The sequence below is a fragment of the Kitasatospora sp. NPDC058492 genome (assembly GCF_042720685.1).
Lineage (GTDB): Bacteria > Actinomycetota > Actinomycetes > Streptomycetales > Streptomycetaceae > Kitasatospora.
In genome coordinates, this window is record NZ_JBHXMU010000039.1 from 1 (window position 1) to 56,896 (window position 56,896).

Annotated in this window: 47 protein-coding genes (1 of these 47 cut by a window edge); 16 read left to right on the forward strand and 31 right to left on the reverse strand. The window is 73.7% G+C overall.

The features are described 5' to 3' along the window. Positions 1-519: 519 nt before the first annotated feature. The gene (locus tag ACFWPI_RS24350) at positions 520-2,700 is read right to left on the reverse strand and encodes a DEAD/DEAH box helicase (protein ID WP_380371766.1); all 2,181 of its coding nucleotides are present in this window, start codon (positions 2,698-2,700) and stop codon (positions 520-522) included. A gap of 201 nt (positions 2,701-2,901) precedes the next feature. Further along, positions 2,902-4,581: a DUF885 domain-containing protein gene (locus ACFWPI_RS24355; protein ID WP_380371769.1), complete on the reverse strand. Its 1,680-nt coding sequence runs from the start codon at positions 4,579-4,581 to the stop codon at positions 2,902-2,904. 427 nt (positions 4,582-5,008) lie between these two features. Between ACFWPI_RS24355 and ACFWPI_RS24360 the strand changes: the two genes are divergently transcribed. Continuing rightward, positions 5,009-6,136 carry an NADH:flavin oxidoreductase gene (locus tag ACFWPI_RS24360; protein WP_380371772.1) on the forward strand — a complete coding sequence of 376 codons (1,128 nt, stop codon included), beginning with the start codon at positions 5,009-5,011 and terminating at the stop codon, positions 6,134-6,136. Positions 6,137-6,448: 312 nt separating this feature from the next. Continuing rightward, positions 6,449-7,474, forward strand: coding sequence for an alcohol dehydrogenase catalytic domain-containing protein (locus ACFWPI_RS24365; RefSeq protein ID WP_380371775.1), 1,026 nt, complete (start codon positions 6,449-6,451; stop codon positions 7,472-7,474). Between the two features lie 62 nt (positions 7,475-7,536). Here the strand turns inward: ACFWPI_RS24365 and ACFWPI_RS24370 are convergent, their stop codons facing one another. From ACFWPI_RS24370 to ACFWPI_RS24380, 3 genes are all read right to left on the reverse strand, one after another. Next, complete coding sequence (locus tag ACFWPI_RS24370; RefSeq protein ID WP_380371778.1) at positions 7,537-10,194, reverse strand: SpoIIE family protein phosphatase; 2,658 nt, start codon at positions 10,192-10,194, stop codon at positions 7,537-7,539. 333 nt (positions 10,195-10,527) lie between these two features. Then, positions 10,528-11,511 carry an alpha/beta hydrolase gene (locus ACFWPI_RS24375; RefSeq protein ID WP_380371781.1) on the reverse strand — a complete coding sequence of 328 codons (984 nt, stop codon included), beginning with the start codon at positions 11,509-11,511 and terminating at the stop codon, positions 10,528-10,530. A 53-nt stretch (positions 11,512-11,564) separates the two neighbouring features. After that, entirely contained in the window at positions 11,565-12,632 is a 1,068-nt protein-coding gene (locus ACFWPI_RS24380) for an alcohol dehydrogenase catalytic domain-containing protein (RefSeq protein WP_380371784.1), read from the reverse strand. 128 nt (positions 12,633-12,760) lie between these two features. Between ACFWPI_RS24380 and ACFWPI_RS24385 the strand changes: the two genes are divergently transcribed. Continuing rightward, complete coding sequence (locus ACFWPI_RS24385; protein ID WP_380371786.1) at positions 12,761-13,363, forward strand: CGNR zinc finger domain-containing protein; 603 nt, start codon at positions 12,761-12,763, stop codon at positions 13,361-13,363. A 3-nt stretch (positions 13,364-13,366) separates the two neighbouring features. Further along, positions 13,367-13,645: a DUF6896 domain-containing protein gene (locus ACFWPI_RS24390; RefSeq protein ID WP_380371935.1), complete on the forward strand. Its 279-nt coding sequence runs from the start codon at positions 13,367-13,369 to the stop codon at positions 13,643-13,645. Between the two features lie 196 nt (positions 13,646-13,841). Here ACFWPI_RS24390 and ACFWPI_RS24395 read toward each other — a convergent pair whose 3' ends face one another. Further along, the gene (locus ACFWPI_RS24395; RefSeq protein ID WP_063350434.1) at positions 13,842-14,333 is read right to left on the reverse strand and encodes a hypothetical protein; all 492 of its coding nucleotides are present in this window, start codon (positions 14,331-14,333) and stop codon (positions 13,842-13,844) included. Between the two features lie 330 nt (positions 14,334-14,663). After that, on the reverse strand, positions 14,664-16,004 hold the full coding sequence (locus tag ACFWPI_RS24400; protein WP_380371789.1) for a GH1 family beta-glucosidase: 1,341 nt from the start codon (positions 16,002-16,004) through the stop codon (positions 14,664-14,666). A 210-nt stretch (positions 16,005-16,214) separates the two neighbouring features. On the opposite strand from ACFWPI_RS24400, the gene ACFWPI_RS24405 reads away from it, so the two are divergent. Further along, positions 16,215-16,439: a hypothetical protein gene (locus ACFWPI_RS24405; protein WP_363377142.1), complete on the forward strand. Its 225-nt coding sequence runs from the start codon at positions 16,215-16,217 to the stop codon at positions 16,437-16,439. 165 nt (positions 16,440-16,604) lie between these two features. Here ACFWPI_RS24405 and ACFWPI_RS24410 read toward each other — a convergent pair whose 3' ends face one another. The 3 genes from ACFWPI_RS24410 to ACFWPI_RS24420 are packed head-to-tail and all read right to left on the reverse strand — an operon-like array spanning position 16,605 to position 20,583. Then, positions 16,605-18,002: an NAD(P)/FAD-dependent oxidoreductase gene (locus ACFWPI_RS24410; RefSeq protein WP_063350413.1), complete on the reverse strand. Its 1,398-nt coding sequence runs from the start codon at positions 18,000-18,002 to the stop codon at positions 16,605-16,607. Next, positions 17,999-19,405, reverse strand: a complete 1,407-nt coding sequence (locus ACFWPI_RS24415) for a cytochrome P450 (protein ID WP_380371794.1) — start codon at positions 19,403-19,405, stop codon at positions 17,999-18,001. The genes ACFWPI_RS24410 and ACFWPI_RS24415 overlap by 4 nt, the downstream gene beginning before the upstream one ends. Continuing rightward, positions 19,402-20,583, reverse strand: a complete 1,182-nt coding sequence (locus ACFWPI_RS24420) for a terpene synthase family protein (protein WP_380371797.1) — start codon at positions 20,581-20,583, stop codon at positions 19,402-19,404. Before ACFWPI_RS24420 ends, ACFWPI_RS24415 begins: the two co-directional genes overlap by 4 nt. 262 nt (positions 20,584-20,845) lie before the next feature. On the opposite strand from ACFWPI_RS24420, the gene cpt reads away from it, so the two are divergent. After that, positions 20,846-21,412, forward strand: coding sequence for a chloramphenicol phosphotransferase CPT (cpt, locus tag ACFWPI_RS24425; protein WP_380371799.1), 567 nt, complete (start codon positions 20,846-20,848; stop codon positions 21,410-21,412). An 88-nt stretch (positions 21,413-21,500) separates the two neighbouring features. On the opposite strand, the gene ACFWPI_RS24430 is transcribed toward cpt, so the two are convergent. From ACFWPI_RS24430 to ACFWPI_RS24460, 7 genes are all read right to left on the reverse strand, one after another. After that, positions 21,501-22,265, reverse strand: a complete 765-nt coding sequence (locus tag ACFWPI_RS24430; protein WP_380371802.1) for a class I SAM-dependent methyltransferase — start codon at positions 22,263-22,265, stop codon at positions 21,501-21,503. A 3-nt stretch (positions 22,266-22,268) separates the two neighbouring features. Then, positions 22,269-23,039 (reverse strand): SDR family oxidoreductase, encoded by a 771-nt coding sequence (locus tag ACFWPI_RS24435; RefSeq protein WP_380371805.1) that lies wholly within the window; start codon positions 23,037-23,039, stop codon positions 22,269-22,271. Next, positions 23,036-23,896, reverse strand: a complete 861-nt coding sequence (locus ACFWPI_RS24440; protein ID WP_380371807.1) for a TauD/TfdA family dioxygenase — start codon at positions 23,894-23,896, stop codon at positions 23,036-23,038. The genes ACFWPI_RS24435 and ACFWPI_RS24440 overlap by 4 nt, the downstream gene beginning before the upstream one ends. Positions 23,897-23,914: 18 nt before the next feature. Then, positions 23,915-25,189, reverse strand: a complete 1,275-nt coding sequence (locus tag ACFWPI_RS24445) for an aspartate aminotransferase family protein (protein WP_380371810.1) — start codon at positions 25,187-25,189, stop codon at positions 23,915-23,917. A gap of 128 nt (positions 25,190-25,317) precedes the next feature. Next, positions 25,318-29,664 (reverse strand): amino acid adenylation domain-containing protein, encoded by a 4,347-nt coding sequence (locus ACFWPI_RS24450; protein WP_380371812.1) that lies wholly within the window; start codon positions 29,662-29,664, stop codon positions 25,318-25,320. Further along, on the reverse strand, positions 29,661-30,251 hold the full coding sequence (locus ACFWPI_RS24455) for a DUF6309 family protein (protein WP_380371815.1): 591 nt from the start codon (positions 30,249-30,251) through the stop codon (positions 29,661-29,663). Before ACFWPI_RS24455 ends, ACFWPI_RS24450 begins: the two co-directional genes overlap by 4 nt. 94 nt (positions 30,252-30,345) lie before the next feature. Next, positions 30,346-31,143, reverse strand: a complete 798-nt coding sequence (locus tag ACFWPI_RS24460; RefSeq protein ID WP_363377132.1) for a phytanoyl-CoA dioxygenase — start codon at positions 31,141-31,143, stop codon at positions 30,346-30,348. Between the two features lie 369 nt (positions 31,144-31,512). Here ACFWPI_RS24460 and ACFWPI_RS24465 point away from each other — a divergent pair, with 369 nt between their 5' ends. The 3 genes from ACFWPI_RS24465 to ACFWPI_RS24475 all read left to right on the forward strand — a co-directional run bounded on the left by ACFWPI_RS24465 (position 31,513) and on the right by ACFWPI_RS24475 (position 32,761). Then, positions 31,513-32,190 carry a TetR/AcrR family transcriptional regulator gene (locus tag ACFWPI_RS24465; RefSeq protein ID WP_380371818.1) on the forward strand — a complete coding sequence of 226 codons (678 nt, stop codon included), beginning with the start codon at positions 31,513-31,515 and terminating at the stop codon, positions 32,188-32,190. A 140-nt stretch (positions 32,191-32,330) separates the two neighbouring features. After that, positions 32,331-32,525: a DUF1918 domain-containing protein gene (locus ACFWPI_RS24470; protein ID WP_380371821.1), complete on the forward strand. Its 195-nt coding sequence runs from the start codon at positions 32,331-32,333 to the stop codon at positions 32,523-32,525. Positions 32,526-32,575: 50 nt separating this feature from the next. Beyond that, positions 32,576-32,761, forward strand: coding sequence for a hypothetical protein (locus ACFWPI_RS24475; RefSeq protein WP_380371824.1), 186 nt, complete (start codon positions 32,576-32,578; stop codon positions 32,759-32,761). A 55-nt stretch (positions 32,762-32,816) separates the two neighbouring features. Here the strand turns inward: ACFWPI_RS24475 and ACFWPI_RS24480 are convergent, their stop codons facing one another. Next, the gene (locus ACFWPI_RS24480; RefSeq protein ID WP_380371826.1) at positions 32,817-33,557 is read right to left on the reverse strand and encodes a PIG-L deacetylase family protein; all 741 of its coding nucleotides are present in this window, start codon (positions 33,555-33,557) and stop codon (positions 32,817-32,819) included. Between the two features lie 200 nt (positions 33,558-33,757). Between ACFWPI_RS24480 and ACFWPI_RS24485 the strand changes: the two genes are divergently transcribed. Both ACFWPI_RS24485 and ACFWPI_RS24490 read left to right on the forward strand, forming a co-directional pair. Beyond that, positions 33,758-34,780, forward strand: a complete 1,023-nt coding sequence (locus tag ACFWPI_RS24485) for an MDR family NADP-dependent oxidoreductase (protein WP_380371828.1) — start codon at positions 33,758-33,760, stop codon at positions 34,778-34,780. Between the two features lie 18 nt (positions 34,781-34,798). Then, a complete protein-coding gene (locus ACFWPI_RS24490; protein WP_380371831.1) occupies positions 34,799-35,185 on the forward strand; it encodes a MerR family transcriptional regulator in 387 nt (128 codons plus the stop codon). 84 nt (positions 35,186-35,269) lie between these two features. Here ACFWPI_RS24490 and ACFWPI_RS24495 read toward each other — a convergent pair whose 3' ends face one another. From ACFWPI_RS24495 to ACFWPI_RS24515, 5 genes are all read right to left on the reverse strand, one after another. Continuing rightward, positions 35,270-36,499: an MFS transporter gene (locus ACFWPI_RS24495; protein ID WP_380371834.1), complete on the reverse strand. Its 1,230-nt coding sequence runs from the start codon at positions 36,497-36,499 to the stop codon at positions 35,270-35,272. A gap of 5 nt (positions 36,500-36,504) precedes the next feature. After that, positions 36,505-37,119, reverse strand: coding sequence for a GNAT family N-acetyltransferase (locus ACFWPI_RS24500; RefSeq protein WP_380371836.1), 615 nt, complete (start codon positions 37,117-37,119; stop codon positions 36,505-36,507). Further along, positions 37,116-38,258, reverse strand: coding sequence for a type III PLP-dependent enzyme (locus ACFWPI_RS24505; RefSeq protein WP_380371938.1), 1,143 nt, complete (start codon positions 38,256-38,258; stop codon positions 37,116-37,118). Before ACFWPI_RS24505 ends, ACFWPI_RS24500 begins: the two co-directional genes overlap by 4 nt. 150 nt (positions 38,259-38,408) lie before the next feature. Continuing rightward, positions 38,409-39,785 (reverse strand): DUF6271 family protein, encoded by a 1,377-nt coding sequence (locus ACFWPI_RS24510; RefSeq protein ID WP_380371838.1) that lies wholly within the window; start codon positions 39,783-39,785, stop codon positions 38,409-38,411. After that, entirely contained in the window at positions 39,767-40,858 is a 1,092-nt protein-coding gene (locus ACFWPI_RS24515) for a phytanoyl-CoA dioxygenase family protein (RefSeq protein WP_380371841.1), read from the reverse strand. Before ACFWPI_RS24515 ends, ACFWPI_RS24510 begins: the two co-directional genes overlap by 19 nt. 454 nt (positions 40,859-41,312) lie before the next feature. Here ACFWPI_RS24515 and ACFWPI_RS24520 point away from each other — a divergent pair, with 454 nt between their 5' ends. Further along, the gene (locus ACFWPI_RS24520) at positions 41,313-43,262 is read left to right on the forward strand and encodes an FUSC family protein (RefSeq protein WP_380371843.1); all 1,950 of its coding nucleotides are present in this window, start codon (positions 41,313-41,315) and stop codon (positions 43,260-43,262) included. A 90-nt stretch (positions 43,263-43,352) separates the two neighbouring features. On the opposite strand, the gene ACFWPI_RS24525 is transcribed toward ACFWPI_RS24520, so the two are convergent. After that, positions 43,353-44,756, reverse strand: a complete 1,404-nt coding sequence (locus tag ACFWPI_RS24525; protein WP_380371846.1) for an amidase — start codon at positions 44,754-44,756, stop codon at positions 43,353-43,355. A 240-nt stretch (positions 44,757-44,996) separates the two neighbouring features. Here ACFWPI_RS24525 and ACFWPI_RS24530 point away from each other — a divergent pair, with 240 nt between their 5' ends. Beyond that, positions 44,997-46,328, forward strand: a complete 1,332-nt coding sequence (locus ACFWPI_RS24530) for a cytochrome P450 (RefSeq protein ID WP_380371848.1) — start codon at positions 44,997-44,999, stop codon at positions 46,326-46,328. A gap of 53 nt (positions 46,329-46,381) precedes the next feature. Here ACFWPI_RS24530 and ACFWPI_RS24535 read toward each other — a convergent pair whose 3' ends face one another. The 3 genes from ACFWPI_RS24535 to ACFWPI_RS24545 all read right to left on the reverse strand — a co-directional run bounded on the left by ACFWPI_RS24535 (position 46,382) and on the right by ACFWPI_RS24545 (position 48,455). Then, the gene (locus ACFWPI_RS24535; RefSeq protein WP_380371851.1) at positions 46,382-46,840 is read right to left on the reverse strand and encodes a hypothetical protein; all 459 of its coding nucleotides are present in this window, start codon (positions 46,838-46,840) and stop codon (positions 46,382-46,384) included. A gap of 113 nt (positions 46,841-46,953) precedes the next feature. Next, positions 46,954-47,535 carry a DUF421 domain-containing protein gene (locus ACFWPI_RS24540; protein WP_380371853.1) on the reverse strand — a complete coding sequence of 194 codons (582 nt, stop codon included), beginning with the start codon at positions 47,533-47,535 and terminating at the stop codon, positions 46,954-46,956. A gap of 119 nt (positions 47,536-47,654) precedes the next feature. Further along, positions 47,655-48,455, reverse strand: coding sequence for a LysR family substrate-binding domain-containing protein (locus tag ACFWPI_RS24545; protein ID WP_380371940.1), 801 nt, complete (start codon positions 48,453-48,455; stop codon positions 47,655-47,657). A gap of 67 nt (positions 48,456-48,522) precedes the next feature. On the opposite strand from ACFWPI_RS24545, the gene ACFWPI_RS24550 reads away from it, so the two are divergent. The 3 genes from ACFWPI_RS24550 (at position 48,523) to ACFWPI_RS24560 (ending at position 51,850) form a co-directional block, all read left to right on the forward strand. Then, a complete protein-coding gene (locus ACFWPI_RS24550; protein ID WP_363377117.1) occupies positions 48,523-48,951 on the forward strand; it encodes a DUF5997 family protein in 429 nt (142 codons plus the stop codon). A gap of 121 nt (positions 48,952-49,072) precedes the next feature. After that, complete coding sequence (locus ACFWPI_RS24555) at positions 49,073-50,014, forward strand: SDR family oxidoreductase (RefSeq protein WP_380371856.1); 942 nt, start codon at positions 49,073-49,075, stop codon at positions 50,012-50,014. Positions 50,015-50,167: 153 nt separating this feature from the next. Continuing rightward, positions 50,168-51,850 (forward strand): DUF885 domain-containing protein, encoded by a 1,683-nt coding sequence (locus ACFWPI_RS24560; RefSeq protein WP_380371859.1) that lies wholly within the window; start codon positions 50,168-50,170, stop codon positions 51,848-51,850. 53 nt (positions 51,851-51,903) lie between these two features. On the opposite strand, the gene nadE is transcribed toward ACFWPI_RS24560, so the two are convergent. The 4 genes from nadE to ACFWPI_RS24580 all read right to left on the reverse strand — a co-directional run. Continuing rightward, a complete protein-coding gene (gene nadE / locus ACFWPI_RS24565) occupies positions 51,904-52,737 on the reverse strand; it encodes an ammonia-dependent NAD(+) synthetase (RefSeq protein ID WP_063350387.1) in 834 nt (277 codons plus the stop codon). 110 nt (positions 52,738-52,847) lie between these two features. Further along, positions 52,848-54,764 carry an ATP-dependent zinc metalloprotease FtsH gene (ftsH, locus tag ACFWPI_RS24570; RefSeq protein ID WP_380371863.1) on the reverse strand — a complete coding sequence of 639 codons (1,917 nt, stop codon included), beginning with the start codon at positions 54,762-54,764 and terminating at the stop codon, positions 52,848-52,850. Between the two features lie 116 nt (positions 54,765-54,880). Then, entirely contained in the window at positions 54,881-55,540 is a 660-nt protein-coding gene (locus ACFWPI_RS24575) for a DsbA family protein (protein ID WP_380371866.1), read from the reverse strand. 16 nt (positions 55,541-55,556) lie between these two features. Then, positions 55,557-56,896, reverse strand: partial view of an alpha/beta fold hydrolase gene (locus ACFWPI_RS24580; protein ID WP_380371868.1) — the 3' portion only. Its footprint extends 256 nt past the window's final position; 1,340 of the gene's 1,596 nt are visible here — the last part of the coding sequence; its start codon lies beyond the right edge, outside the window — the gene reads right to left on this strand; its stop codon occupies positions 55,557-55,559.

Genomic DNA, 56,896 nt, shown 5'->3' on the forward strand with positions numbered 1-56,896 from the left:
TCAACATATCTGGCGTTGACTTTTGGCACGCTGTTGAGTTCTCAAGGAACGGACACTTCCTTCGGACCGCCTTCCAGCGGGCCCTCCGGGCGCTTTGTTCTTTCGTGTTTCCAGCTTACCAGATGTTTTCCGCCCCGTTTCCGGCGCTTCGTTCATCCAACTCGCTGGTGTCTTCTGCGGCTTTATGCCCCGTCCGACGTTTCAAACTCTAGCCGACCCCTGCTCCGAAAAGCGAATCAGCCGCAATCCAATAAAACGAGCACGCCGAATAGGAACCAAGCCGCGACAAGACGCGACCCGGCTCGAACCAGGAGGTGGTGTTTCAAGAGGATTGGCCGCCCCGGGACCGTCCGCGCCGATGCGTGTCCGGTGCTCCCTGCCGAGCGACTGGGAGACAGTACCCCCTATTCAGTGCCCGAAACAAACGCCCAGCCCGGGACCGCGCAGGTCTACCCCTGCGAGCCCCTGCCAGCCCCTCCCGACCCCTACCGACCCGCCACAACGCCCCCGGTCACAACGTCAGGTCGCAGCACCGTTGGCAGCCGTCCGGGCGAGGCGCAGTTGTTCCTCCTCCACGATCAGCGCGGCCAGCGACTGCTCCGAGACGTCGACCGCTTCAGGAGTCGATTCGGCCACGTCACTGCGGCGCGCGTAGTCGTCGAACAACTGGCTCTTCGCGCGAAGGATCTCCACCATCCGCTGGTCGACGCTGTCCACGGCCAGCAAGCGGTGCACCTGCACACGCCGGACCTGGCCCATGCGATGGGCTCTGGCTATCGCCTGGCTCTCCATGGTGGGCTTCACCTGGGGCTCACAGAGGATGACGACCGACGCCGCCTGGACGTTCAGTCCCACACCGCCGGCCTGGATCTGGCTCAGCAGCACCGCATGGCCCTGCACGGCGGCGAACTCGTCCACGACGTCCTGCCGTCGGACAGCGTCCAGGCCTCCGTCGATCGGGCCGAAAGCACGCTGCCCCAGAGCGTCCTGGACGACCCGCAGGACATCGCGGAAGAACGAGAAGACAACGACCTTCAACCCGTTCTCCGCAGCCTCGTCGACGACCTCCATCAGCCGCAGCAGCTTCGCCGACCCTTCCGGGTCCGCGTACGCGGCACGGCGCATGGCCATGAAGTTCCCCTCGGCGACCGCCGAACGGTAGGCGACGAGATCGGACGCCGACAGTTCCTCCCATTCGTCGACATGAACGACGTCGGGGAGCTCCGTCAGGACGTCCCGCTGGTTGCGGCGCAGGTAGGCCGGTGCCACTGCCTTGCGAAACGACGTCGGCCCTGCGGCGGCCGAACTGCTGTGGATTCCGGGCAGAAGATCAGGCTGCAGATAGCGGACCAGGTTCCGGAACTCCTCCACCCGGTTCTCCATCGGGGTGCCGGTGAGGAACAGGACGCGGTCGACGCGGTCGGTCCACTCGGCCACCGCCTGCGAGCGCTTCGTGCTGTGGTTCTTGACGTAGTGGGCCTCGTCCACCACGACCATGCCGACCGTGACGTCCTCCGGGACCTCCAGGCGACGCAGTCCGTCGAAGGTCACGACGGCGACACCTCCGCTGCGGAGCCATTCGGTGCGCGCCGCTTCCCGCTCCTGGCCGTGGAATCGGAACGCCCTCAACGTGCTGCGCGACTCGATCTCCCTGATCCAGTTGATGAGGACGCTCGCCGGGCAGACGACGAGGAAGTGTGCGCTCCCGTGCGCCCGCAGATGCGCGAGCGCGGCAATCGCCTGGATCGTCTTCCCGAGGCCCATCTCATCGCCGATGATCACCCGCTTCTGGGCGAGGGCGAAGCGGGCTCCGAACGCCTGGTAACCACGGAGCGGGACCGTGCACCGGGTGTCGTCCAGCGGCTCGGCCCGGACCCGGTCCGACAGGCTCTCCGGGAGGAAGCCCTCGGAGGCGGTGAGCCCGTCGGAGCCGAATCCGGCGAACTCGCCCAGGACGCCGTAGAACTCGGCCGAGCGGACTTCGAACTCCGCCCAGGCCTCGATGTCCGTGGCCAGTGGGCGGAGGAGGTCCACCGAGGCCTGGGCGAAGAGCATGGACGTTCCTCGGCCCTCCGCCTCCGCGAGCAGGGCGTCCAACCGGTCGACCGCGGCGAACGCCTCCTGCCGGCGCTGCCGCCCGGCGAACAGGCCTCTCACAACGCCCCGGGCCGGCTGGGCGGCGGCGATCAGGGCGGCGGCCTCGCCGGCGACACGCTCCGCCAGCTCCCTGGCCCGTCTCGCATCGGGCCCGGCGGCGACCAGCCGTTGGAGTGCGACGACCAGCGCGGTGCCGGCCGCGTCCTGGTGGTCGACGTCCAGCCGGATCGCCACGGCCTGCTCGGCGGCCCGGGCGATCTGCCCGGCGGCGGCGATGGCCTGGAGAGCGCTCTGGGCTCCGATTCCGGGCAGCAGTTGGAGCGTGTAGGGCGTGGCGTCCACCACCTGCCGCACGGTCCTGATCCCGGCGGCCTCCAACGCGCCGACGCGCAGACGCCCCTCGGTGACATCCCTCAGCCGGGCCACCGGAATGCCGTCCAGTTCGTCGCGGACCAGCTGGCCCCGCAGACCGGCCGCGGCCTGGCGCACGTGCTCGACAGCACCCTGGTGATCGTCGACGACCGCGCGGGCGACCGCATGGAGCCGCTCCCCGTCCGCCAGCACGACCTTGGGCTTCCGGACGGCGCGCTGCCTCTCTCCCACCTACGGCTCCTGTCCCGACTCGACCCTGCGGCACCCTCTCCGGGCGTCCACATGATTCCATCCAGGCACCGCCGACCGCCCCGGATTCCCGACCACACCCCCGGCCGCCCAGCGGCCCCGCGGCCCCGGCGGAGTCTCCGGGCCGGGGGCGCCCGGGCGTCCGTCTCGATCGACGGCGGTCACCCGGCCGTCAGCCGGCGGTCACAGCGCTGCCAGGGCTGCCTCCAGGTCGTCCAGGCCCAGGGAACCCTGCCGCAGGGCCTTCATGTGCCAGTGCTTGAGGTCGAAGTCGGCGCCCAGCCGGCGGCGGGCCGCCTCGCGGCCGGCCAGCCAGGCGCGCTCGCCGAGTTTGTAGCCGATGGCCTGGCCGGGCCAGCCGAGGTAGCGGACGATCTCACTGTGCAGGTGGGCGGGCGCCAGACCGACGTAGTCGGCCATGAAGGCGGTGGCCAGCTCCGGGGTCCAGCGCTCGCCCGGGTGGAACGGGGAGCCCGCCGGAATGACGCTCTCCAGGTGCATGCCGAGGTCGACGATGACGCGGGCGACGCGCATCATCTGCTTGCCGAGGTAGCCGAGGCGGCGTCCGGGATCGGTGAGGAAGCCGAGCTCGTCCATCAGCCGCTCCGCGTACAGGGCCCAGCCCTCCACGTTGGCGCTGATCTTGCCGAGGGTGACCTGGTAGCGGGACAGCTGCTCCGCCGCCGCGGTCCAGGAGGCGAGCTGCAGATGGTGCCCGGGGACGCCCTCGTGGTACCAGGTGCTGACCAGGCGCCAGGTGCGGAACCGCTCCTGCGCGTCGCCGTTGGCCGGCGGGAGGAAGGTCCGGCCCGGGCGGGCGAAGTCGAGGCTCGGTCCGCTGTAGTACGGCGCGGCGGCGCTGCCGGCCGGGGCGATCCTGGTCTCGACCCGGCGCAGCGGGCCGGTGATGTCGAAGTGGCGCCCGTCGAGTGCCTCGATCGCGTCGTCCGTGATCTGCTGCAGCCAGCCGCGCATCTGCTCGGCGCCGTGCACGGTGTGTCCGTGCTCGTCCAGGTGGGCCCGGGCTTCCTGGACGGTGGCGCCGGGCAGCACCCGTTCGGCCTCTGTGCGCAGCTCGGCCCAGACCCGGTGGAACTCCTCCCAGGCCCAGTCGTAGGTCTCGTCCAGGTCCAGGTCGGCGCCGGTGTACCGGCGGGCCCCGAGCAGGTAGCGCTCGCGGCCGACGGCGTCCGGCGTGCCTTCCGCAGCGGACCGGTAGCTGTCGCGGAGCCAGTCCCGGAACGCGGCCACGGCGGCGGTCGCCTCGTTCGCGGCGGTGTCCAGTTCGGGGCGGAGCCGCTGCGGCGCGGGGGCGACGAACTCGGCGAACCAGCCGGGGCCCCCGGCCGTCTCGCCGGTCCACGCGGTGAGCTGCGCGCACAGCACGTCGGCCTGGCGGGGCGCGGCGAGCAGTTTGCGGGCGACGCCCTCCGCCAGCGTGGCACGGTAACCGTCCAGCGCGGCGGGCAGGTTGCGCAGTCGGCCCAGGACCGGGGACCAGTCGTCGTCGGTGGCGGTGGGCATCATCGTGAAGATGCCCCGGAGCTGGTGCACCGGTGTGTGCAGGTTCCGCACGGCGCGGAAGTTCTCGCCGGCCTCGTGCACCCGCACCTCGGCGTCGAGCCGCTCGCGCAGCAGCCGCGCGCACACGAGCTCCGCCGGATCCCCGTCGGGCCCGGCCTCGGGGACGGCGTCCAGACGCGCCAGCGCCTCCCGCGCGAGCCGGACCGTCTCCTCGACGCCGTCCGGCGACAGGTCGGGCATCCGGTCGTCGCCCGGAGCCAGGCCCAGGGACGTGGAGGTGACGGGATCGTGTGCGGCGACCCGGGCCACGTAGTCGTCGGCGATCTGTCGTGGAGTCATCGTCAGCTCCTTCGGTCGGCGATCGGTCGCGGTACCAGGCGTAGGAGGCCTTCGGGGTGCGCCGCTGCGCCACGAAGTCGCTACGCCGCGAAATCACTGCGCCACGAAGTCACCGCGCCGCGAAGTCGCTGCGCCACGAAGTCGACGTGGACGAGTCCGGAGCGCCGGCGGAAGGCCTCAGGCCGTCGAACACGTCGTGATTGTAGCCAGGGTCCGCCCTCCCGCCCCGGACGGCCGCCAAGTCCGCACCGCAGCAGACGGGTTGGGCCACAACCGGGCGCGACGGGACGGCCGCCCCCGCCGGCGCACAGTGGCGCTGATCACAGCAGGATTCGCGCAGTCGGCGAAATGCGGGGGCCTCCCAGGTTGTTTGCACAGGCAACCAATTCCGCCCCGGCGCACTCCACCGGTACCCACGAGGGATCCCATGACCGTCACCGAGCCCGCAGCCTCCCGCGCGGCCGAAATCCTGTCCCGGCCCGTCACGCTCAACGGGCTGACCGTTCCCAACCGCATCGCGATGGCGCCGATGACGCGCAGGTTCTCCCCGGGCGGCGTGCCCGGCGAGGACGTGCGCTCGTACTACGCCCGCCGGGCCGCCGCGGGCGTCGGCCTGATCATCACCGAGGGGACGTACGTCGGCCACGAGTCCGCCGGCCAGAGTGACGACATCCCGCGCTTCCACGGCGAGGAGCAGCTGGCCGGGTGGGCCCGCGTCGCCGAGGACGTCCACGCGGCGGGCGGCACCATCGTGCCGCAGCTCTGGCACATCGGCATGGTGCGCCAGCAGGGCGACCCGCCGTTCGCCGACGCGCCCGCCGTCGGCCCGTCCGGGATCCGGCTGGACGGCACCGAGGGAACGGGCCGGGCGATGACCCGGACCGATCTGGACGCCGTCATCGGCGCGTTCGCCGAGGCCGCCACGGCCGCCGAGCGGATCGGCTTCGACGGCGTCGAGCTGCACGGCGCCCACGGCTACCTGCTCGACCAGTTCCTGTGGGCGGGCACCAACCGCCGCACCGACGCCTACGGCGGCGACCCGGTGGCCCGGACGAAGTTCACGGCCGAGCTCGTCGCCGCGGTGCGAGCGGCCGTCTCCCCGGAATTCCCGGTGATCTTCCGCTACTCGCAGTGGAAGTCCGAGAACTACGAGGCCCGTCTCGCCGAGACCCCCCAGGAGCTGGAGGCGGTCCTCACCCCGCTCGCCGAGGCCGGCGTCGACGCCTTCCACGCCTCGACCCGCCGCTACTGGGTCCCCGAGTTCGACGGCTCGGACCTCAACCTGGCGGGCTGGACCAAGAAGCTCACCGGCCGGCCCGCCATCACCGTCGGCTCGGTCGGCCTCGACGGCGACTTCGTCGGAGCCTTCAGGGGCGAGGGCTCCCCGGTCCAGGCCATCGACAACCTGCTCGACCGGCTGGAGCGCGACGAGTTCGACCTGGTCGCCGTCGGCCGCGCCCTCCTCCAGGACCCGCAGTGGGCCGCCAAGGTCCTCTCCGGCCGCCACGCCGACCTGCGCCCCTACGACGCCGACGCGCTCCGCACCCTCAGCTGACCACCACCCCCCGAGGACCCGGCCGCGCGGCGAGCACAGCGGGGCCGGGCCCCTTCGGGCTCCCGCAGGACCGCTCCGGCAGAACGAGGTGTCAACAAACTTGCGTGAGCGGTGATTTCGGACGAAGTCGACACGGACGAGGCCGAGGGGCCGCTGGTGGCCCTCGGCCTGCTGCTCCCACTGCCCTGCGCAGTGGCCCGTACGGCCTTATGGTGAAGAAAGGCCCCCCGGATGGACCCCTGAGCAGCCTGCCGACGTACGGCGACGACTTCCCGGAGGAGCGCCGATCATCTTCCCGGAGGAGCGCTGATCATGAGTACCTATCGAGTGGCACAGGCGACCGCCCCGGGCGGTGCGCTCCACCCGGCCGAGCGAGAGGTGCCGCAGCCGGGACCCGGCCACGTGAGGATCGCCGTGGAGGCGTGCGGCGTCTGCCACTCCGACACACTCTTCGTGAACGCGGCGCTACCGGGTGTGTCGTTCCCCGTGGTGCCCGGACACGAGATCGCCGGGCACATCGAGGAGTTCGGCGAAGACACTCGGGACCGTGGATGGCAGATCGGCGACCGGGTGGCGGTCGGCTGGTTCGGCGGCAGCTGCGGCCACTGCAAGCCGTGCCGCCAGGGCGACTTCATCGTGTGCCGGAACCTGAAGGTCCCGGGATGGACGTATGACGGGGGCTTCGCCGAGAAGGTGATCGCGCCCGCCGACGCACTGGCCCGGATCCCCGACGAACTGGCGGCGGGCGACGCCGGGCCGATGGCCTGCGCGGGCGTGACCACGTACAACGGGCTGCGGCGCAGCACCGCCCGGCCCGGCGATCTGGTCGCGGTGCTCGGGCTCGGCGGGCTCGGGCACCTCGGGGTTCAGTACGCGGTCGCGATGGGCTTCGAGACGGTGGCGATCGCCCGGGGAGCCGAGAAGGCCGGCTTCGCCGAGCAACTGGGCGCCCACCACTACGTCGACAGCACCGCCGGCACCCCGGTCGCCGAGGCGCTGCAGTCCTTCGGCGGCGCCAGGGCCGTGCTGGCCACTGCCGGGAACTCCGAGGCCATCGCGTCCACGCTGGACGGCCTGGCCCCGCGCGGGGAGCTGGTGGTGATCGGGGCGGACGCAGCTCCGATGGCGATCAGTCCGGCCGGACTGCTCATGGGTGCCAACGTCGTCCGGGGCCATCCGTCCGGCACCGCGCAGGACGTGGAGGACACGATGGCGTTCAGCGCCCTGCACGGCATCCGCCCGATGACCGAGACCGTGCCGCTGGACCACGCCGAGGAGGCGTACCAGAAGATGCTCGCCGGGAAGGCCCGCTTCCGGATGGTGCTCACCACCGGCTGACCCGGATCGACCCCCACGGGCCTGCCCCGGCTGCGGGCCTGCCGAGCATGGGCTTTCCCCGGCTACTCGAGCATGGGCCAGGCCATCGAGGCACTCGGCTGCAGCGACTGCTCGGCCCAGATGATCTTTCCCCAGGGCGTGTAGCGCACGCCCCAGCGCTCGGCGAGCCGGGCGACGAGGAACAGGCCGCGGCCACCCTCGTCCTCGGCGGCCGCGTAGCGCAGGTGCGGGGCGGTGCTGCTGGTGTCGGCGACCTCGCAGATCAGCGTGCGGTCGTACAGCAGCCGCACCTTGATCGGTTCGGTCCCGTGGCGAATGGCATTGGTCACCAGCTCGCTGAGCACCAGTTCGGTGACGAACACGGCCTCCTCAAGGCCCCACTCGGTGAGCTGTCGGGTCGCCTCGGCCCGCGCCCGGCCCACGGCCTCGGGGGTCGCGGCCACTTCCCACTCGCTGGTCCGATCGGGTGCCAGCACCTGGGTGCGGGCGACGAGCAGGGCGATGTCGTCGGTCTGGCGGACGGGCAGCAGGGCGTCGAGCACGGCATCGCAGACCTCCTGGGGCGACCGGTCGGCGCGGCCCAGGGTGGCGGTGAGGACGTCCAGGCCGACACCGATGTCGCGGGTGCGGTCCTCGATGAGGCCGTCGGTGTAGAGGACCAGGTTGCTGCCCTGGGGCACCCGTACCTCCGTGGCCTCGAAGGGCATCCCGCCCAGGCCGAGCGGCGGACCGGCGGGAAGGCTGAGGACCTCCACCGTGCCGTCCGGGTGGACGAGGGCGGGCGGCGGGTGGCCCGCCCGGGCCAGGGCGCAGGTGGCGGTGGTGGGGTCGTAGATGGCGTAGAGGCAGGTGGCGCCGGTGATCGCGAGCTCGCCCTCGGCTGCCGCCGTCTCCTGGTCGATGTGGGCGACCAGTTCGTCCAGGTGCCCGAGGAGCTCGTCCGGCGGCAGGTCGAGGGTGGAGAAGTTCTGGACCGCGGTGCGCAGGCGGCCCATGGTCGCGGCCGCGTGCAGGCCGTGGCCGACCACGTCCCCGACGACGAGCGCGACCCGGGTGCCCGACAACGGGATGACGTCGAACCAGTCGCCGCCGACCCCCGCCTGGGCGGGGAGGTAGCGGTAGGCGATGTCGAGGGCGCTCTGCTCGGGCAGCGCGCGCGGCAACAGGCTGTGCTGAAGGGTGACGGCCATCATGTGCTCGCGCGTGTAGCGGCGGGCGTTGTCGATGGACACGGCGGCCCGGGCGGCCAGCTCCTCGGCCAGGGACAGGTCCTCCTCCTCGAAGGGACCTCTGTCACGGCTGCGCCAGAAGCAGGCGATGCCCATCAGCACACCCCGTGCCGACAGCGGAACGGCGATCAGCGATGCCAGGCCGAACTCCAGCACCGCCTGCGTACGCTCGGTGTCCTGCATGCGCCAGCCGGCGTCGGTCGCCAGCTCGGTGACCAGCGTGGGACGCCCCCCGACGAAACCCGCCGCCTGCGGGGTGCCCCGGTCCCACCTGACCAGCTCCCCTCGGGGGTACAGCGGCGAATCGTCCCGGGCGCCCGCGAGCGCCACCCGCTGCAGCTCCACCGGGGCATCGACCACCAGCACCCGTGGTTCCTCGCCGTCCAGGACCGCTTCGGCGAGGTCGACAGTGGCGTAGTCGCAGAATTCGTGGGCGGCCGTCCGGACGAGCTCCTCCGCGGTGCGCCGGACGTCCAGGGTCGTGCCGATGGCCAGGCTCGCTTCGTACAGCAGCCTGAGCCGGCTGCGGGCGACCTCCGCCCTCCCCGCGAGGGCGCGCAGTTCGGTGGAGTCGCGCAGGGTGGTGACGCTGCCCGACGGTCCTCCCCCGCTGTCGGTGGGGCGGCTGTTGACGGCCAGCAGGCGGTCTCCGACGGGGAGCACCTCGTCGGTGACCGCACGGTCGGAGAGCAGCAGTTCGGCCGTGCGGGGGGCGAGGCCGAGGTCGGCGACGGTACGCCCCTCCACATCGGGCGGCAGGTCGAGCAGGCGGCGCGCCTCGTCGTTGGCGAGCAGGACCCGGCCGTCGCCGCTGACGATGGCCACGCCCTCGCGCACCGCGTGCAGCACCGCGTCGTGGTGCTCGTACATCCGGGTCATCTCTTCCGGCCCCAGGCCGCGCGTCTGCCGCAGCAGACGCCTGCCCACCAGCGCCGTACCGGCCGTGGCCAGGCCCAGCGCCAAGGCGCCGACGCCCAGGACGACCGGCAGCTGGCGGTTGAACGCGCTGCTCACGTTGGAGACCTTCATCCCGGACGAGACGATGCCCACGACCGCCCCGTGGGAGTCCTCCACCGGGACGACCACCTGGTACTCGGAGCCGAGTGGGCCGTTCACGTCCTCGATGGTGACCTGGCCGTGCAGCGACGGCCCGATGGTGCCGATGAACATCTTGCCGATCAGCTCCGGATCGGGGTGGGTGTAGCGGATGCCGTTGCGGTCGGTCACCACGATGAAGTCGACCCCGGCAGCCGTGCGGGCCGCTTCGGTCAGCGGCTGGAGCACCGCGCTGGGGTCGGGGCCCTGCATCGTCGCCACCAAACCGGGACCGTGGGCGAACGCCTGGGCCGCGGCGAGCGTGCGGCCGCGCGCCGCTTCGAACCGGTCGCTGCGGGACTGGACCAGCAGCACGACGACGGCCGTCACCACGAGCAACAGCACGATCAGCACCTGCAGGACGAACATCTGACCGGCGACACTCCGGATGCTCATCACCGACCACAGGCGATGCGCCGACTGCTCCCGCGGGGCTGAGCGTGGGTGTCGCCGCTCACGACGGCTACCCGATCGACGCAGGGGCAGCCAGGAGGAGCGGCCCGTGTCTCTGGCCATACACCCATGATCCACCGCACCCCGGTCACGAGCGGGCCACACTACGCTGATGGGGGCGAAGCGCAGGTGGCAGCGTGTCCCGCCGCAGCACCGAACGGCTCACCCGCCCCGCGGCCGGCCGGCCGCCCCTCACCGTTCCTCTCCTCCCTCTCGTCTCCTCTCCTCTCGTCTCCTCTCGTCTCCTCCACGACCGAACAGTCCTCGGCGCGGATGTCAGGCGGGGGACGGGGAGGTGTGGAACTGGCGGGTGAGGTAGTTGGACCAGGTCTGGTGGAAGGTGGTGGCGAGTCGGGAGTGGGGGGCGATGAGGTCGAAGGCGTGGTAGGCGCCGGGGTAGAGGTGGAATTCGACCGGGACGCCGTGGGCCCGCAGGCGGGTGGCGTAGTCGAGGTTCTCGTCGCGGAAGCAGTCGAGGTCGCCGACGGTGATGAAGGTGGGTGGCAGGGCGCTGAGGTCGGTGGTGCGGGAGGGGGCGGAGTAGGGGCAGACGTCGTCGGTGCCGGCGCGGTCGCCCAGGATCGCCTGCCAGGCGAGGAGGTTGGTCGAGCGGTCCCAGATGCCGATGTCGGTGATCTCGTGGCTCGATGCGGTGCGGTTGCGGTCGTCGAGCATCGGATACGTGAGTGATTGGAACAGGGGTGTCACGCCGCCGCGGTCGCGGATCAGGAGGGTCGTGGCCGCCGCGACGCCTCCGCCGCCGCTCTGGCCCGCGATGCCGATGCGGGTGCCGTCCAGGCCCAGGGCGTCCGCCTCGCGGCCGAGCCACTGGTAGGCGGTGAAGCCGTCCTCGGCGGCGCCGGGAGCGGGTGTCTCGGGGGCGAGCCGGTAGTCGACCACGGCGACGGCGCAGCCGAGGCTCGCGCCCAGCCGGGTGAGCCACGGGTCGTCCTGGGCGGCGAAGCCGAGGACCTGTCCGCCACCGTGGAACCAGAGCAGGACCGGCAGAGGTCCGGGCGCTCCGGTGGGGCGCAGAAGGCGGATCGGTACGTCGGGGCCGTCCGTTCGGCGCGCGAGGTGCGTCTCGATGGTGACCGACGGGTCGCCTGGCTGGGCGTCGGCGGCGGCCTCGGCCTGGGCGCGGAACGCCGCGCGCGTTGCGGCGAGGTCCGTCAGGTCGAACGCGCCGTTGGGGGTCATGGGGACCGCGTCGAGGGCCAGGCTCAGTTCCTGGTCCATCAGTTGACGGGATGCGGGCATGGCCGTTCCTGCTTTCGGGGGGAGGTGTTTCGAGGGGGTCTGGGGGAGACGCTTCAGGGGCGGAACGAGTCGATGACGACCACGCCGGTGGGTCCGTACGTCTCCAGGGACTCCAGGACCTCGCTCGCCTCGTGGAGGCCGACGGTGCGCGAGACGATGCGGCCGGGGTCGAGGCGGCCGGCGGCGATCATGTTCAGCATCGTGCCGAAGCGCTGGCCCTGCATGCCGAAGGCGCTCAGGAACTCCAGCTCCTTGACCATCATGACGTCGACCGGCAGCGCGACGTCCCCCCGTTCCGCGGCGGTGGTGTGTCCGAGCTGGAGGTGGCGGCCGCGGGTGCGCAGGGAGAGGACGGAGTTGCGGCAGGCGGCGGCGATGCCCACGGCGTCGACCGACACGTGCGCACCGCCGCCGGTGAGGGCCTTCACCGCTTCGGCGGGGTCATCGGTCGCCGCGTTGACGGTGTGGACGGCGCCGAGCGCGCGGGCGGCGTCCAGCTTGTCGTCCGTGATGTCGATCGCGATGACGTTGGCGCCCGTCGCCGCGGCGATCTCGACCGTCGACAGTCCCATGCCGCCCCCGGCGCCGTACACCGCGACCCATTCGCCGCCGCGGACCTTCGCCTGGTCGACGACGCCGTGGAAGGCGGTCATGTAGCGGCAGGCCAGCGCGGCGACGTCCACGAAGCCGACGCCCTCCGGCACTTCGACCAGGTTGACGTCGGCGAAGCGGACCATGACGTACTCGGCGAAGGCGCCCCAGTAGGACACCCCGGGTACGAGCGAGTCCACGTGCTCGCAGACGTGCTGATTGCCGCTGCGGCACATCTCGCACGCGCCCTCGCCGGGGTTCATCGGGAAGATGACGCGGTCACCCTCCTTCCACCCCCGCACCTCGCGGCCGACCTCCACGACGGTGCCGGCGAACTCGTGGCCGAGGACGAACGGGGCCTCGACACGCGGCCCGCCCGTCCAGAACTCCCCGGCCCACAGGGCCCAGTCGGTCCGGCAGATCCCGTTCGCCCCGACGCGCACGATCGCGCCGTCCGGCGGGCAGGAGGGATCGGGCACGTCGCGGATGACGAGCGGCTTGTGGAGTTCCTCGATGACTGCGGCGCGCATGGCGCGGCCTCCTCGTGCTTGGAGTCGACGGGAGCGGGGAGCAACCGCCTGAAGTCCACCGGTTCAAGTGGTGGACTTTGAAGCTAGCCGCTTGCCCGGAACCATGTCAACCGCATAAAGTGGTGGACATGGACGACAGCCGCGAGGGGCGCCAGCGCGCCAAGGCCGACTTCCGCTTCGACGACGCGCGGCTGTGCTTCGCCTTCGCCGGCACCCTGGCCGACCGCGGCGCGGACACGCCCTTCGAACGGCTCGCCCGGCCCGAGGACTTGAGCCGCTGGGCCGTCGAAAGCGACTGCACGACAGCGCCGCCGCCCTGCACCGAGGCCGACCTCGGCCGCGCCAGGCAGCTGCGTGAGGCGATCCAGCGGACCGGCCGCGCCCTGGCGGACGCCACGCCGCCCTCGCCCGAGGACATCGCGCTCGTCAACCGCGCCGCCGCCGAGCCCCCCTCGACACCCGAACTCGCCCCCGACGCGACCACCGTGCGCTGGCACGGCGACGCACTCGCGGCAGTGCTCTCGATGGTCGCCCGGGATCTGATCGCCCTCTGCGCATCGGAGCACCGCACCCGCGTCCGCATCTGCGGGAACCCCGACTGCGGCGCCCCCTTCGTCGACACCTCCCGCGCGGGCGCCCGCCGCTGGTGCTCGATGAAGACCTGCGGCGCCCTCGTCAAAAAACGCGCCTACCGGGCCAGGCAACAGACACCCGCCGACGGCGCCCGGTAGCGCATCGCCGCGCGCGGCGAAATCGGCACCTACTCCTACCAGGTCCACGGAGCAGGCTGCCTCTTCATCAGCGACAACGGCACCGAGATCGACGTGGACTTCGCAGCCGACGGCAGGGAGATCTTCGATCTCTGGCGGCTGCGCCGCTATGGCCGGAGTTTGCCCGCGCCTCACCACCCCACGGAGCAGGACCTGCGGTCCGCAGTGGAGTCGCTGAAACCACCGCTGGTCGAGGTGCGGCCAGGGTGGTTCAGCGTGGCCGAGGTCAAGACTTCAGCGTGAGACCGGCGCGGTCGACGACGAGCCCGCCATTCAGCGACTGATCACGAGGTCGTAGGTCGCGGGGCCACGAACCCCCGTGCTCGCGATTGCTTCGGATTCCTGGGGTATCGCTCTCACTACTGGCTCGTTCTGAGTAGGTGTTCGGGCCGCGGTACACGCGGACGGATCATGCGGCCGACCGCGCTGACGTCGAGAGTCAGGAGGGCCCGGTCTCTTCTGTCCCCGCCATCCCGCTCGCCTCTGCGATTCCCTCGACCGTCGCGCGGTCGCTCGCCCGCCGGCCCTCAGCGGCGTCAAGCCGGTCGCGCATTTCCCGCAGTCGGGCCGGGTCGGAGGCGACCTCCAGCGGTACGAGCGACATGACCTCCTTGGCCCACTCCCCGTCGCCGAGGTCGGCCACCACACGGTCGGCGCGGTCCTCGTGTCCGGGTGTCAGGGCGCCGATCAGGCCGAGGAGAACGAGCAGTTCGCGCTGCACCGCAGGTGTGAACAGCTCCCGCTCCTCGTCGTCCAGCTTCACCGCGATCCGCCCACCGCCGAGCTCGGCATAGCCGCGCAGGACGTCCATCAGAAGCTTGAACTGCCGCTCGGGCATCAGGACCTGGAGCGACTCGACGTAGAGCTTCAGTCGCAGCGCCGGCAGTTCCGAGGGGTTCGCATCGCCGTCCTCGTGCTCGCTGTCCGCCATCCGGGCCCTCCCTGGTGTGTCGGTCGACCGGCATCCTCACCGTTCGTAGTCACCCGATGGCACGGGTGGTGAGGACAAGTGACGGCGCGCGGAGGCGGGCGGAGTTCCCATTGCCGTCAAGGATCAGACGATACTCGGAGCCGGGACGGGCGCGATCGACGGGCCGGGGGCCGCCGCGGCCCCCGGCCGAACCGCTGGCGAAGACCGTCCGACCTATCGGACACCCTGTCATCACCGCCGAGCGCGGGGTACTCGGCTACGGGTTCGCATTTCGCCAGTCGCTTCCTTCCCAGTCGCGATCCTGACTCGCACCCCTCGCGCAGCTCGCAACTAACGTCCAAATTTCGCATGATGACTGGCGATCAGGTCGCGGTACCAGGTGTAGGAGGCCTTCGGGGTGCGTTGCTGGGTCTCGAAGTCGACGTGGACGAGGCCGAAGCGCTGGTGGTAGCCCTCGGCCCACTCGTAGTTGTCGAGGAGGGACCAGGTGTAGTAGCCGCGGATGTCGAGGCCTTCGGCGGTGGCGGCGGCGAGGGCGTCGAGGTGGGCGGACATGAAGTCGATGCGGGGTTGGTCGGGGGTGGTGGACTCGGTGACGGAGCAGCCGTTCTCGGTGATGGTGATGGGTGGGAGGGCTTTGCCGTACGAGTCCCGTAGGTGGACGAGGAGTTGGGTGAGCGCGGAGGGGACGACGGGCCAGCCGAAGGCGGTGTGGGGGACGTCGGGGATGTCGACGAGGGTGAAGGGGAGGCCCGGTTCGGTGGGGGCGGCGATGCGGGTGGGGTTGTAGAAGTTGAGGCCGAGGCCGTCGAGGCCGGGGGTGTGGATGAGGTCGGTGTCGCCGGGGTGGAGGGCGCCGTAGAGGTCGTCGGGGACGCCGAGGGCGGAGAGGTCGGGGTAGCGGCCGAGGAGGACGGGGTCGGTGAACAGGCGGTTGTGCAGGGCGTCGTAGGCCTCGGCGGCGGCGAGGTCGGCGTCGGAGGAGGTGGCCGGCTGGACCGGGGTGAGGTTGTTGGAGAGCATCACCTCCAGGCCGCGGTCGTGGAGCAGGGACGCGGCCAGGCCGTGGGCGAGGAGTTGGTGGTGGGCGGCCGGGAGGGCCTCCAGCATCAGGGTGCGGCCGGGGGCGTGGGTGCCGAGGGCGTAGCCGAAGACGGTGTGGACGAAGGGCTCGTTGAGGGTGATCCAGGCGGGGACGCGGTCGCCGAGGCGGTCGGCCACGACGGTGGCGTACTCGGCGAAGCGGTAGGCGGTGTCGCGGTTCAGCCAGCCGCCGTTGTCTTCCAGGGCCTGCGGGAGGTCCCAGTGGAAGAGGGTGGGGAGCGGGGTGATGCCCGACTCCAACAACGCGTCCACCAGGCGGTCGTAGAAGGCGAGTCCGGCGGGGTTGACGGTGCTCGCGCCGGTGGGGAGCACGCGGGGCCAGGAGATGGAGAAGCGGTAGCCGTCCAGCCCGAGGTCCTTCATCAGCGCGATGTCCTCGGGGTACCGGTGGTAGTGGTCGCAGGCCACCGCACCCGTGTGGCCGTCGCGGACGGCGCCGGGGCGGGCGGCGAAGACGTCCCAGACGGAGGGCCCGCGGCCGTCCTCCGTCACCGCCCCCTCGATCTGGTAGGCGGCGGTGGCGGCGCCCCAGCGGAACCCCGTCGGCAGGTCGTAGCGGTCCGGCATGACTGCCTCCTGACGTGAACGTGAGGGGAACTCATGTTACTGGCGCGACACCGAAACGCCAGGGGCAACCGGCCACCACCACAAGGGAACAGCCGCCACCCGCACGCCCCGACCGTCCGCACGCCATCCCACCGGGCCCCGTCCGGTGGCCGACCGCCGGGGAGGGGGGTTGCATGGGGTGACCGGGCCCCAGCGATTCGGGAGGCTACCGTGTACGAGATGTGGGCCGAGCACGACCCGGCGGTGTCACCGCCGGCCGTGGTGTGGCACGTGGTGACGAAGAACGACTCGTCGACGTCCCTGTGCGGACGCTTCCTCGAACCCGCCCAGCGCGTCGCGCCGGCTGCGGGCGTCGAGGAGTCGGCGGGCCCGGACCGTTACTGCGATCCATGCCTGATCACCGTTCGCGAGGCCATGGCCGCGGCGGCTCGGTGACCGAAGCCGTCAGGTCGCCCTGGGGTCCACCTGAGGACGGACCTCAGGCCTGTCCGACCGATCTTGGTGGGACAGGACCTGGGCGTTCGAGGGCGGCTTCGACGGCAACGGCGTGAACAGGATTGCGGGAACGGGAGGTTGGGCGGTTCCGGCCGTCCGGGCCGGTCAGTAGGGCCCGGCCAGTGCGGCCACCCCCGGGAAGCGGGCGATCGCCTGGCCGGCGGTCGGCGGGTGGGCGCGCCGGGGTCGCAGTGCGCCGAGGGCCACCGCGGGTCTGGCCAGCCGGGCGGGTCTGGCGGCGAGGGAGAACACCTCGAAGTAGGCGGCCGAGACGGCGGGGTCGGTGAGGGCTGCGCCCAGCACCCGGCGGGTGTACCAGCGGGTGAACACGGCGGCGGGCCCGGCAGCGGTGGCGGGGTGGCTCGAAAGCGCGTCCGGGAAGCCCTCGTCCTGGTCCTTGGCCATGTCCCAGGGCGTGTCGACGACCCTGGCGATCCGCCGCTGGATCAGTGCGCTCACCCCCGGGTGCAGGCCTTCGCTGTCGACGGCGGCGCGGATGGCGGCGGCACACTGGGCGGCGACTGTCATGCCGTGCCCGTACACCGGGTTCAGCGCCGCCACCGCGTCGCCGGTGGCGGCGAACCCGGCCAGCTGGCCGCCCTCGTAGCACTCGTAGCGGCGCCGGCGGTTCAGCGTCCCGTGGCAGGTGCGGATCGGGCCGAGCGGGCGGGCGGCGCGGGCGAGGTCGTGGACGACCGGGTGGTCCAGCGCCTTCAGGAAGTCGTGGAACTCCCGCTCGCCCCGCGCGGGTTCGCCGCCACGGGTGCCGGAGAGCGTGACGATCCAGCGCCCGTCCTCGATCGGGATGATGGTGGCGCCCCGACCGGGCCGGCCGCGCCCCGGGACGGGCACGATGCTCACCACCGGGAAGCCCTCGTTTCCGCCCGGCGTCTCGAACACCCGGGCGGCGTAGGCGAGTCCGGCGTCCACCGTCTCCTCGCACAGTCCCTCGACCCCCAGGGCGCGCAGCCACTCCGGGGCGCGGGAACGGCGGCCGGTCGCGTCGACGACCAGGTCGGCCCGCAGGGTCTCCCGCGAGCCGTCCGGGTTCTCGATGTGGACCCCGACGATCCGGCCCGGGCCGCCCACCAGACCGAGGACGGAGGTGCGTTCGCGGACCGTCACGTTCGCCTGCTCGCGCAGCCGCCGCCGGACGACGTGGTCGAGCAGGTGCCGGCTGCACGCGATCAGGTAGGCCGGCGAGTCGAAGCCCTGGAGCCAGCCCGGCCCGAGGCGCATCAGCAGGCCGGCGGGGATCGAGCGGTAGTGGGCGCCGGCGGCGAGCAGGGCGTCGAGCGTTCCGGGCAGGACCTCCTCGACGGCGTCCGCGCCGCCGCCGAGCAGGATGTGGCTGAACTCGCCCTGCGGCAGGCCCCGGCGCGGGCCGGGCAGGACGGGCAGGACGTCCTGTTCGAGAACGGTGACGCTCCGGGCGTGCGGCGCCAGGGCGGCGGCGGCCAGCGTGCCGGCCAGGCCGCCGCCGAGGACGAGGGCCGTGCTCACCCGGCGGCCCCGGTGCGGACGAGGCCGTCACGGCGGGTCGCGCGCATCCACACCGGGCCGGGGCGCAGCGTGGCGAGCGGCAGTTCGCGGACGGTCCGGCCTGGGACGTGCTCCAGGTGCCAGGCCTGCATGATCGTGGCGAGCAGCAGGACGGACTCGGTCATGCCGAACTGCTCGCCGACGCAGCGGCGCGGTCCCGCGCCGAAGCCGATGAACGGGCCGCGCTGCGGGTGGACGCCCACCCACCGCTCGGGGTCGAAGCGGTCGGGCTCGGGGAACAGGGCGGGCTGGCGGTGGAGCAGGTAGGGGCTGTAGATGACCGAGGTGCCCTCGGGCAGGCGGTGCGCGCCGAGTTCGGTGTCGGTGGTGGTGACGCGGGTGAGCAGCCAGCCCGGGGAGTACAGCCGGACGGCCTCGCGGACGACCCGGGTGGTGAGCTCCAGCCCGTCCACGCTCGCCGACGTGCCGTCCACGCTCGCTGACGCGCCGGCCGCCGTGGTGGCGTCGGCCTCGGCCACGTCCGCCTCGGCTACGTTCACCCCGGTCGCGTCCACGCGGGCCGCGTCCACCTCGGCCCGGACCCGGTCGGCGATGTCCGGGTGCTGGGCGAGCAGGTGCAGGGCCCACACGGTGGAGTTGGCGATGGTGTCGAAGCCGGCGGCGAAGATCGTCATCACCTGGTCGGTGACCTCCGCGTTGGAGAGCGCCTGCCCGCCCGCGTCGGCGGCCACCAGCGTCGACACCAGGTCGCCCCGGTCCTCCGGATCCGCGCGGTAGGCGGTGACGACCTCGTCGACCAGGCGCACCAGCCGGGTGCGGGCGGCGTCGTAGCGGCGGTTGGCCGGCAGCGGGATCCGGTTGAGCCGGTGGGGCAGCAGCATGCGCCGGTAGGAGCCGCCGATGAGCAGGACGAAGTCGTCGACGGTCTCCTGGAGGCCGGTGAACGGCAGCCGGGTGAACAGGGTCGAGACCAGGCTGCGCCCGGCGGCCAGACTCAACTCGGCGGTGATGTCGACCTCCTGCCCGTCGCTCCAGGACCCGGCCAGCCGTCGGGCCTCCCGGGCCATCACCTCCGTGTACCGCGCGATCCGGTCGGCGCGGAAGGCGGGCTGGACGTAGCGGCGCTGGCGGCGGTGGTCGGCGTGGGGGCAGGTCACCAGGCCGTTGCCGGCGAAGTCGCGGACCCGTTCGAACAGGAACCCGCCCTTGTCGAAGACCCGGTCCTCGCGCAGGACGTGCCGGGTCAGCTCCAGGTCGCAGACCACCACCGCCGAGACCGGCCCCAGTCTGATCTGGACGAGGCCGCCGTACCGGGGCAGGGAACGCAGGAACGCCAGCGGGTCGCGCAGGAACGGCACCAGGTGCCCGAGCAGCGGCAGACCGCCGGGCGGACGGGGGATCATCGCGGTGACTCCGTACGGTAGCGGGCGGCCGTCGCCGTCCAGTGGATGAGCGCGCGGGTGAAGCGGACCAGCCCGAGGGCGAAGGCCCGGACCTCGCCGGGCGACGACGGGTCGCGGGCGATGCCGTCCGCCAGGAACTCCAGCGTCGTCGACTCGGCCTCGCACAGCGCCCCGAGCCGGTCCGACGCCTCTTGGGGGGCCAGGCCCTCGTGGACGGTGAACGAGCGCAGCAGGTTCTTGCCGTTCCCGGCCGCGGACTCCCCCTCGGCGGAGTAGAGGTCGTTGACCCAGCAGACGACGTGGTTGAAGCGCATCAGCAGGTCCGCCACCCTCGGGTGCCGGAACACCTCGTCGGCGAGGTCCAGGCCGTGGGCGAGTTCGATCCAACCCGCCGCGCACGACACGGCGCCGTCCTGGTCCCGTCGGCGCAGGTACTCGGGGACGGTCTGCACGGCGCCGGCCCCGAGGTCGTGGAAGGGGGTGTCGCGGAAGGGCGCGTCGCGGAAGGCGGTGTCGCGGAAGGCGGTGTCGCGGAAGGCGGTGTCGCGGAGCGAGGCCTCGTCGAGGTAGCCGAGCGAGGTGTCCAGGTACGCGCGGAAGTACGCCGCGTAGCGCGCCCGCCACTGCGGCGGCGTCAGCTCGACCGTCTCCCGCCACAGCACCGCGAACGCCTCGACGAGTGCGTCGCCGGGCGGCTCGATGCCATCCCAGCCGCCGTCCGAGGCACCATCCAGGCCACCGCCCGGAACGCCGTCCGGAACGCCGTCCGAGCCGCCGCCCGGAACGCTGTCCGAGTCGACGCCCGAACCGCCGTCCAGGACGTCCGTGAGCGCCCGGACGGTCCGCCGGGCCGCCGTGACGGGCCGGCCGATCCACTGGTCGTCGAAGCGGTCGTCGAGGATCCAGGTGAGCACCAGCCATTTCGCCGCCGCGACCAGCCGCGGCCCCCGGGGGACGTCGCCCCACGCCTCCGCCACCAGGTCCAGGTGGCCCTGTGCCAGGAACCCTTGGACGTCACCGCCGAGCACCCCGCTCGCCACCAGCCACGCCCCGACGTCGCGGCGGAGGGCGCCGGCCTCGCCGTGCGGCGCCGGTCTGGCGACTCCCGCGAGGAGGTCCGGGCCTCCGGGGTGCTCGGCGGCGAGGCCACACATGCCGCGGTACGACGAAACGCCCATGCCCGTGCTCCCCCTCGCTCACCACCTCCGACCGGCCGGTCGGAGAAGGACCAGTCTGGCCAGCCACCGCGACTGTTCAAAGCGCAACCATCGCTTTTCCCCCGCACGAGTGATCGCGCCGTCACCACGTCGACACGGACCGTGACCGTTCCCCGCGTGCCGCCCGGCCCCTCCCGGCACGCCCCACCCGGCCGCGGCCAGGCTCTCGCCGGGCGTCCGATATCCGGTTGGGACATGGCACCGGGATCGCTACGGTGGCGGGATGGCGACTCAGGTGATTGTGCTGAACGGTGGTTCCAGCTCGGGCAAGTCCGGGATTGCCCGGTGTCTTCAGGCGGTGCTGCCGGAGCCCTGGCTGACGGTCGGGGTCGACACCCTGATCGAGGCGATGCCCGCGTCCCTGCACGATACGGACGGGGGCATCGGTTTCGCGGCCGACGGCGGGGTGAGCGTCGGGTCGAAGTTCCAGGCCTTGCAGGCGGCGTGGATCGCGGGGGTCGCGACCATGGCGGGGGCGGGCGCGCGGGTGATCGTCGACGAGGTCTTCCTCGGCCGGGCGGAGTCCCAACTCCGGTGGGAGAAGGCTCTCGTGGGACTGGACGTGCTGTGGGTCGGGGTCCGCTGCGAGGCGGCGGTGGCCACCGGCCGGGAGCTCGCCCGGGGGAACCGGATCCTGGGGATGGCCGCTTCGCAGGCGGAATTGGTCCACCAGGGCGTGCGCTACGACCTGGAGGTGGACACCTCGCGCACCGAGTCGCTGGAGTGCGCGCGGAGGATTGCCGCCCACCTCGAAGGCGACGCCGCCGGATCCGCCCCCGTCGGCGGGTGACCCGGGGCCTGGCCCGGGGCCTGGCCCTGGACCTGGCCGACGCAGACTCGGCGTCGGTCAGGCCCAGGGCTGAGACTCGGGCCTGAGGTCAGGGGTTCTCCCGGTGCCGCCACCGCACCGGGTCGGCGGCGCCCGGCACCAACGCATCGGCTCCTGGCGCCCCGGCCCGCGCCAGCGGCCGGTAGTCGGCGCACGACAGCACGAGCAACTCGTTGTCCCCGGGCTGGAATTCGTAGTCCACCCGCTCCACGTGGCTCGGGATCCCGAGGGCGTCCAGGTGGTGGCGCAGCCCGTCCAGCTCCCCGTAGCGGACGCCGGTGTCGTACACCATGACCGGGAAGAGCCGGACTTCGCGGCGGGCGATCCGGGCGAGTTCCAGGAGGGCCGCCAGGTGGAAGTCCCCGTCCAGCCGGTTGCCGTAGGAGAAGAGCAGGTGCGAGCTGAGGACCAGGTCGAAGGAGTCGTCGGCGAACGGGAGTTCGGGCAGCGAGCCGGCGACGTAGCGGTCCGGGCGGGCGGCGATGTCGGCCTGGAAGTCACGGGCATTGGCGATCCACTGCCGGGTGAGGCGATCGGGGTCGCCGTACCACGTCCAGACGAAGTCCGATGCCTCCCTGACCAGTTGGTCGCGCTTGTGCCGGGTCTCCCGTTCGACGAGGACGCCGAGGTCCTCCCGGTGGTGGGCGTACTCGCGGTCGACGGCCACCGCGTCGATGCCGCGCCGGCCGGCCTCGGCCGTGAAGGCGGCCGCGCCGCCCGGGCAGTCCAGGATGCGCCGGCCGGGGGCGAGGTCGAGGTCGGTGAGCGCGAACATCGCGCGGTACTCGTCGAAGGAACGTGCGCTGACCAGCACGGTTCAGCCCCTCCCGATGTACGGCATGGTGGTGGGCAGGACGGTCAGGGACTGGACGTTGGTGTCCGGCGGCATCGAGGCCATCAGCAGGACGGCCTCGGTGAAGCGTTCCACCGGGATGGTCGCCTCGACCGCCATCGTGCCGTCCGCCTGCATGGCGGCGGGCTGCGGGCCGCCGTCGACCGGGGTGACGTTGCCGACGTCGATCTGGCCGACCGCGATGCCGTGCGCGCGGCCGTCCAGGGAGAGCACCTTGGTGAGGCCGAGGACGGCGTGCTTGGCGGCCGTGTAGGCGATGGAGTTGGGCCGCGGGACGTGGGCGGACGGCGCGCCGTTGTTGATGATGCGCCCGCCCTGCGGGGACTGGGCGCTCATCACCCGGAAGGCCTCGCGGGCGCAGAGGAAGCCGCCGGTGACGATGGTGTCCAGGACGCGGTTCCAGTCCTCGAACGGGGTCTCGGTGATGGGTCGGCGCGGGGCGGCGGCGCCGGCGTTGTTGAACAGCAGGTCGACCCGGCCGAAGCGGTCGCGGACGGCGTCGAACAGGGCCGCGACCTCCTCCGGTTGGCGGATGTCGGTCGGGACGGCCAGCACCCGGGCGGGGTCGACGTCCGCGAGGGCGATGGTCTCCTGGAGGGCGTCCTTGCGCCGCCCGGCCAGTGCGACGGACCAGCCGGCGCCCAGCAGCGCCAGGGACACGGCCCGGCCGAGCCCGCTGCCGCCGCCGGTGACGACGGCGGTCCGCCCGTGCGGTGTCTGCGTACTCCCGGTCACATGTCCTCCGTGTTCATCCAGACCCGCAGCATCCGCCGGGAGTTGGGCGCCGGCTCGTCCACGTAGGCCGAACGCCCGTGCAGGACCCGGCTGTTGCGGATGATCAGCAGGTCTCCGGCGGCCATCGGGAGGCCGAAGGCGATCTCGGGCCGGTAGAGCACCTCGTCGAGCACGCCGAGCGCGTCCCACTGGCGGTCCGTCAGCGGCGGGCCGCCGCGGTCGGGGGACGAGCGGACGGTGCGCGTCTGGTAGTAGCAGGCGATGGTCCCGTCCTTCTGGGTGTAGAGGATCGGGGAGACCACGACCTGGGGCCCGGCCCGTCCGGTCCGGTCGAAGGTCCACTCCTCGGTGAGGGTGGCGAGGGCGTCCGGCCGCTCCCGCTTGATCAGGTCGTAGACGTGCCGCGCGCTCGCCAGCTTGGTCAACCCCCCACCGTTGTGGGCGGGTTGGATGCAGAGCAGGACGAGCAGGTCGCAGGTGTCGCAGTGGAAGCCGAGTTCGGTGTTGCCGTCGCCGTCCTGGTCGCGCAGCACCTGGGTGAGGTCGCCGCGCCCGTTCTGCGGGACGATCTCGCCGAAGTCCCGCAGCAGGAAGGACAAGGCGGCCGCGACCTCCTCCTCCGGGGCGCTCGGATCCATCAGCCCCACGACGTGGGCGACGCCGACGGAGCGGGCGCCGCCCTGGACGAGCGCGCGCAGCTTCGCCCGGACCGGCTCGGCCGCACCCCACCGCTCGGCCCGCGCGTCCGCCCAGAGCAGTTGTCGCTCCCCCTCGTCGAGCGGGAGCGACCACTGCTCCCGCCGAGCCTCCAGCTCCTCGCTGCTCCAGCCGATCTCGGACACCGTGTCGTCGTACATGTGCGGAACCACTCCTCTCTACCGCTGGGCGGCGGCCGCCGCCACCGCCTTGGACCAGAGCGCCAGCGCCTCGTCGACCTGCCCGGCCGTGACGGTCAGCGCCGGGATCATCCTGACCACGTTCAGGTGGACGCCGCAGATCAGCAGCAGCAGGCCGAGGTCGGCCGCCGCCTGCTGGGCGCGCTTGGCGGTGTCCGGGTCCGGGGAGCCGTCCGGGTGGCAGAACTCGTTGCCGATCATCAGCCCGAGGCCCCGGACGTCGGCGACGCCCGGCGCTCCGGCGGCCACCGCCCGCAGGCCGTCCAGCAGCCGCGACCCCTGCTCGGCGGCGTTGTCGACCAGTTGCTCGTCCCGGATGACGTCCAGCGTGGCCAGCGCGGCGGCGCAGGCGACCGGGTTGCCGCCGTAGGTGCCGCCCTGCGAGCCGGGCCAGGCCCGCCGCATCAGGTCGGTCGGCGCGGCGATCGCGGACAGCGGGAAGCCGCTGGCCAGGCCCTTGGCGGTGATCAGGACGTCGGGCACCACGCCGTCGTGGTGCAGGTGGGCCCAGAACCGGCCGGTGCGGCCGAAGCCGGTCTGGATCTCGTCGACGACCAGCAGGATGCCGTGCCGGTCCGCGCGCTCGCGCAGCCCGGCGAGGAACCCGGCGGGCGCGGGCACGTAGCCGCCCTCGCCGAGGACCGGTTCGACGAACATGGCGGCGGTCTCGGCGGGGGCGCTGACGGTCGCGAGCACCTGGTCGAGCCCGCGCAGGGCGTGCTCCACGGCCTGCGCCTCGCTCAGCCCGAGGCTCAGGCCGAGCCGGAAGGCGTCGGGGAACGGCGCCACCGCGACACCGGGCATCACCGGGCCGATGCCCGCGCGGAAGCGGCTGCCGGCCGTGGTGAGCGCGGCCGCGCCCATGGTGCGGCCGTGGAAGGAGCCCTCGAAGACGATCACGTTCTGCCGGCCGGTGGCGTGCCGGGCGAGCCGCAGCGCCGCCTCCACCGCCTCGGTGCCGGCGGTGGCGTAGAACAGCGAGTCCAGGCCGGGCGGCAGCACCTCGCCGAGCCGCTCGGTGAGGGTGAGCAGGGGGTCGTGCAGCACGGTGGTGTACTGGCCGTGGATCAGCCGGCCGGCCTGCTCGCGCACCGCCTCGACCACGCGCGGGTGGCAGTGGCCGGTGCTGGTCACCCCCACGCCGGAGGTGAAGTCGAGGTAGCGGCGGCCGTCGGCGTCGAAGAGGTGGAGCCCTTCGCCGCGGGTGGCGACGACGGGGGTGGCCTGCTTGAGCACCGGGGACAGCTGGGACACGAGGTCCGCCTTCCATGGGTCTGGGGGTACGGGTCGGTGGGGGCGCGGCTCACGGGGCGCAGCTCACGGGGCGCCGGCGCGGCGGACGGATCGGTACGGCGGACGGGGGTCAGTGCGGCGGACGGGGGTCAGTGCGGCGGCGCGACGGGCGGCAGGTAGCCGGCCTCGGCGGCCCGGGTGAGCGCGGCCGACCACCACTGCGGGGTGGGCTCGGCGAACCGGACGCCCAGCCGGTCCAGCACGGAGGTGGTGTACGCGCGGTCCACGAGGACGTTGCGCTCCTCCTGGAGGGACCACGCGGCGGCCAGCCCCGCCGCCGTCGGGTGGTCGCGTTCGGCCCGGGCGATCGCCGCCGCGAAGGCCTCGTCGTCGGTGAGCCGGACGGGGTGGCCATGGCCGGCGAGCCAGCGGACGAGTTCGTCGTGCGGCGTCTCGTGCGGGCTCTCGACGTGGTAGGCGCCGGGCGCGGCGTACGGGTCCAGCGCGATCGCGGCGATCCCGGCGGCCACGGTGTCGACGTAGGAGAACGCGTAGGTGGTGCGCGGCCGGCGCGGGGCGGCGCCGGCCAGCAGGTAGCCGCGGATCAGCTGGTAGATCCGGTTGTCGCCGATGTTGGCCTGGAAGGCGCCGGTCCGGCTGTGCGCCGCGATGTGGCCGCTGCGGTACAGGTAGGCGGCTCGCCCGGTGGCCGCCCAGGCGCGGACGGTCTGCTCGGCGGCGAACTTGGTCCGCTCGTACGGGGTGCGAAAGTGCTGGCCGATCCGCAGGTCGGCCTCGCTGAAGCGGCGGGGCGGGCCGTCCACGCCGCCCGCGACGGCGAGCGTGGAGACGTGGTGGACGCGGGCCGCCGGGGCGTGCTCGTCGATCCAGCCGAGCAGCCGCCGCACCGCGGTGTGGTTGGTCCGCTCCAGGTCGTCGGGCGAGGCCACCAGCCGGACGTCCGCGGCGGCGTGCACGACGAGCTGCGCGCACCGGGCCCACGCCAGTCCGGCCGGGGACAGGCCCAGCCCCTCCCGGTCGATGTCCCCGGCGACGACCTGGATCCGGCCGTCGTCTGCACCCGCGCCCGCGCCGACGCCCAACCGTCGGACCGCGCCGGCGTCGTGCTCGGCCCGGACCAGGCAGGTGACGTGGGCGCCCCGCTGGACGAAGGCGTCGAGCAGGTGCCGCCCCAGGTAGCCGGTGGCGCCGGTGAGCAGCACCCGGGCGGGTTCGCGCACCGTGGTGCGGGCCGCCGGTACGGCGGGTGCCCGGGTGCCGGGGTGGAGCAGCTGGCCGGAGGTCGACAGCGGCGCCCGGACGGGCCGGGCGGCGGTACCGGCACCGACACCAGCCTCGGCACCGGCACCGGCACCGGCCTCGGTGGCCACCGTCCCGGCGAACGCGGCGACGATCCGCTCGGCGGCGGGGTGCGGCAGGCCGGGCCACCCGTACACCAGGTCGGCGACCAGCCGGTTCTCCACGATGCGGGCGGTGAGCCGCAGGTCGTACAGCGGGTCTCCGCCGGTGCAACGGGCCACTCCGGCCTGCTCGTCCGCGACGGTCCAGTCCAGTGCGGGCTCGTCGGGCAGCCGGAAGGTGCCGAGGAAGTTGAACCCGGCGGCGGGGCGGGTGCCGGGCGCGTCCATCGCCTGGACGGGGGCCTCGCGCAGGCGCTGCGCGGCCCCCTCGGGGCCGGCCGACGCCTCGACCACCAGCCGCTTGACGGCGGTGAACCAGCCGACGGTGTCCAGGAATTCGCCCGGATCACCGGCGGTGTCCCGGCCGTGGGTCTCCACCTCGACGGGCAGCCGCGGGTGGCCGCTCCAGCCGGTCACGGCGTCGGCGAAGGCGGCCAGCAGGAAGGCCTCCAGGCCCGTCCCGCCGCCGTGGCGGCCGACCAGCCGGGCGGTGCCGTCCTCGTCGAGCGTCCAGCCGACGGCCGCCGGCTGCGCGCGGACCACGGATTCCGGCGCGGACGCCGGAGAAGCGGATTCCGGCGCCGGCGGCGGCGGCGCGGCGGCGGCCCACTGGTAGAAGTCCGGGGTCGGCGGCAGGTCGGCCGGCTTCTGGTCGAGCACCGCCCGGTAGGCGTGGGCGAGGTCGTCCAGCAGGATGCGCCAGGACAGCCCGTCGACCACCAGGTGGTGCGCGATCAGGGCGAGCCGGTCGTCGGTGCCGGGCGGGCCGGTGAACAGGTGGGCGCGCAGCAGCCGGCCGGCCAACGGGTCGAGGCTGCGGTGGAGTTCGGTGCAGACCCCGGCGACGGTCTCGGCGATCGGGGCCGTCCCGCGCGGGATCCGGGAGAAGGACAGCGGGTCGAGGTCGGCCACCGGCCGGGGTGCGCCGTAGCCCTCCGGCGAGACGGGCCGCCGCAGCGCCGGGTGGCGGTCCAGGACGGCCGCGAGGGCGGCCGAGAGCGCGGCCGGGTCGACGGCCGTCCGGCAGCGCAGCAGGACGGACTGGTTCCAGTGCCGCAGGTCGTCGACGGACTTCTGGCGGTACAACCACCGCTGGGCAGGGGCGAGTCGACTCCCCCGGTCGCCGCTTCCGGCCCGCCCGGCCGGAGCGGCGGCCGGAACCGGAACGGCTGCGGCGGCCGCGGCCAGGCCGTGCGCGGTCGGGTGCCGGTAGAAGTCGTCGTAGTGGACGCGCAGGCCCGACCGGCGCAGGAAGGCGACGGTGCGCATGGCGAGGATGGAGTCCCCGCCGAGGTCCAGCACGTCGGTGTGCGGCCCGACCCCGGGCAGGCCCAGTGCGGCCGCCCAGAACCCGGCGATCGACCGGGCCAGCGCGTCCCCGTCCGACGGCGGCCCCGACTCCGCCCGGGCCTCGACCAGTTCGGCGACCAGCTCGGCCAGCCGCTCCCGGTCGAGCTTGCCGTTCGGCCCGACCGGGAACTCCGGCAGGGCCAGGATCGGCTGCGGCACGGAGTAGCCGGGCAGCCGGTCGCGCAGGTAGGGGCCGATCCCGGCCAGCCCGGCGCCGTCGGCCGACAACCGTACGGCGGCCAGGAGTTGGTTCCCCACGGCGGTCTCCCGGACCAGCACCGCGGACCGGGAGACGCCCGGGAAGTCGTCCATCGCCCGCTCGATCTCGGCGAGGTCGACCCGGTAGCCCCGGATCTTGACCTGGCGGTCCACCCGACCGAGGAAGACCAGACTCCCGTCCGCCCGGCGGCGGCACAAGTCGCCGGTGCGGTACATGCGTTCACCGTCGTGGCGGACGAAGCCGCGCGCCGTCTCGGCGGGCCGGCCGAAGTAGCCGGCGCTGACGCCCCGGCCGCCGATCAGCAGCTCCCCCACCGCACCGTCGGGCACCGGCCGCCCGTCGCCGTCCAGCAGGGCGAGCCGCACCTCGCCGATCCCGGTGCCGATCGGGACGGTCGGCTCCTCGGCCGGCAGCTGGCGGGCGGTGGCGGCGAGGAAGCAGGTGGCGCCGACGGTCGTCTCGGTCGGGCCGTAGTGGTTGACCAGCCGGGCGGTGACACCGGTGTCGAGCAGGGCGGCCGCGAGCGGGCGCGGCAGCGCCTCACCGCCGAGCAGCACGGTGTGCAGGGGCGGGGCGTCGCCGGGCCGGCCCTCCAGCAGGACGGTCAGGTGCGAGGGGGTGGTCTTCAGCACGGACACCCCGGCGCGCCGCAGCGATGCCCAGAACGCCTCCGGGTCGCGCACCTCGCCGTCCGGCACCACGTGCACCGAACCGCCGACCGCGAGGGCCAGCAGCCAGGCGGTGTGGCCGAGGTCGGCGGCCAGCGTGGTGACGTGCGCGACGCACGGGGCGTCGGCCTCGGTGAAAGCCAGCCGGTCGGCCAGCGCCCGCGCGTAGTGCACCGCGTTGGCGTGGGTGACGGCCACCGCCTTGGGCTCACCGCTCGACCCCGAGGTGAAGGACAGGTACGCGGGGTCCTCGGCCGTACCGAGCATCAGCTCCTCGGCCCCGCAGAGCATGAGGTCACCGGCCCTGCCGGGCATGAGGCCACCGGTCATACCTGGCGCGCTGCCCGGCGCGTCGGGCAGGCCCTCGGGCCCGGCCAGCCGGTCGACGTCCACCACCTCGGCCGGATGGCCCTCCGGCCCGGGGAAGGCCGCCTCGGTGCTGAGCACCCGGCCGATCCGGACGGCCGCCAGCCGCCGGGCGAGGTCGGCCGCCGACCAGTCCGGGTCGGCCATCACCGCCGCCGCGCCCGAGCGCAGCACGCCGTGCAGCAGCACCAGCATGCGGGCGTCCCGGGGCCCGAGCAGGGCGACCCGGTCGCCCGGGCCGGTGCCGGACGCGGCCAGCCGGGCCGCGATCCGGCCCGCCGCGGCGTCGAGGGTGCGGTAGTCGAGGGTGCGGTCGCCGTCGGTCAGGGCGGTCCGGTCCGGGTGCTCCCGGGCGAGCCGTAACAGGAACCCGGACAGCGACCGGGCGGACGACGCGGCCTGACTGGACGGCGTGGGCGGCGTGGACGATGCGGACGGCGTGGACCGGACGTGCTGCGTCGCGAAGGTCACTCCGGCTCGCCTCCCGTCCGGGCCGCCCGCCCGGCGCGGACCGTCCCGGCCGCGTGCGGGTCCACGAGCCGGGGGTCACCCGCGAGGAACGCGTCCAGGCGGGGCCGGTCGGGCAGGCGTCCGGCCAGCTCCCAGGCCAGCATGCGGTGCAGGCCGTCGATGTGGATCAGTCCCTCCCGGACCAGCAGGTCCGTGTAGTCGGAGTGGTCGACCGCGCCGGTGCTCAGGTAGACCGGGGTGAACGGGGCCCACCGCAGCAACCGGAGCTTGGCGGCGCAGACCGGGTTCGCGGCCGACCAGGCGGCCTCGTCGGAGCGGATGCGCACGGCCGCCTCGGCCACCGTCAGGCCGGAGCGGGGCACGAGTTCGCGCGCGCCGCCCTCGCTCAGGTGCCAGGGCAGGACGACGCCGAGGACGTCCGAGCGCGAGAGCCGGACGCGCCACCAGCCGCCGGGGATCCGGCCGGCGCGTTCGACGTTCTCCTCGCCGTCCCGGTTGCTGTTCGCCTCGTGGGTGCGCTCCACCGGGTGGTCCCGCAGGTAGGCGTGGTGGACCTCGGCGTAGGCGACGGCGGTGACGATCTCCACGCGGTGCTCCTCAGACAGTTCCGATCAGGCTGTTCCGATCAGACGGTTCTCGCCAGACAGCTCTCGTCAGACAGTTCTCGCCGGACAGTTCCGGTCAGGCGGTTCCGACGTACTCGGTGAAGTGCCGTTCCGCGAACAGCTCCGGCCACCGGCCCTCCGCCAGGCCGAGTTCACGGGCCCGGGCGAGCATCAGCCGCCAGTGCGGCTTCACCGGGCGCCAGCGCGCCCCCACCTGGCAGTAGGACGCGTCGATGAAGTACCGGGGCCTGCCCGGGCCGTCCGGCGCCGGTCTGCGGGTGTGGAACAGCGCCGAGTTGAGCAGCACCGTGGAGCCGGGCGGCAGCCGGTCGATGACCACCTCGCCGGGCAGTTCGGCGGTGCCGTGGTGGGCGTACGCCGTCTTCCCGACGGTACGACGGTGCGAGCCGGGCAGGACGGCCAGGCTGCCGACCTTCTCGTCCAGGCCGCCGAGGTAGTGCAGCGCGTGGACCATCAGCAGCGACGGGTCGGCGCGGTCGTTGGGCTCGCAGTCGTGGTGCCAGGCCTTGCCGGGGATCCCCGGGGCCTGGCGGTCGCTGTGCAGGTGGTGGAAGACGAAGGACGGCCCCATCAGACCGGACAGCGTCCGCAACAGCGGTGGGTGGGTGAGGAGTTCGCCGTGGGCCGGCAGTTCCAGCTCCAGCACCGGGGGCGGGCCGTGCCGGGCGGGGTCGGTGCAGGCGGCGATCGAGCGGGCCCGTAGGCCCTCGTCCACCCAGCGGTCCACCTCGGGGGCGAGCCTGGCCCCGAGCGGCTCCGGCACCAGGCCGGGCAGGACCAGGTATCCGGACTCCAGGAACTGGCGGTGTTGCTCGGTGTCTAGGGCCTTACGCCCTCCGGAAGTCTGCGTCACCGAACCGGCCCCCTCCTTCCGGATGACGGGTCGCACAGTCGGGCACGGCGGATCGGACCTGAACAGGTTCGGGTTCTATGAAACGCACGGGATCATCCAGACCTCGGGTGGCGCCGGGTTCGTCCGTCGTCGCCACAGCTGACACACGTTCACCACGAAAGGGCACGAGTTGATCACGCAAGGTAGTCCGCTGAGGAGTATGAACCGTTGATCGTGTCCACCACAAGACCACCGCCGACTCCTGGACACCTTCCCGCCACCGTGACGTTCAGCTCCAGCCACCAATCGACCCGTTCCCCACCCGAAACTCCGGACCCATTGCGCCCCGGTGATTCGCCGCTGGCACAGCGGATGCGGCACAGTGACGTCATGAGCGGCGACACCAGGAGTCACGAGAGCGCCGGGCGGGGCCCCGTGACCAGGCGCCGTCCGGTCCAGCAGCGCAGCCAGGAGCGGTACGGCCGGATCCTCGACGCCTGCGCCGGGCTGCTCGACGAGGTCGGCGCCACCGCGCTCACCACCAAGGAGGTCGCCCAGCGCGCCCAAGTGCCGATCGGCACCCTGTACCAGTTCTTCGCCGGCAAGGAGGACCTGCTGGCCGCCCTCGCCGGCCGCAACCTCGACCGCTACCTCCAGCGGCTCGACCACCGGCTGGCGACCGCCGCGCCCCTCGGCCCGGCCGGGTTCACCGACCTCGCGGTGGAGGAGTTCGTCGCGATGAAACGCGCGGTGCCCGGCTTCGGCCAGCTCGACTTCGGCCTCGCCGACGCGACCGCCCCCGCCGGGCTGCGGGACGACCGGCACCTGCTCGACCCGGGCGTGGACAACAACACCGCCGTCGCGCTGCGCCTCCAGGCGCTCGGCGGCGAGGTGTTCGCCACCGGCGACCCGGCGGCGCTCACCCTCGCCCTGCGGGTCGCCCTGGAGGCCGCCGACGCGGTGCTCAAGCTGGCCTTCCGCGGTGATCCGCAGGGCGATCCGGCGCTGATCGCCGAGTGCAAGCGGCTGGTCCGCGGCTACCTCGCGGAGCAGCCGCCCGCCCGCTGAGACCGGTCCCCGCACGCCCCTCGGGTCCCGCCCCGCTCCCGCGTCCCGCCCGCCCGCGCCGTTGCGAGCCCGCCGCCGCCGCAGCACAGTGGAAGGCGGAACGGCCGCAGAGGCGGCCGCCACGACCCGAGGAGCAGACCATGCACGCAGCGGTAGGTGACCAGCTCCACATCCACAGCAGGTCGGTGGGCATGACGGACCAGAAGGGCGAGATCGTCGAGGTGCGCGGCACCGACGGCGAACCGCCGTTCATGGTCCGTTTCGAGGACGGCCACGAGGGCCTGGTCTACCCCGGCCCCGACTGCGCCATCGAGCACCGCCCGGCGGACCGCTGACCGACTCCCCCGCCGCCCCGCCCCCCACCCGGGCGAGGTGGTGAGCAGCGGTGTCCGCCCCCACGGCCCCGCTGCCCGGAACGCTCGCCGGGCTCGCCGGGCTCGCGCCACTGCTGGACCACTACGGGTACCTCGCGGTGGCGCTGCTCGTGCTGCTCGACAACTGCGGCATCCCGGTGCCCGGGCAGACCGCCTTGGTGCTCGCCTCCGTGTACGCCGGCACCGACACCGGGTAACCGGGCAGCCAGGCCGCGCAGCCGGGCAGCCGGCCCATCCGGGTGGCCGCGCGGCTCAGCGCAGCGGGAACACCTCGAACGACGCCGCGAACCGCACCCCGAGCCGGCCGCCCGCTCCCCGCCCGGCCCCCTCCAGGAACTCGCGCGCGTCCGCCATCGCCCCGCCCAGCCCGGCCAGGTACGCCTTGTGCTCCTCCAGCGAGGCCACGCCCAGGTCGAAGTGCTCGGTGGTGTCCACCGCGTGACCCGACTCCGGCGAGGCCGCCGCCCACACCTGTCGGACGCCGTTCCACGGCTCGTGGCCCTCGGCCAGCAGCTCCCGGAACACCCACCGGTTGCCGGCGTCCCGAGCCGCGTCCAGGGCGGCCCGCCCGACCGCGATGTGGTCGGCCTGGTTGGGGACGGTCCCGCCGTAGGTCTCCCGGAAGTTGCTGGTGATCACGATGTCCGGCCGGTACCGGCGCACCGCCCGGGCGATGTCGCGGCGCAGCGGCAGCCCGTACTCCACCGTCCCGTCCGGGTGCCCGAGGAACTCGACCACGTCGACGCCGACCACCCGCGCCGAGGCGATCTGTTCCGCCTCCCGCAGCGGCCCGCACTCCTCGGGGTTCATCGAGTCGATCCCGGCCTCGCCGCTGGTGACCATCACGTAGACGACCTTCTTGCCCTGCGACGTCCACCGCGCGACGGCCGCGGCGGCGCCGTACTCCATGTCGTCCGGGTGGGCGACGACGGCCAGCGCGGTCTGCCAGTCCTCGTCGACGGGCTGGTAGGGCTCGACGGCCTGCTCACTCATGGTGCTCGTCCCTCTCGGTGCGGCTCACAGTCACATGGTCATACGGTCGTTCCGCAGGCGACTCTAGAAGACCCCCACACCCACACCCCGTCGGACACCCTCCCGGGCCGGCCGGGTTGCCCCTGACGCACGGGTCAGGGGTTAGCGTCCGGGCACCCGCGGCGGATCGGCCGCCGCGTCGGTTCTGGAGGAGTGCTGCGATGACGCTGCCCACGACGGCCCGGGTCGTCCGGTTGGTCACCGAGCCGGGCGGGTTGCCCGGGCCCGGGGACTTCGCGGTGGTGGAGGAGCCGTTGCCGGCGCCGGGGACGGGCGAGGTGGTCGTCCGCAATCGGGCCTTCCTGGTCTTCCCGGGCCTGCGCACGCTGATCGGGGGCGAGCTCACGGGGGCGCCGTTGCCGGCGATCGGGCCCGGGGACGCGCTGTACGGGCCGGCCCTCGGGGAGGTGCTGGCCGCTCCGGCGGGCGGGCCCCTCCGACCGGGCGACCTGGTCACCCACCTGCGGGGGTGGCGGGACCTCGTGGTCGCGGACGCCGCAGGGTTCACCCCGGTCGACCCGGGGTTCCCGGACCCGGTGGCGCTGCTCTCCCCCGGCACGGCCGCCTACGGCGGGCTGACCCGCAGCGCCGGGGTGCGCCCGGGGGACGTGGTGCTGGTGACCGGCGCGGCGGGCGCGGTCGGCACGCTGGCCGGGCAGGTCGCCCGGCTGCTGGGCGCCTCCCGGGTGATCGGCACCACCGGCTCCCCCGCCAAGGCGAAGCGGCTCACCGCCGAACTCGGCTACGACGCGGTACTGGTGCGCGGCGAGCGGCCGTTCGCCGCGCAGCTGGCCGAGGCCGCGCCGGAGGGCGTCGACGTGCTGCTGGACCTGGTCGGCGGGGAGCAGCTGACGGCCGCCGTCGACGCGGCCCGGCCGGGGGCCCGGTTCGCCCTGGTCGGCGCGCTGTCCGGGCAGTTGGCGCCGGAGCGGCGGGGCGGCAGTTCGCCGGCTCTGGTGGACAGCTTCCGGGTGATCATGCTGGGCCTGACCCTGCGCGGCTTCACCGGCGTGGACCAACCGGACCTGGAGGCCGAGTGGCGGCAGCGGTTCGGCGGCTGGCTGCGCACCGGCGAGATCGTCTTCCCGTCGACGCGGGTGGCGGGCATCGACCAGGCGCCGCAGGCGTTGCGGAGGTTGTTCGACGGGGACACCTTCGGGGCGACGATCGTCGACCTCGCATAGCACCGAGGAGGAACGGCCATGCGGATCGGGGACGCGGCGGCAGCGGCGGGCACCACGCCCAGGGCACTGCGCTTCTACGAGCAGCGGGGGCTGCTGCCGCCGCCGGCCCGGTCCGCCTCGGGCCAGCGCGAGTACGGGCCGACCGAGGTCGCCCGGGTGCGGGCGATCCGCCGGCTGCTGGCCGTCGGGCTGACCGTCGACGACCTGGCCAGCCGCCCGCACCGCCTGGACCTGCTCACCGAGGAGCCGCCGCGCCGCTGCTCGGACTCCCCCGGTCTGGAGACCTTCGCCCCGGTGGTCACCGCCCGGCTCGCCGCCCTGGACGCCGAGATCGCCCGGCTGACCGCCCTGCGCGAGCGCCTCGCCCGGCACGTCGCCGCCGGGGGCGCGGACCTGCCGGGCTGACCTGGTCCACCGTCCGGAACGCGGCTCGCCCGGAACGCCGCGACGGGGGAGGCGCGACGTTCCGGGCGAGGTCTGCGGGGGGAGCTAGCCGGCGTCCGGGGCGAGTCGGCCGTCGAGGGGCTCAGGGTGGGGCTCCGGGGCGGGCCAGCCGATCCGGGTGGCGCAGAGCGAGACGACCGCGGCGGAGACGGCGACGGCGGCCATGCCCCACACCAGGCTGGTGGCGTCGGCGATGAAGCCGATCACGGCGGGCCCGGCGAGCAGCCCGGTGGTGCCCATCGCGGCGACCAGGGAGAGCGCGTCCGAGCCCTGGCGGGCCGCGGCGACGTAGACGCACGGGGTGACCGCCGCGACGCCGAGGCCGACGCAGGCGAAGCCGATCAGGGTCGGCACGACGCCGCCGACGAGCAGGGCGAGGGCCAGTCCGGCGCCGGCCAGCAGGCTGCCGGTCCGCACGATCCGGCCGTCGCCGAAGCGGGTGCGCCAGCCGTCCGCGAAGATCCGGGCGAGCACCATCATCACCGAGACGACGGCGATGCCCAGCGGGGCGAGCCCGGCACCGGCGTTCACGACGTCCTTGAGGTAGAGCGCGGACCAGTCGTTCATGGCGCCCTCGGTGACGGTGCCGAACACCATCGCCAGGCCCATCCAGAGGGTCGCCGCGGCCGGGAGGACGAAGCGGCGGCGGTCCTTCTTCGCGGCCGACGCCTGCTCCTGGTCCGGCCCGTCCTGCGCCGCGGCCGGCGCGTCGTCCGTGAGCAGACCGGGCCGGGCGACCACGACCAGCACCGCGAGCAGCGCGGCGGCGAGCCCGAAGTGCACGGCGAGCGTGCCGGTGAAGGCGGTGACGCCGGAGGCGAGCAGCGCGGCGAGCAGCGAGCCGGCGCTGAAGGTGGCGTGCAGGCGGGACATGGTGGTCCGCGCGTAGCGGGCTTCCAGCGCCGCGCCCTGGGCGTTCATCGCGACGTTCAGGCAGCCCACGGCGACGCCGTCGCAGAACAGCACCAGCAGGGTGAGCGGGTAGTCGGGCACCACGGACAGGGCGACCAGGACGACGCCGAGGGCGAGCGCTGAGAGCACGGACAGCAGGCGGGAGCCGAACCGCCGCATCAGCACCGCGACCAGCGGGAAGGACACCGCCGCGCCGACCCCGCAGGTCATCAGCAGCAGGCCGATCTGGGCCTCGCCGAGGTCGAGCCGGGCCTTCAGCGCGGGGATCCGGGAGACCCAGGTCGCGTACTGGAATCCGAGCAGGAAGAACAGTGCGGCGATGGCCAGTTGGGACCGGCGGAAGTCGTCGCGAACGGGGGACATGTGCATCAGCCCACTTCGGCTCTGGGTGGGAACCCGAGGGACGGGTCGGTGGAGGGGGTCAACGACTGCACGACGGCAGCGACGGCGGTCGGGGCCGGGGCGGCGGCCGCGACCGAGGCGGCGGCCGGGCTCAGCGGCATCGCCATGTAGAGCGCCTCGGGGCCGTAGCTCCCGGGCAGTCCGATCTCGGGGCGGGCGCGGTAGCCCAGCGGGGCCCACACCACCTGCGAGCCGCGGACGGCGACCAGGGACATGGTGCGGTAGCCGCGGGCCCGGGCGGTCTCCTCCAGGCCGCGCAGCATCCGGTGGGCCAGGCCGCGGCCGCGCAGGTCCTCGGCGACGACCAGGTCGTGGAGGTGCATGTTGGTCGCGCGGACGCCGCCGGCCTCGGCCCGGCTGAGGTCGGGGCACTGGAACAGCGGGTAGGGCAGGGCCAGCAGGTAGCCGCCGAGGCCGCCGGCGTGCTCCAGGACGAAGCAGGTGTCGGGCGAGGCGCGGTGGCGGGAGCGCAGCGCCTCGCGGCCTTCGGACAGGCCGCTGGCGGCGTAGGCGCGTTCCTCCAGTGCGACGACGCCGTCCCAGTCCTCCTCCTGGAGCAGCCGGATGCGCAGGTCGGTCATCTGCCGCTGTCTCCGTCCGGGCCGCCGGCTCCGCCGATGCAGGTGTAGGGCAGCGGCTCGAAGCCGTTGAACCCCTGGGTGGTGTAGGCGGTGGCGTAGGCGCCGCAGGAGTGGATCCAGACCGGTTCGCCGGAGGCGATCGCACGCGGGACGCGGACCAGGCCGTCCTCCTGGGCGTACGCGTCGTCGCTGTCGCAGGTCGGGCCGGCGACGACGGCGTTGACGAACTGGCCGCCGGGGTGGGTGGGGAATTCGAGCCGGTACTGGAGCTCGTCCATCTCGTACAGGCCGTTGAACTTGCCGCAGCTCAGGAAGAGCCAGTCCTCGCGGGTGCCGTCGAGCTGGTGCCGGGAGGAGAGCCGGGCGACGTGGGCGCGGATGGCGCCGTGGTCGGCGACGAGGTGCCGGCCGGGCTCCAGCAGGAACTCCAGCGGCGCGGCGTTGACGGTGCGCAGCCGGTCCATGCCCTCGCGGATGACCGCGAACATCTTGTCCAGCGGCGGGTCGAGGGGGCGGCCGTGCCGGTCCAGGACGCCGAGGGCGGGCAGGCCGCCGCCGAGGTTGATCCGCTGCGGGGTGATGCCGCGCCAGTTGAGCGCCTCCAGGACGGCGGCGAGCGAGTCCACGGCGGCGCCCCAGGCTTCGGCGGTCATCTGCTGGGAGCCGACGTGCACGGAGAGTCCGGACGGGGTGAGGCCGGCCGAGCGGGCGGCGTCCAGGACGCGCAGGGCGTCCTCGGGCGAGCAGCCGAACTTGCGGCTCAGGCCCCACAGGGCGCCGTCGCCCGAGGTGGCGACCCGGCAGAACACCCGGGAGCCGGGGGCGTGTTCGGCGATGGCGGCGACGTCCTCCAGGCTGTCGGTGGCGAAGTCGCGCACGCCCAGCCGGTAGGCCTCGGCGATGTTGCGGTCGGACTTGATGGTGTTGCCGTAGTGGATGCGGTCGGGGCTCACCCCGGTGCGCAGGGCCTGGGCGATCTCCTGGGGGCTGGCCGCGTCGAAGCCGGAGCCGAGGGCGGCGAGGCGGCCGAGCACCTCGTCCACCGGGCAGGCCTTCATGGCGAACCGGACGGTGACGTCGGGAAGTTCGCCGATCAGGTCGGTGTACTGGCGCTCGATGCCGTCGAGGTCGTAGATGATCCGGTCGTCGGTGGCGGCGGCGAGGGCGGCGCGGAGCGCCGTCCGGTCGTGCGCGGCCGGGTCGGGCGCGACGCCGGTGTGGGCGGTGGTGTGGTGCGCCGGGGCGCGGTGGGCGATGGTCTGACGTATCACGAATGGCTCCCGGTGCGGCTACCGCGGCAGCCGGTCGGCGGGCGTGGCCTTGCTCGCCCGCATGAGCGGACCCCACGCGTCGATCAGCAGCGCGAAGTCCTCGATGTCCGCCTGCGCTTCGTCGAGCAGACGCGCCCGCTGGGGCGCCAGGTGGTCGGCGAACTCGGCGTACTTCCCGCCGAGTCGCCGGTAGCAGTGGTCCAGCGCGTCGAGCCGTCGGTGGTTCTCCGCGCGGTCCGTCGCGGCGCTGCGGCGGGCGGAGTCGGCGATGACGTCGGCGCGGATGTGGTGCGCCTCGTCGAGGAGGGCCCCGCGGGCCGCCTCCATCTCGGAGTAGACCGGGTAGAGGTAGAGCATGGAGAGCAGGAACTTGGCGTAGCGCAGCTGGTAGGCGGTGAAGCCCGCGCCGGTGCGCCGTTCCGGGGTGTAGTAGTTGACGATGTGCCGGTTGTGGACGACGCCGGGCAGGGTGGCGTCGCGGACGAGGTGCAGCAGGAAGTAGTCGCTGCCGATGGTGGCGGTGGCGGGCGGCAGCGGGACGCGGTCGTAGACCTCGTGGTCGAGGGCGACGTTGCACATGTCGATCCGCCAGATGTCGGGCAGGTCGAGCACGGCGCGGTCGTGGCGGAACGGGTCGGTGCCGCCGCCGGTGAAGGAGTCGGCGACGAGTTCGCGGCGTTCCTGCTCGCTCGCGCCGGTGGGCGCCCAGAGCGCGACGACCTGGTGGTAGGCGTCCGGGTCGAGTTCGCGGATCTCGCCGATGTCGACGGAGAGTTCACCGATGAAGGAGCCGCCGACCAGGGCGACGGGCTTGTCGGCGTGCACCGGGTCGAGGGTGACTTCGGTGACGGCGGCGGCCGCGTCGGCCGCCTTGAGGCCGAGCGTGGCGAGCTCGCGCTCGATCGGGAACACCGGTTCTCCGTCGAGCAGTTGGTACGCGCTGTCGGAGTCGCGGCGGTGCACGGAGGAGCAGCCGAGCGCGCCGGCGAGCAGGAACGCCCGGTTGGTGCAGGCGCCGTAGGAGACGGCGTCGGGGAGCATCAGGTCGAGCAGATTGTCGCCGAGCGGCCCGTCGGGGCCGGCGGCGCCGGAGCGCTCGATCACGTCGCGCAGGAAGGCGCGTTGGGCGGCCTCGTCGAGGTGGTGGACGACCACCTCCCCAGCCTCGAAAGCGGCACCAGAGCCGACGGCGGACGCAGCGCCGGACCCGGCGGCGGGCAGCGCGGCGACGGCCTCGGCGTGCCGCCGGTAGGTGGCCGGATCGGCGGAGTCCAGGATCAGCAGGTGCACCCGGACGCCGAACCGCCGTGCGGCGTAGGCGGCTTCGGCGCCGATCGCCGCGATGGTGGCCGCGCACTCGCGGTTGGTGGGCAGGGTCAGGCAGACGGCGCGCATGCCGGCTCCCCCGTGGACTCGGCGGGCTGCGGGGCGGGCCGGTCGTCCGTGGACTCCGGGCCGTGCCAGGAGCGCAGTCCGAGCAACCGCTCGCCGAGTTCGGTGAGTTCGGCGGGCCCGTAGCGCAGCGACTCGTGGCGGGTCGCGTCGCCGACCAGGGTGCGGTTCCAGTCCGGGGTGGCGAGGGTGCGCCAGGACTCCACCCGGGAGCGGCGCAGCTGCGCGGCCTCCTCCAGCGCGGGCATCATCGACAGGTACTGCACGGCGCGGACGCCGTTCTCGGAGGTGTTGCGGGCGACGCCGTGGGCGAGCAGGCCGTTCCAGATCAGCAGGTCGCCGGCCTTCAACTCGGGCCGCACCACCGGGAACTCGGTGCGGTCGACGTCCGGGCGGATCGGGTCGCGGTCGGCGGCCTGGGCGGCCTGCCACTCGTTGAAGCGGCGGAACAGCTCCGGGTTGCACTGGAAGCCGCCGCGGTCGGGCCGGGTGTCGTCGAGCGCGATGATGCCCTGGACGCGCTGGGGCAGCATGCCCTGGGTGGTGTCGACGTCCCAGTGCAGTTCGATGTCGAAGCCCCGGTCGGTGGGCTCGATCAGCGCGCGGTCGCGGTTGCGGATGTTCGGCGGGTTGAGGTTGAGCCGGTCGAGGGTGACCCAGAGCTCCTCGCAGTCCCAGACGTCGACGAAGGCGTCGTAGACCCGCCGGGCCTGTCTGCTGTCCCAGATCAGCTGGTGGTGGTAGGCCTCGACGAAGCCGTAGATGTGCAGTTCCCGGTCGAGTTCGTCGCGGTGGTCGCGTTCGCGGTACCAGTCCTCGGGGCGGTCGGGCGAGAGGCCCTGGAAGTCCCAGGCGAAGTCGAGCAGGCGCCGTGCGGCCTCGGCCGGGATGGCCTCCTTGACCACGATGTAGCCGTAGGTCTGCCAGAACGCGAAGTCCTCCTCGGAGAGCACCCGCAGCGGACGCTCCTTGCGGACTTCGCGCAGCGCCGTGCGCGCGAGGTAGCTCTCCCCGTCCTCGCTGAAGTAGGGGCGCGCCGAGGCGGCTCGGTGCAGATATCCGTCAGGGCTCGGCATGGGCAGTCACTCCATGGTTCGTAGTCGACGCAGCGCTTCCTGGACGCACAGTGCGGGCACGGCGAGCCGACGGCCCGTCACCGGCCGTGCGTGGAATTCAGCCCGCAGACCGCATGCCGTCCGCATGCGCTCCACCTCGCCCAGGGCTCCGGCCGCGCAAGGTTTCGCCACGTCAAGGGGCCAACTCGACGGTCCGGCAAGGCCCCTCACCCTGCCTCAGCCCTGGCCGAACCACGCCCCTCATACGTTGGACTAGACCAACTAATGGTGTCAACCCTCGACGGCTGGTTACCAATAGGGAAATCCCTGCAGTTCAGATGGCCCCTCGGGGTTCGCTTTATGTTTCGGAGAGTGACATAAGTCGGGATATGTTTCGGGAATTGACATACCCGGACGTGAACCAAAACGAGTTCCCCAGCGTTGCGCCCCGTCCTTCGCGCCGTACGTTGGGCCTATGGCACACCGCCCCGCCGCCACCCGGCTCACCCCGCCCGGCTGGCTGACCGCGAGCCTGCGCCCCAAGGCCGCGCCGGTCCCCTGGGCCGCCGCCGCCCGGGCCTCGGTGGCGCTGGCCGCGCCGCTCGCGGTCGGCACGGCCACCGGCCGGCCCGGGTACGGCGCGCTGGTGTCGATGGGCGCGCTGTCCGGGGTCATCGGGGACACCGCGGACGCCTACCGGATGCGGGTGTTCAACATCGCCGTGCCGCAGCTGTTCGGCGCCCTCGGGGTCCTGCTCGGCACCCTGGTGTACGGTGCGGGCTGGACGGCCGTCGCCGTGCTGACCGCCGTCGCCCTGGTCTCCGGCATGATCTCCTCGATCGGCGCGGTCGCCTCGGTGTCCGGACTGCTCCTGCTGCTCAACGCGGTGGTCGGCGCCGGACTGCCGCTGCCCTCCCCCTGGTGGGCGCCGCCCGGACTGCTGCTGCTCGGCGGCCTGTTGGTGCTCGGCCTCACCCTGCTCGCCTGGCCGCTGCGCGGCGGCGCGCCGGAGCGCTCCGCCGTGGCCGGCACCTACCGGTCGGTCGCCGCCTTCCTGGAGGCCGCCGGCACCCCCGGAGCCGACGACTCGCGGCAGGCGCTCACCCAGTCGCTGAACCAGTCCTACGACCTGCTGCTCGCCCGCCGGGCCCGCCGGCACGGCCGCTCCCCCACCCTGGTCCGGCTGCTCGCCCAGCTCAACGCCGCCATCCCGGTGGTGGAGGCCGCCTCGGCGGCGCAGCTGCGCCCGCGCGAGTGCGGTCCGCTGCCGCCCGCCTACCCGGCGGCGGTGCGCGAGCTGGCCGCGGCCGTCGAGCGGGGCCGCTCCGGATCGACCCCGCCGCCAGGACTGCCCGATCCGGCCGGGCCGTCCACCCGCGCCCTGGTCGCCGCGATCGGCCACGCCCGGGCCGTCGCGCACGAGCCCGCACCCGACCCGTACGCCGACGACGACCCGCTCGGCCGGCCCGCCGCGCTGCGGGTCCGCACCCGCCGGGCCGCCCACGCGCTGCTGCTGTCCGGCGCGTCCTGGCGGTACGGGCTGCGGCTGGCCCTGTGCATCGGCCTCGCCCAGATCCTGGTGTCGGTGATCGCGGTGCCCCGCTCGTACTGGGTGTCGCTGACCGTCACCTTCGTGCTGAAGCCCGACTTCGGCTCGGTGTTCTCCCGGGCGGTGCTGCGCGCGCTCGGCACCGCCGCCGGGCTGCTGATCGCCATCCCGGTGCTGGCCGAGGTGCCGCACGGCTGGTGGGACGTGCCGGTGATGGCGGCGCTGGCGGCCCTGATCCCGGTGCTGTCGGCGAAGGGGTACGCGTTCCAGACCGCGGCGATCACCCCGGTGATCCTGCTGCTCTCCGACCTGCTCAACCACCGGGGCTTCCACCTGGTGCTGCCCCGGCTGTACGACTCGCTGATCGGCTGCGGCATCGCGCTGCTGACCGGCTACCTGCTGTGGCCGGAGTCCTGGCACACCCGGATCGGGGAGCGGCTGGCCGACGCCGTCGCGGACTCCGCCGCGTACGTCTCGCTGGCCTTCACCACCGGGCCCGGGGCCGACCAGCCGGCCCGCGCCCGGTACCGGCGGCGGCTCTACCGGGACCTGTCCGCCGTGCGCAGCGAGTTCCAGCGGGCGCTCACCGAACCGCCGCCGGTCGGGGCCCGGGCCGAGGCCTGGTGGCCGCTGGTGATCGCGGTCGAGCGGATCGTGGACACCACGACCGCCACCCGGGTCCGGGTCGAGCACGGCGCTCCGGCGCCGTCCCCGGCCGAGGTCGGCGCCGTCGTCCGGGAGCTGTCCGACCTGGCCGGGGCGCTGCGCAGCGGCGGGCCGCTGCCCGAGGCCGGGCCGGACGACCTCCGGCCCGACTGCGCGCTGGGCCGGCTGCACCGCGAGGTGCAGGCGGCGCGGGCGGTGGTGCCCGCCTGAGGGCCGGGCCGGCCGGGGCCGGCCGGTCCTGGAGCGGCCGCTCGGGCATCCGCCCCGTCGAAGGCCGGGCCAGTCCCGCCGCAGGCCCGGTCAGTCCTGGATCCGCCGCCAGGGCCGGTCCGCCTCCAGCTCGAAGGCCAGCTCCAGCAGCAGCCGCTCCTGCCCGTGCGCGGCCGAGAGGTGCACGCCGATCGGCAGGCCGCTCGGCGCGGCGCCGGTGGGCAGGGCGATGCCGGGGCCGCCGGTCACGTTGTTGACCGGGGTGAAGGCCACGTAGCGCTGGAGGCGCTCGATCAGCTCGTCGAAGGCCACGTTCGGGCTGAGGTGGCCGATCGGCGGGGCGGCGTGCGCGAGGACCGGCGAGAGGATCACGTCGTGGGTGCGGAAGAGGCCCGCGTACGCGGCTTCGGCGCCGCGCAGCCGGCGCAGCACGGCCGGGGTGTGCAGGAACTCCCGCTGGTAGAGCCGGCGCAGCCCGGTGGTCAGGCCGTCGAGCCGGTTGATCCGGAAGCTGCGGTCCAGCATCAGCCGGCCGCTGACCGCGATGGCGAAGGCGATGTAGCCCCAGTAGAGGACGAAGTCGCGGGAGAACTCCTCGCCGAACGGCAGGGTGGTCTCCTCGACGTGGTGGCCCAGTGCGGCCAGCCGGGCGGCGGTCTGCTCGACGGCGGTGCGGGTGGGCTCGTCGGTGCCGGCGAGCGGCGAGTCCACGACCAGTCCGATGCGCAGCCGGCGCCGCCCCGGGCCTTCGACCAGTCCGAGCGGGGGCAGCGCGGGGTTGCGGTGGTGGCGCTCGGCGGCGGCGTAGAAGGCGGCGGTGTCGCGGACGGAGCGGGTGAGCACGCCGTCGGTGACGAGGTCGATCGGCAGTTTGCCGCCCTGGGCGTTGGTGACCAGGCGGCCCCGGGTGGGCTTGAGTCCGACCAGTCCGCAGCAGGCGGCCGGGATGCGGATCGATCCGCCGCCGTCGTTGGCGTGCGCGATCGGCACCACTCCGGCGGCGACCAGCGCGGCCGAGCCGCCGGAGGAGGCGCCGGCCGAGTGCGAGGGCTTCCACGGGTTGCGCACCGGCTGGGCGGTGGCGAACTCGGTGGAGGCGTTGAGGCCGAACTCGGGCAGCCGGGTCTTGCCGAGGACGGCCAGGCCGGTGGCGAGGAACTGGTCGGTGAAGCGGGAGTTGCGCCGGGCCGGGCGGGCCTGGAAGGCCTCGCTGCCCATGCCGGTCGGCAGGCCGCGCAGGTCGACGTTGTCCTTGAGGAAGGTGGGGACGCCGTACAGCGGGCCGTCGGTGCCGTCCGGGCCGAGCCGGGGCCGGTCGTAGGACGGGTGGGCGACGGGGGTGAGCGTCCGGTCGACCCGGGCGGCGCGGGCGGCGGCGGCCGCGGCCAGTTCGGCGGGGGCCACCTCGCCGGCGCGGACGAGGGCGGCCAGGGCCACGGCGTCGTGCGCGCCGAGGGCGTCGTCGGTGAACCCGTGGGCCCGCTCGTCGGTCATCCGAACTCCCCAATCCCTACTGACCGGTAGTCGCGCAAGAGTTCGCAGTGTAGGCGCGGGGCGGGCGCCGGGGATACCCCACCCCCGGCGCCCGCCGCCGAACCCCGACGGCGCACGGGCGTTCGGCATGCGCCCCCGCGTTCACCCCACCCGCCGGTCGGAGATCGTTTCGCCGACGGCCCCGGGGAAAGGCCGGATCACGAACCGATCCGGTCCACCCCCCACCCCAAGGTGACGCCCGTGCCCACCCAGTACACCTCGGCCACCGCCCCCGGCGCCCTCCCCCTGCTCGGCCACGTCCCCGCGTTCGTCCGCCGGCCGCTGGAGTTCGTCGCCGGCCTGCCCGCCCACGGCGACCTCGTCCGGCTGCGGCTCGGCCCGCTGGACGCGTACGTCGCCTGCCACCCCGAGCTGGTCCGCCAACTGCTCACCGAGGACCGCACCTACGACAAGGGCGGGCTCGTCCTCGACAAGGCCCGCGAGGTCTTCGGCGACGGCCTGGCCACCTGCCCGGCCGCCGCGCACCGGCGCCAACGCCGCATGCTGCAACCCGCGTTCCACCGCGACCGGCTGCCCGGCTACGCCGCGATGATGGCCGAGGAGATCGCCGGCACCACCGCCTCCTGGAGCGACGGCGACGTGGTCGACGTCCCCGCCGCGATGTACCGCCTCACCACCGCGGTGACCGCCCGCTGCCTGTTCGCCGCCCACGAGCGGGCCGGCTCGCTGCCCGTCCACGACAGCATGGACGTCATCACCCGCGGCGTCGGCCGGCGCGTCATGATGCCGCTGCCCGGAACCGACCGCATCCCCACCCCGGGCAACCGCCGCTTCCGCCGCGCCCAACAGGACCTGAAGGAGGTCACCCGGCGGCTGATCGCCGACTACCGCGCCGCCGGCACCGACCACAACGACCTGCTGTCCACGCTGCTCAGCGCCCGCGACGAGGACGGGCGGGGGCTCACCGACGCCGAGATCCACGACCAGGTGGTCACCTTCCTGCTCGCCGGCATGGAGACCACCGCCGCCACCCTCTCCTGGGCCTGGACCCTGCTCGCCGCCCACCCGGCCATCCGCGACCGCCTGCACGCCGAACTGGACACCGTGCTCGACGGCCGCCCCGCCCGCCACGAGGACCTGCCCGCCCTGCCGCTCACCGCCAGGGTGGTCACCGAGACGCTGCGGCTCTACCCGCCGGTGTGGATCCTCAGCCGCGTCGCCACCGCCGACGCCGAACTCGGCGGCCACCGCGTCCCGGCCGGCGCGACCATCCTGTTCAGCCCGTACCTGCTGCACCGCCGCGCCGACGTCTTCGCCTGCCCCGCCCGCTTCGACCCCGACCGCTGGCTCACCATCACCCGCCCCTCCCCCGGTATCTACGCCCCCTTCGGCCTCGGCGCCCGCCGCTGCATCGGCGACGCGTTCGGCACCACCGAGGCCGCCCTCGCCATCGCCACCATCGCGGCCCGCTGGACCGTCACCCCCACCCCCGGCCGCCCGGTCCGCCCCGCCCGCAGCTCCTCGCTGTCCCCCCGCCCCTTCACGGCCACCCTCGCCCGCCGGGCCTGGTGACCGGGGCTCCCGCCCCGCGCCGGCGGCGGGCGGGAGCCGCGCCTGACGATTCGTCACATGGTGCGCGGCGGGCGGGGGATGCCCTGCCAGCGGTAGAGCATGGACTCCCACGTGTAGGTGTAGGCGAAGGTGACGTCGAAGCTGGTGGTCCGCTCCAGGTGCGGCTGGCCGGGGGTCTCCGGGTCGAGCCAGGTGGTCGCGCCGTAGACGGACGCCCGCGGGTACACGCAGATCGTCCAACGGAACCAGCCCGAGGAGAGCTGGACGTCCTGAGACGGCACGTTGCCGCCCGGCGTGCCGAAGCTCCAGGCGTACGTGCCGGCGTCCAGGAACAGCCGCCGCTCGACGCACTGCTGCGCCGGCGTCACCGGAGCCGGCAGCGGCACCAACTGCCCGTAGCCCTGGAGGAATTCGCGTTCGGTCGCGGCGGATGCCGTCCCGGCCGCCGGCCCGGCCACCAGGGCGAGCAGGACGGCCGTCAGGGCCGGGATCCAGGAGAGTCTGCGCAGCATTCGATCCTCCGGCCGGACGGAGGCCCGGCGAGTGTGGACGGAAGTGGTCTACGCCAATCCTGCCGGGCCGGGTGCGGCCGTTCCCATCCCAGACCTCTGGGGTGGCCGCCGGGTCAGCCTTCGCTTCGCCGGTCGGCCGCCAGGGTGGTGAGCAGCCGCTCGATGGCCTCCAGCCGGCGCTGCAGGTCCTCGACGTCGCCGCGGGTGGCGCTCTGCTCGGCGGGCTTGAGGGTGATCACCAGCTGGCCGTCGGGCTCCAGCCGCCCGACCGCGACGTCGCGGATGGTGTCGCCGTTCTGGACGCGGACGGCGTGCTCGATCTCGGACGCGCGCAGCGCCAGCCCGCGCAGCGCGCCCGGGACGAGCTTGCCGTCGCGCACCACGGTGGTCGGGGTGCCCTCCAACAGCCGGGCGGCACGCGGGTCGTGGGCCAGCCAGCGGGTGACGGCGGCGTTCACCGCGATCAGGGTGACCGCACCGATGGCGCCGCCGAGCAGGCTGTTGTCATTGCCGATGATCGCGTTCTGCACCACGTTGGACAGCAGGAAGATGACCACCATGTCGAAGGTGTTCAGGCCCGCCAGCCCGCGCTTCCCCGCGATCCGGAACAGGATCAGGATCAGCGCGTAGACCGCGATCGTGCGGAGGATCTTCTCCACGATCGGAATCTGGACGATCACCAGGTCGTGCCACATGGCCCCGCTCCTTCAACCCCTCGGCCGGACGGGGCGGGCGGCGCCCGGGCCCGACGGTACGCGCCCCGCCGGGCCCCGGCCAGCACCCGGACGAACCCGGGTCCCCGGCCGGACACGCCCTACGAGCGGCGCTTCGGCTTGCCGCGCTTGGCCGCGGCCGCACCCCGGCCGCCCGCCGCGGGCTTCGGCCGGCCCTTCTGCTGGCCGCCCTTCTGCTGACCGGACTTCTGCTGGCCGGACTTCTGCTGGCCGCCCTTCTGCGGCTGGGACTTGCGCGGCGCCGCGGCCTTCTGGGGCTCGGCCGCCGGCTGGGCGCCGCGCCCGCGCGAGCTGTTGACCGTGCGGCCCCGGACGATGCCGATGAACTCCTCGACCAGCTCCGTCGTGCGGTCCTCCGGCCAGGCGAGCGCCACCTGGGACTGCGGCGCCTCGGCGACCGGCCGGAAGGTGAGGTCCTTGCGGTGGTGCAGCCGGGCCAGCGACTGCGGCACCAGCAGCACGCCGACGTTGGCCGCGACCAGCTCGATGGCGTCGGCGGTGCTGGCCGGGCGCTCGATCGCCGGCTGGCCGGGCAGCGCGCCCGGCCAGCCGAGGGTGTCGTCGAGCGGGTGGAACACCACCTCCTCGGCGAGGTCGCCGAGCGCGACCTCCTCGGCGGCCGCGAGCCAGTGGTCCTTGGGGAAGACCACGACGGTGGTCTCGGCGTAGAGCGGGATCGCGCTGAGCACGTCCCGGTCGACGGGCAGCCGGACGAGCCCGGCGTCCGCGGTGCCCTCGCGCAGCGTCCCCTCGCCGTCCCCGGCCGGGACGGCGAGGAGGTCGAGCCGCACGTCCGGGAGCCGCTCGGACCACACCCGGACCCATTTGCCGGGGGTCACGCCCGGGACGTACGCGAGCCGGAAGGACGGGTTCACCTGCATGTCTGTCACAGGGCAAGGCTACCGACCGTGACCGGGAGCGCCCGCGCACTCCCTTACCCTTGTCACCATGACATCGCTCAAGCAGAAGACCAGCCAGACCATGAAGCCGGCCACCGCCGCCAAGAAGCTGGGGATCTACCTCGACGCGGCGCCGACCGGCTTCCAGGAGGGTGTGGTCTCCCGCGAGGAGCTCAGCGCGCTTCAGGCCGACCCGCCGCAGTGGCTCCAGGAGCTGCGCCAGAACGGCCCGCACCCTCGCCCGGTGGTCGCCGCCAAGCTCGGCGTCTCCATCGCCGGCCTGGCCCGCGGCGGCGTGACCGAGGCGCTCACCACCGAGCAGATCGAGGCCGTCAAGGCCGAGAACCCGCTCTGGCTGCAGCACGAGCGCGCCAACCAGGTGGACGTCCGCAAGGAGGCCGTCCGGATCAAGGAGAAGCAGGAGAAGGACGCCGCGGCGCTTGCCGCCAAGGCTGCCAAGGCCGCCAAGGCCGGCTGACCCGCGCGCTCCGGCCGCCGGCCGGGCCCGATTGTCAGACCCCTGCGCAAGGCTGGTGCCGACGTCCGTTCCACGGGCGTCGGCACAGTCGTCGGCGGACATGCGGACAGGGAGCTTGCGGATGGCACAGGCAGCAGGGGCGGCACGGGCAGCAGGGGCGCTGGACGGTCGGATCGCCCTGGTCGCGGGGGCGACCCGGGGCGCCGGGCGGGGCATCGCGGTGGAGCTGGGCGCCGCCGGGGCGACGGTGTACGTCACCGGGCGAAGCACCCGCGAGCAGCGCTCGGAGTACGACCGGCCGGAGACCATCGAGGACACCGCGGACCTGGTCACCGCGGCCGGCGGCCGGGGCATCGCAGTGCCGACCGACCACCTGGTCCCGTCCCAGGTGGCCGCCCTGGTGCAACGGATCGACGCCGAGCAGGGCCGGCTGGACGTCCTGGTCAACGACATCTGGGGCGGCGAGAACCTGTTCGGCTGGAACGTCCCGGTCTGGGAGCACGACCTGGACGACGGCCTGCGGCTGCTCCGCCTCGCGGTGGAGACGCACGCCGTCACCAGCCACCACGCCCTCCCGCTGCTGCTGCGCCGCCCGGGCGGCCTGGTCGTCGAGATGACCGACGGCACCGCCGAGTACAACCGCGACACCTACCGGAACTCGTTCTTCTACGACCTCGCCAAGGCCTCCGTGCTGCGGATGGCCTTCGCGCTCGGCCACGAGCTGGGCCCGCGCGGCGCCACCGCCCTGGCGCTCACCCCCGGCTGGATGCGCTCGGAGATCATGCTGGAGCACTTCGGCGTCACCGAGGAGAACTGGCGCGACGCCCTGGCCCGGGAGCCGCACTTCGGCATCTCCGAGAGCCCGTACTTCGTCGGCCGGGCGGTCGCCGCCCTCGCCACCGACCCCGAGGTCTCCCGCTGGAACGGCGGGTCGGTGTCCAGCGGGCAGCTGGCCCTGGAGTACGGCTTCACCGACCGCGACGGCAGCCGGCCGGACTGCTGGCGCTACCTGGTCGAGGTGCAGGACGCGGGCAAGCCGGCCGCGCCGGAGGGCTACCGCTGACGGGGCGTCGGCGGCGGTGCCACCGGGCGCCGGGGAGAACCCCTTTCCCCGCGCCGCATATTGACCGCGCCGCCACCGACTCCGAATAATCGGCGCCACCGGGGCGCCCAGGCAACCCTCGTCACTCTGACCACACCGGACCGGGGAGCGCCCATGACCGACCAGCCGCACCACGACGAACCCGCCGCGCTCGCCGCCCTGGCCGAGGAGTACTTCGCCGCCGAGAACGCCCACGCCCCGTTCGACGCGACGCTGAGCGGGGTCGAGGGCTACGCCCACGAGGTGCCCGACCCGTCCCGCGCGGCCGCGCTGCGCCACCGGGACGCGCTGGCGGGCTTCGGGGCGCGACTGGCCGCGATCCCGGTGGACGCGCTGGCCGGCGAGGACCTGGTCACCCACCGCGTGCTCGGGCGGCTGATCGACAACGGCACCGGCCGGATCACCCACGGACTGGGCGACTTCAGCATCTCGGCGACCATCACCGCACCGCAGAACGAGGCCTTCACCTCGCTCGCCATGACCTCCGTCGACCAGGAGGGCGCCGACGCCTACCTGGAGCGGCTGGCCGGCCTGCCGGGCTACTTCGACGCCGCCCTGCAGCTCCACCTGGACGCCGCCGCCGAGGGCCGCACGCCGCTGCGCAGCGGCGTCGACGCCGCCCTCGACCAGCTCGACGCCTACCTGGTCGCCAACCCGGACGACGACCAGCTGCTGCGCGCGCTGCAGGGCCGCCCGGAGTTCGACCGGGGCCGGGTGATCGTCCGCGACGGCGTGCGCCCGGCCGTGGCCCGCTACCGGGCCGGCCTGGCCCAGCGGCTGGCCGCGGACGCCCGGCCGGACGACCGGGCCGGGGTCTGCCACGTGCCCGGCGGCACCGAGGGCTACGCCGACGCCGTCACCCGCTACACCCGGCCCGGGCTCACCCCGGAGGAGGTCCACCGGATCGGCCTGGACACCCTGGCGGGGCTGCGCGAGGAGTTCGCCGAGCTGGGCGGCAGGGTGCTCGGCATCACCGACCCCGACGCCGTGCTGGCCGCGCTGCGGGAGGACCACGCGCTGCGCTTCGGCAGCGCCGAGGAGATCATCACCCTGGTCGACGGGGCGCTGGAGCGCGCCCGCCGCGCCTCGGCCGACTACTTCCGGGCCTACCCGATCGCCGACTGCGTGACCCGGGAGATCGACCCGATCGAGGCGGAGACCGGGCCGCTGGCCTACTACCAGCCGCCGGGCCCGGGCGGCCTGCCCGGCACCCACTGGATCAACACGCTGCGCCCGCAGACCAGGTTCAGGTACGAGTACGAGGCGATCGCCTTCCACGAGAGCGTGCCCGGGCACCACCTGCAGATCGCCGTCGCCCAGACGCTGCACCACCTGCCGGAGTTCCGGCGCCGGCCGAGCGGCCAGCTGACCGCCCACGTCGAGGGCTGGGGCCTGTACACCGAGCGGCTCGCGGACGAGATGGGGCTGTACAGCTCGGACCTCTCCCGCTTCGGCATGCTGTCGCTCGACGCGCTGCGGGCCGTGCGCCTGGTCGTGGACACCGGTCTGCACCACTACGGCTGGTCCCGGGAGCGGGCGATCGCCTTCATGCGGGACAACACGGCCACCACCGAGGCCAACGTCCGCAACGAGATCGACCGCTACCTGGCCTGGCCGGGCCAGGCGACCGCGTACCTGATCGGCCGCCGGGAGATCGTCCGGCACCGCGAGCGCGCCCAGGCGGCGCTGGGCGGCCGGTTCGACATCCGGGAGTTCCACCACGAGCTGATCGGGCACGGCAGCCTGCCGCTGGGAGTGCTGGACACGCTGGTCACGGACTGGATCGCGGCGCAGTAGGGCCCGCCGCTCCGACGGTGCGCGCACCGCGCACCGTCAGGCCGGTTCGGCTGCTACGCCGGGGTGACGGGCGGGCGGCGCTTGTGCTCGGTGCGGCGGTAGTGGCCGAGGACGGTGCGGAAGACGTCCTCGCTCACCGGCCGCTCCTCCAGGAAGTCGTCCAGGGCCTCGTAGGGGACGCCGAGGGCGTCCTCGTCGGGGCGGCCGGGGGCGAGGGTCTCCAGGTCGGCGGTGGGGGTCTTGTGGACGAGGTCCGCCGGGGCCCCCAAGGCCTCGGCCAGGGAGCGGACCTGACGCTTCGTCAGCCCGTCCAGCGGCATCACGTCGGCGGCGCCGTCACCGTACTTGGTGAAGAAGCCGACGGCCGCCTCGGCGGCGTGGTCGGTGCCGACGACCAGGCCGCCGGTGGCGCCCGCGACCGCGTACTGGGCCACCATCCGCTGGCGGGCCTTGACGTTGCCGCGGACGAAGTCCTCGTGGGAGCGGTCGGCGAAGGTGAGGCCGGCGGACGTCAGCGCGTCGAGGGCGGCGTCGGTCGCGGGCCTGATGTCGACGGTCAGGGTCCGGTCCGGCCGGATGAAGTCGAGTGCGCGGCGGGCGTCCGCCTCGTCCGCCTGGGTGCCGTAGGGCAGCCGCATGGCGCAGAACTCGGCCTGGTGTCCGGCGGCGCGCAGCCGGTCGACGGCGAGCTGGCAGAGCCGCCCGGCGGTGGTGGAGTCGACGCCGCCGCTGATGCCGAGCACCAGCGTGCGGGCGCCGGCCGCCCGGAGCTGGTCGGCGAGGAAGTCGGCCCGGCGCTTCGCCTCCTGCTCGGGGCTGGGGACGGGGGCCACCCGCAGGGTGCGGGCGATCTCCCGCTGGAGGTCGGCGGACAGGGGTTCGGTCATATCGACTCCCGGGTGAAGGTGACACGGTGGGTGCCCGCCCTGGACGCTACCAGCGGGTTCCGCGCGTTCGACGAGGTGGTGGCGGTGCTGCGGCGGGCCGGGGCGAGCGCCTACGCGGGGTGCCGCAGGATGTCGAGGACGACGGCGCCGTCGACGGTCTCCTGGGCGACCAGCAGGGCGGCCAGTTCGTCGAGGTGGTGGCGGTGTTCGCGGAGCAGGTCGACGGCGCGGCGTTCGGCGCGGCGCAGCAGGCGGGCCACCGCCTCGTCGACGGCACGCTGGGTCTGCTCGGAGTACGGGCGGCGGAACAGGTCCTCGGGGCCGTCGCCGAGGTAGTTCGGGGAGCCGCTGGAGTAGCCGACCGGACCGAGTTCCGGGGAGAGGCCGAATTCGCGGACCATCCGGGTGGCGACACCGGTGGCGTGGGCGAGGTCGTTGGCGGCGCCGGTGGAGCCCTCCCCGAAGACCACCAGCTCGGCCGCCCGCCCGCCGAGCTGGACGGTGATCAGGTCGATCAGGTAGCCCTCGGTGTACAGGTGGCGTTCCGCTTCGGGGAGTTGTTCGGTCGCGCCGAGGGAGACGCCGGCCGGGAGGATGGTCACCTTGGCGACGGGGTCGGCGTGTTCGCACAGCGCGGCGGTCAGGGCGTGCCCGGACTCGTGGACGGCGACGGCGTGGCGCTCCTCGGGCAGCAGCGCGTTGGAGGAGTCCCGGCGGCCGAGCAGGACGCGGTCGCGGGCGGTGTCGAGGTCGTCGGCGGTGAGGGTGGCGCGGTCGGCGCGGACGGCGTTGATGGCGGCCTCGTTGACCAGGTTGGCGAGGTCGGCGCCGGAGAAGCCGGGTGTGCCGCGGGCGATGCGGTTCAGGTCGGCATCGGGGGCGAGGGTCTTGCCGCGGACGTGGACGGCGAGGATCGCGGCCCGTTCCGCCTGGTTGGGCAGCGGGACGGTGACCTGGCGGTCGAACCGGCCGGGGCGCAGCAGGGCCGGGTCGAGGGCGTCCGGGCGGTTGGTGGCGGCGATGACGACGATGCCGGTGGTCGGGTCGAAGCCGTCCATCTCGGAGAGCAGCTGGTTGAGGGTCTGTTCGCGTTCGTCGTTGCCGCCGAGCCGGGTGCCGCCCGCGCGGCGGCCGCCGACGGCGTCGATCTCGTCGATGAAGATGATGGACGGCGCGCGTTTGCGGGCCTCGTCGAAGAGGTCGCGGACGCGGGAGGCGCCGACGCCGACGAACATCTCGACGAAGCCGGAGCCGGTCACGGAGAGGAAGGGCACCTCGGCCTCTCCGGCGACGGCCCGGGCGAGCAGGGTCTTCCCGGTACCGGGCGGGCCGACCATGATCACCCCGCGCGGGCCCTTGGCGCCGGCGGCGGCGTAGCGTTCGGGGCTGCGCAGGAAGTCGACCACCTCGCTGACCTCCTGCTTGACGCCCTCGTACCCGGCGACGTCGGCGAAGCGGGTGGCGGGCCGCTCGGCCTCGATGATCTTGGCGCGGGAGCGGCCGATGGCGCTCAGGCCGCCGCCGAGCGAGCGGGCGGCCATCCGGCCGGACCAGAGGAACAGCCCGCCGAAGAGCAGCAGCGGCAGGAACAGCAGCAGCGTGGACCAGACCGAGCTGCCGCCGCTGTGGCTGGCGGTGATGTCGACGTGCTGGCCGGCCAGCTCGCCGCTGAGCTGGGAGGTGTCCAGGGCGGTCGGGATCTGGCTGGTGAAGTGCGTGCCGTCCTTGAGGGTGCCGGTGACCCCGCCGGTGTCGGTGATGTCCACGGTCTGCACCTGGCCGGCGCCGACCCGGTTGAGGAAGTCGGTGTAGCCGTAGTTGGCGCCGGTCGAGCCGGAGCGCGAGAACAGGATGAGCAGCAGCAGGGTCACCAGGACGGCGACGGGCAGCAGCCAGCGGCGCATCGCGGGCGGGGGCGGCTTGGGCGGCGGCGGGCCGCCGGGGGTGCGGGGCCGCTCTGGGCCCCCGCCCGGGGGCGGCGGGGTCGCGGGGTGGCGGGCGGCGCGCAGCCGGATTCGGGTGATCATCCGCGCCCACCACCTCTCCGCCGCCGGGCCTTCCCCCTCCATGGTGGGGCGAGAAGGGCCCGGACGGGAGGTCCAGGACGGACCGGCCGGCCCCGGCGCGGGGGCCGGCGGCGCCGTCAGGAGAAGTCGAGCGAGCCGGTCCGGGTCCGCTTGAGCTCGAAGAAGTTCGGGTAGCCGGCCAGCAGCCGCACCCCGTCGAAGACCCGGACGGCGTCCTCGCCGCGCGGGATGGCGCTCAGCACCGGGCCGAAGAAGGCGACGCCGTCGACGTGGATGGTCGGCGTGCCGACCTCCTCGCCGACCGGGTCCATGCCCTCGTGGTGGCTCTTGCGCAGCACGACGTCGTACGCCGTGCTGTCGGCCGCGGCGGCGAGCTCCTCCGGCAGTCCGGCCGCGACCAGGGCCTCCCGGATGACGGCGTCGTCGGCGGGCCGGTCCTGGTCGTGCAGGCGGGTGCCGAGTTCGGTGTACAGGTCGCGCAGCACGTGCTCGCCGTGCTGTTCGGCGGCGGCGATGCAGACCCGGACGGGGCCCCAGCCGGTGGTCATCAGGCGCTGGTAGCGCTCGGGCAGGTCGGTGCGGCCCTCGTTGAGGACGGACAGGCTCATCACCCGGAAGGTGAGGTCGAGCTCGCGGTGGCGCTCGACCTCACGGATCCACCGGGAGGTGATCCAGGCGAACGGGCAGATCGGATCGAAGTAGAAATCGACTTTGGTGGTCACGGTGAAGAGCCTAGACGCCGAGTGGACCGCTTTCCAGGGCCAATCGATCACCATTGCGGTGGGCCACTTCTCAGCTGCAGGTCTTCCCGTCGGACGGCACGGTGCCGTCCAGCAGGTAGGCGTCCACGGCCTGCTTCAGGCACGGGTCGCCGGTGTTGTAGCCGCCGTGACCCTCGCCCTGGAGGGTGACGTTGACGCCGACGCCCGGACCGAGCTGCTGCGCCATCGCGTGGGCGCCCTCGACCGGGGTGGCCGGGTCGCCGGTGGTGCCGACCACCACGATCGGGGCCGCGCCGGCGGCCGAGACGTCCGGGTGGTCGGCCTTGCCCGGCACCGGCCAGCCGGTGCAGCTCGTCAGGCCCCAGGCGGAGTAGGGGCCGAACACCGGGGAGGCGTCGCGGAACTGCGGCAGCTGCTGTTCGACGTCCTGGTCGGAGTAGCGCTGTCGGGCGTCCACGCAGTTGATCGCCCGGTTGGCGGCGCTCAGGTTGGTGTAGCGCCCCTGTGGGTCGCGCCCGAACATCGCGTCGGAGAGCTGGAGCAGTGTGTTGCCGGTGCCCTGCTGCATCGCCTCGGTGAGCCCGGCGGCCAGGACGGGCCAGGTCTCCTCGCTGTACAGGGCGGCGGCGATGCCGGTGACGGCCAGGGTCTCGGTGAGCTGCCGCCCGCTGGTGGTGGGCAGCGGGGACTGCTCCAGCTTCTGCAGCAGCGCCGTGACCGCCGCCGTGCCCTCGACGCCGCCGGCACCCGTCGGGCAGACGGCGGCCTCCTCGGCGGCGCAGGCCTTCATGAAGTTGTCGAAGGCGAGCTGGAAGCCCTTGGCCTGGCCGAGCGCGGACTGCTGCGGGTCCTTCGTCGGGTCGACGACCGAGTCCAGGACGATCCGGCCGACCTCCTGCGGGAACAGGTGCGCGTAGACGCCGCCGAGCTGGGTGCCGTAGCTGATGCCGAAGTAGAAGAGCTTCTGGTCGCCGAGCACCTGCCGCATCAGGTCGAGGTCGCGGGCGGCGCTCTCGGTGTCCACGTAGGGCAGCACCGGACCGGAGTTGTGCTCGCAGGCGGCGGTGAACTGCGCGTTGCTGGTGTCCAGCGCCTTCACCGCGTCGGGGGTCCCGGGGGTGTTGTCGATTGCCAGGCTGACGTCCATCGCCTTGTCGTCCAGGCAGCTCACCCCGGCGCTGGCGCCGACCCCGCGGGGGTCGAAACTCACCAGGTCGTAGCGGGCGTTGAGGGAGGCGTAGTCGGCGGCGAGGGCGGGCAGCGTGGCGACGCCGGAGGCGCCGGGGCCGCCGAAGTTGAACAGCAGCGAGCCGATCCGGTGCTGCTCGTCCTTGGCCCGGCTCCGGATCATGGCCAGGTCGATGGTCTCGCCGTCCGGCTTGCCGTGGTCCAGCGGCGCCTTGAGGGTGG

Bases quoted from the DNA above. Each gene is read 5' to 3' on its own strand.
- ACFWPI_RS24365 (WP_380371775.1), top strand. From the start codon at position 6,449: ATGAGTACCTATCGAGTGGCACAGGCGACCGCCCCGGGCGGTGCGCTC.
- ACFWPI_RS24465 (WP_380371818.1), top strand. From the start codon at position 31,513: ATGAGCGGCGACACCAGGAGTCACGAGAGCGCCGGGCGGGGCCCCGTG.
- ACFWPI_RS24545 (WP_380371940.1), bottom strand. From the start codon at position 48,455: ATGCAGGTGAACCCGTCCTTCCGGCTCGCGTACGTCCCGGGCGTGACC.
- ACFWPI_RS24490 (WP_380371831.1), top strand. From the start codon at position 34,799: ATGCGGATCGGGGACGCGGCGGCAGCGGCGGGCACCACGCCCAGGGCA.
- ACFWPI_RS24360 (WP_380371772.1), top strand. From the start codon at position 5,009: ATGACCGTCACCGAGCCCGCAGCCTCCCGCGCGGCCGAAATCCTGTCC.
- ACFWPI_RS24370 (WP_380371778.1), bottom strand. From the start codon at position 10,194: ATGAGCATCCGGAGTGTCGCCGGTCAGATGTTCGTCCTGCAGGTGCTG.
- ACFWPI_RS24400 (WP_380371789.1), bottom strand. From the start codon at position 16,004: ATGCCGGACCGCTACGACCTGCCGACGGGGTTCCGCTGGGGCGCCGCC.
- ACFWPI_RS24520 (WP_380371843.1), top strand. From the start codon at position 41,313: ATGGCACACCGCCCCGCCGCCACCCGGCTCACCCCGCCCGGCTGGCTG.
- ACFWPI_RS24485 (WP_380371828.1), top strand. From the start codon at position 33,758: ATGACGCTGCCCACGACGGCCCGGGTCGTCCGGTTGGTCACCGAGCCG.
- ACFWPI_RS24395 (WP_063350434.1), bottom strand. From the start codon at position 14,333: ATGGCGGACAGCGAGCACGAGGACGGCGATGCGAACCCCTCGGAACTG.
- ACFWPI_RS24415 (WP_380371794.1), bottom strand. From the start codon at position 19,405: ATGATCCCCCGTCCGCCCGGCGGTCTGCCGCTGCTCGGGCACCTGGTG.
- ACFWPI_RS24385 (WP_380371786.1), top strand. From the start codon at position 12,761: ATGGACGACAGCCGCGAGGGGCGCCAGCGCGCCAAGGCCGACTTCCGC.
- ACFWPI_RS24375 (WP_380371781.1), bottom strand. From the start codon at position 11,511: ATGCCCGCATCCCGTCAACTGATGGACCAGGAACTGAGCCTGGCCCTC.
- ACFWPI_RS24355 (WP_380371769.1), bottom strand. From the start codon at position 4,581: ATGACTCCACGACAGATCGCCGACGACTACGTGGCCCGGGTCGCCGCA.
- ACFWPI_RS24380 (WP_380371784.1), bottom strand. From the start codon at position 12,632: ATGCGCGCCGCAGTCATCGAGGAACTCCACAAGCCGCTCGTCATCCGC.
- ACFWPI_RS24575 (WP_380371866.1), bottom strand. From the start codon at position 55,540: ATGGTGATCGATTGGCCCTGGAAAGCGGTCCACTCGGCGTCTAGGCTC.
- ACFWPI_RS24550 (WP_363377117.1), top strand. From the start codon at position 48,523: ATGACATCGCTCAAGCAGAAGACCAGCCAGACCATGAAGCCGGCCACC.
- ACFWPI_RS24515 (WP_380371841.1), bottom strand. From the start codon at position 40,858: ATGCCGAGCCCTGACGGATATCTGCACCGAGCCGCCTCGGCGCGCCCC.
- ACFWPI_RS24560 (WP_380371859.1), top strand. From the start codon at position 50,168: ATGACCGACCAGCCGCACCACGACGAACCCGCCGCGCTCGCCGCCCTG.
- ACFWPI_RS24470 (WP_380371821.1), top strand. From the start codon at position 32,331: ATGCACGCAGCGGTAGGTGACCAGCTCCACATCCACAGCAGGTCGGTG.
- ACFWPI_RS24525 (WP_380371846.1), bottom strand. From the start codon at position 44,756: ATGACCGACGAGCGGGCCCACGGGTTCACCGACGACGCCCTCGGCGCG.
- ACFWPI_RS24500 (WP_380371836.1), bottom strand. From the start codon at position 37,119: ATGACCGACCTGCGCATCCGGCTGCTCCAGGAGGAGGACTGGGACGGC.
- ACFWPI_RS24495 (WP_380371834.1), bottom strand. From the start codon at position 36,499: ATGTCCCCCGTTCGCGACGACTTCCGCCGGTCCCAACTGGCCATCGCC.
- ACFWPI_RS24555 (WP_380371856.1), top strand. From the start codon at position 49,073: ATGGCACAGGCAGCAGGGGCGGCACGGGCAGCAGGGGCGCTGGACGGT.
- ACFWPI_RS24420 (WP_380371797.1), bottom strand. From the start codon at position 20,583: ATGGGCGTTTCGTCGTACCGCGGCATGTGTGGCCTCGCCGCCGAGCAC.
- ACFWPI_RS24540 (WP_380371853.1), bottom strand. From the start codon at position 47,535: ATGTGGCACGACCTGGTGATCGTCCAGATTCCGATCGTGGAGAAGATC.
- ftsH (WP_380371863.1), bottom strand. From the start codon at position 54,764: ATGATCACCCGAATCCGGCTGCGCGCCGCCCGCCACCCCGCGACCCCG.
- ACFWPI_RS24510 (WP_380371838.1), bottom strand. From the start codon at position 39,785: ATGCGCGCCGTCTGCCTGACCCTGCCCACCAACCGCGAGTGCGCGGCC.
- ACFWPI_RS24440 (WP_380371807.1), bottom strand. From the start codon at position 23,896: ATGTACGACGACACGGTGTCCGAGATCGGCTGGAGCAGCGAGGAGCTG.
- nadE (WP_063350387.1), bottom strand. From the start codon at position 52,737: ATGACCGAACCCCTGTCCGCCGACCTCCAGCGGGAGATCGCCCGCACC.
- ACFWPI_RS24535 (WP_380371851.1), bottom strand. From the start codon at position 46,840: ATGCTGCGCAGACTCTCCTGGATCCCGGCCCTGACGGCCGTCCTGCTC.
- ACFWPI_RS24480 (WP_380371826.1), bottom strand. From the start codon at position 33,557: ATGAGTGAGCAGGCCGTCGAGCCCTACCAGCCCGTCGACGAGGACTGG.
- cpt (WP_380371799.1), top strand. From the start codon at position 20,846: ATGGCGACTCAGGTGATTGTGCTGAACGGTGGTTCCAGCTCGGGCAAG.